The organism is Gallionella capsiferriformans ES-2 (genome assembly GCF_000145255.1).
Lineage (GTDB): Bacteria > Pseudomonadota > Gammaproteobacteria > Burkholderiales > Gallionellaceae > Gallionella > Gallionella capsiferriformans.
In genome coordinates this window covers 115,344-173,014 of the sequence record NC_014394.1, presented here as the reverse complement: position 1 = coordinate 173,014, position 57,671 = coordinate 115,344, and the positions used below count along the sequence as shown (strand labels likewise).

The window sequence follows — 57,671 nt, the reverse complement described above, 5'->3', positions numbered from 1 at the left end:
TTCCATTACCTGAGTGGTTTTGCTGAACCTGAATCGGTGCTGGTGCTGATCGCGGACCAGACGGGTTGCCATCAGTCCATCCTGTTCTGCCGTGAAAAGAATCTGGATCGCGAAATATGGGACGGCTATCGTTATGGCCCGGAGGCCGCACAGGAAAAATTCGGCTTCGACGCGACTTTTCCCATTGCAAAACTCGATGAAAAGCTCGTCGAACTAATGGGAAATTTGCCCGCGATCTACTCCCCTCTGGGTGCCAGTCCCCTATGGGATCAGCGCCTGCTCAAATTGCGCAGTGCCGTTCAGGAAAAAGCGCGCAGCGGTATTCGCGCGCCCGATGAACTGCGTGATGTACGCGCCCTGATCCATGAAATGCGCTTATTCAAGGATACGCATGAACTTTCGATCCTGCGCCGTGCGGCTGATATTTCGACGTCCGCTCACCGGCGCGCGATGCAATTTACCCGTCCCGGACAATTTGAATATCAAGTCGAGGCCGAGTTGCTGCATGAATTTTGCCGCAACGGGGCGCGCGATCCGGCATATACCTCGATCGTCGCCGGCGGCGCGAATGCCTGCGTGCTACATTACATCGCAAACGATGCCCAGCTGCGTGACGGTGATCTGCTGCTCATCGATGCGGGCTGCGAACTTGAGGGCTACGCCTCCGATATCACGCGCACGTATCCCGTAAGCGGCCGCTTTCTGGGCGCACAAAAAGAGCTGTATGAACTGGTACTGGCAGCCCAGTATGCCGCCATCTCAGCCGCCCAACCCGGCAACAACTGGGAAGCCCCGCACAACGCGGCTTTAAAGATACTGGCACAGGGCTTCATCGATCTGAAACTTTGTCACGGCACGGTGGACGGGGTATTGGAGAGCGAGAGTTATAAAAAATATTACATGCACCGCACCGGCCACTGGATGGGGATGGACGTACACGATGTCGGCGATTACAAGGTCGAGGGTCAATGGCGCAATCTGCAAGAAGGCATGGTGCTGACGGTCGAACCCGGCTGCTATATCAGGCCCGCCGACGACGTACCGCTGGCGCTGTGGAACATCGGCATCCGCATCGAAGACGATCTCGTCATCACGAAAACAGGCCATGAAGTGCTGACGGCGGCCGCGCCAAAAACCATCAATGAGATTGAGGAGATCATGCGACATGACTGATTACGACATCGCCATTATCGGCGGCGGCCCCGTCGGCACAGCGCTGGCTCTGGCCTTGCGCGGCAGCGGGCTGCAGGTTTGCGTGCTCGAAGCCCGCCCGTCCGCAGGCAGCACGGATGCGCGCGCGCTGGCCCTATCCTACGGCAGCCGTTTGTTGCTCGACCGTCTGGGCGTATGGGACAAGCTGCAGGACGTATCCTTGATTCAGACTATCCACATCTCGCAAAAGAAAAGCTTCGGCCGCGCCGTACTGCAAGCACGCGACATGCAGGTGCCGGAACTAGGCTATGTGCTGCCTTATCCTATGTTGCAAAATACACTGACCACAGCCCTGCAAGGCAGCACGACGAAAACAATTTATGGTGCGAGCGTCACCGGTCTATTAACTCAGGAAGAGCATGCGGTCATCGATTACCAGCTGGACGGTGCGCCGCACACCCTGACGACCCGTTTAGCGGTCGTGGCCGATGGCGGAAAATTGCTGGCAGAACGCCATCCGCCCGACCTGCGCGACTACGGCCAGAGCGCACTGATTACGCACGTGACGTGCGCGAATCCAAAGGCCGGCACGGCATTTGAGCGTTTTACGCCGCAAGGACCGGTAGCCCTGTTGCCCTACAAAGACGGTTACGAGATTGTCTGGACGGCACCGCATCAAGATATGGAGGCCATGCTTGCTTGGGACGACGAACAGTTTCTGTCTGAATTGCACCGGCATTTCGGTGACCGGGTCGGCGTATTTTTGACGGTCGGCACTAGAACCTGCTTCCCGCTGGGGTTAAAAAAAGCACCCGCACAATCACCGATGCCGCATGTCGTGCTGCTCGGTAACGCCGCGCAGACCATGCATCCGGTGGCAGGACAAGGTTTTAATCTGGGACTGCGCGATGCATGGGATTTGGCGCAGGAAATACGGGATGCCGCACCTGCGTCACTGGGATCAGATGAGATGCTGGCCGGCTACCGCAAGCGACGAAAGCTCGATCGCGAAGCCGGTATTACATTCACCGACAGCCTGGTGCGCCTGTTCTCCAACGACCTGCCTATGATGAGCGCTGCCCGCGCCGCCTCGCTCACCGCGCTGGACTGCCTGCCATTCGCCAAGCGTTTTGTCGCCAAGCGAATGATGTTTGGTGCGAACGGTTAACTCGCCAGCTCCACCACCACCGGCGTGTGATCCGATGGCCGTTCGAGTTTGCGCGGCGCCTTGTCGATGATGCAGCTTTTGCATTGCGCGACCAGCGGTGCGCTGATCAGAATGTGATCGATGCGCATGCCTAGATTGCGGCGAAATCCCATCATGCGGTAATCCCACCAGCTAAAAGTTTTATCGGCCTGCTCGAACAAGCGGTAACTATCCGTCAAACCCAGTGCCAGCAAGGATTTGAAGGCATCGCGTTCAGGCGGGCTTACCAGCACATTACCCACCCAGGCGGCCGGATCATGCACATCACGATCTTCCGGTGCAATATTGTAGTCACCCAGCAGCACAAGCTTCGGGTAGCGTACCAGCTCTTCTTTTAACCAGTCGTGCAGGGCGGCGAGCCAGCCCAATTTGTACTGATATTTGTCGGAATCGGGACTCTGTCCGTTAGGAATATACACATCCACCACGCGAATGTCCCCAAAGGTGGCCGCGATCACGCGCTTTTGCTCGTCCTCGAAACCCGGGATACCGATCTGCACATCAATTGCGGCCTCGCGGCTCAGGATCGCCACGCCGTTGTAAGTCTTCTGCCCCGCGAAGACGGTGTGATATCCGGCCGCCGCCAGCTCAGTATCGGGAAAATCGGCATCCTGCTGCTTAGTTTCCTGCAAACACAGCACGTCGACCGGATTGGCGGCCAGCCAGTCCAGTACCTGCGGCAGACGCACTTTTAACGAGTTTACATTCCACGTCGCAAGTTTCATCAGGCGGCTTCCGTCAGGCCGTTATGGCGCAACAACGCGTCGATGGCAGGCTCGCGACCACGGAAGGCGGCGAATGACTGCATGGCGGGGCGCGATCCGCCCACCGCCAGTACCTCGGCACGAAAACGCGCGCCAACCGCTGGATTGAGCACGCCCTGTTCCTCGAACAGACTGTAGGCATCGGCCGATAGCACTTCTGCCCATTTGTAGCTGTAATAGCCCGCGCCGTAACCGCCCGCGAAAATATGCGAGAAGCTGTGCGGAAAGCGGTTGAACTCAGGCGGAATCAGCAGCGCGACTTCCGCGCGCACTTCGTCCAGCAATTCAAGAATAGATTTTTTCCCGCCCGCTTCAAAGTCGCTGTGCATCAGCATATCGAACAGTGCGAACTCGATCTGGCGCAAGCTTTGCAAACCGCTCTGGAAATTCTTCGCCGCCAGCATCTTGTCGAACAAGGTGCGCGGCAGCGGTGCACCGGTTTCCACATGACGCGTCATGCCGCTCAACACCTCCCATTCCCAGCAGTAGTTTTCCATAAACTGACTGGGCAGCTCGACCGCATCCCATTCCACGCCGTTAATGCCGGACACACCCAGATCCTCCACTTCGGTCAACAGATGATGCAGGCCGTGACCGAATTCGTGAAACAGCGTAATCACATCGTCGTGGGTGAATACAGCAGGTTTGTCGCCGACGGGAGCTGCAAAATTGCAGTTCATATACGCCACCGGCGTCTGTATCCGCCCATCCACACGGCGGCGCGTAATCACGTCATCCATCCATGCGCCACCGCGTTTGCTCGCCCTTGCATACAGGTCAAAATAAAACTGACCGACCAGCTGGCCTTGCGCGTCGCGAATATCGAAGAAATGCACGCTCTCATGCCATACGGGCGCGATGGAGGCGACGATGTGCAGGCCATACAGTGTTTCAACGAGACTGAACAAGCCTTTCAAGACCGCGTCTTCCGGGAAGTATTCTTTGACTTCCTGTTCGGAAAAGGCATAGCGCTGCTCGCGCAGCTTTTCGCTGGCATAGGTCACGTCCCAGGAATGCAGTTCAGCCAAGCCCAGTTCCTTCGCTGCAAATTGACGCAACTCGGTTAAATCCTTTTCTGCGAAGGGGCGTGAGCGCTGCGCTAACTCGCGCATAAATTCCACGACCTGAGCGGGCGTTTGGGCCATCTTGGCCGCCAGCGACAATTCGCCGTAATTGGCAAAACCCAACAGACGCGCCTCTTCACCTCGCAACTGCACGATTTCATCCATGAGTGCTGAGTTATCCCAGCTAGGATTGCCAAATTCCGATGCGCGTGTGGCATAAGCGCGATACAGCTTTGCGCGCAACTCGCGGTTGTCGGCGAACTGCATCACAGGCATATAAGAGGGCGCTTTGAGCGTAAACAACCAGCCGGGCTTGTCCTGCGCGCTTGCGGCATCCGACGCCGCCTGCAACACGTCCTCCGGCAGCCCGCTCAATTCATCCTTGTTTTCAATCAACAAGGTAAAATCGTTGGTCGCATCAAGCAGATTGTCGGAAAAACGCGACGACAGCTCGGATTGTCTCTCCTGAATTTCCAGATAGCGCGCTTTCTTGTCTTCCGGCAATTCGGCGCCGCCCAGACGAAAATCGCGCAATTCGTTTTCGATAATTTTTTGGCGCGCGACACTCAAGCCCGCAAAGGCCGCGCTACTGCGCAGCGCCTTGAACTTATTGAACAGGGCGAGGTTTTGCCCCAGCTCTGCGTAATACTGCGTCATCACCGGCAGCGTGGCGTTATACGCCTCACGCAACTCAGGCGAATTCATCACCGCATTTAAATGACCGACCGGCCCCCAGGCGCGCGAGAGGCGCTCGTGCGCATCTTCCATCGGCGCAACAAAATTATCCCAGTCAGGCTCGCTCGATTCGGCCAGCAACCGAGCGGTCAATTCACGGCATTCGCCAAGCAAGGTCTCGATTGCCGGGGCGACCTGTTCGGGCTGAATTTCGGCAAAGCGCGGCAAACCGGAAAAATCGAGTAATGGATTCATAGGATATTTTTTAGGTGAGTGTGACGATAAAGAGGCTATCCGGAAAATCCTTCCGGACGGCCTGTTAAGTTTTGATTTTAAGCCTGATAGACGATTTTGCCGTCAACTAGCGTGTAGCGCACGAGCCCCTGCACTTCCATGCCGGTAAACGGCGTATTTTTTCCCTGACTCTTCAATGCAGCCGCTTCCACTTTCCAGTAGGCATCCGCATCAAACACGCACACATCGGCCAGCGCGCCGATGCTCAGGTGTCCGGCATCCAGGCCCAGTATCTGCGCCGGTTGCAGCGTGACACGCGATAAGGCATCGGCAAGTCCAACCTTATCCTGCTCAGCCCATTTCAAGACCAGCGGCAACAGCAATTCCAGCCCGGTGGCGCCCGATTCAGCTTCCGCAAATGGCAATTGCTTCGCATCTTCATCGACTGGCGCATGATTGGAGCAAATCGCATCTATCGTACCGTCGAGCAATCCCGCGCGCAGCGCCGCACGGTCACGCAGGCTGCGCAGCGGCGGCGTCAGGCGGCAATTCGGATCAAAAAACCCGATATCCATCTCGGATAAATGCACGTGATTGGCCGTGACATCGCAACTTACGCTAAGCCCCTGCTGACGGGCAGCCCTGATCATTTCCACCCCTGCCGCGCTGGAAATGCGGCAGATATGCAGTTTCACACCCGTTTCCTTAGCCAGCGTCAGCATGGTGGATAACGCAATGGTTTCGGCACACACGGGGATCGCTGGCAGACCGCAGCGCGTCGCCACTTCGCCATCGTGCGCCACGCCGTCTTTAGATAAAAAGCTGTCCTGCGGACGCAGCCAGACGCTAAAACCGAACGTTGCAGCGTATTGCATCGCGCGCATCATCACGCGCGTATCGGTGAGCGGCGCATCCGCCTGACTGAAAGCCACACATCCCGCATCCACCAGCTCCGCCATTTCGGTCAGTTCTTTGCCCATCAAACCGGTGGTCAATGCAGCGACCGGATACAGACGCGCCTGATGCAGATTTTTGGCGCGATGCTTCAACATCTCAACCAGCCCCGGTTCATCCAAGGGCGGGTCGGTATCAGGCGGACAGGCCAGACTGGTGATGCCACCCGCGACGGCCGCATTCATTTCGGATTCGAGCGTCGCCATGTATTCAAAGCCGGGTTCGCGCAGGCGTGCCGCCAGATCGATCAGGCCCGGGCAGACGATCAGACCTGTCGCATCGATCACCTCGTCAGGTTTAAACCCCGCAGGGGCTCTGCCAATTGCCGCGATGCATTTATCCGTAATGAACAGGTCCAGTTGCGCATCGATGTTATTTCTAGGATCGATCAGTCGACCGTTTTTAATCTGTATATTCATTTATTGCTCCCAGCCAGCGTGCTCATCACCGCCATGCGCACTGCGATACCGAAGGTCACTTGTGACAGGATCACCGATTGCATCCCGTCCGCCACGCGCGAATCAATTTCGATGCCGCGATTCATGGGTCCCGGATGCATGACGATGGCGTCCGGTTTGGCATATGCGAGCTTTTCTTCGGTCAGCCCGTAATTTTTAAAGTATTCCTGGCCGGATGGCAGCGCCGCGCCCTGCATACGCTCGTTCTGCAAGCGCAGCATCAGCACCACATCGACGTCACGCAAGCCCTGAGCCATGTCGTGATAAACCCGTACGCCGAGATTTTCGACCATCGTCGGGAGCAACGTTTTTGGCGCAATCACGCGAACTTCCGGCACACCCAAGGTCGTCAGCGCATGAATTTGCGAGCGCGCCACACGCGAATGCAACACATCGCCTACGATCGCTACGCGAAGATTGTGAAATTCCTTCTTGTAATGACGGATGGTGAACATGTCGAGCAAGGCTTGCGTCGGATGCGCATGACGCCCGTCACCGGCATTGATGACGTGAATTTCCGGCGCGACATGCCGCGCGATCAGATGCGCCGCACCGCTTTGCGAATGGCGCACTACGAACATGTCGGCATGCATCGCGCACAGATTGTCGACCGTATCGAGCAGCGTTTCACCCTTGCTGGTGGAGGACGATCCGATGTTCAGATTGACCACGTCAGCAGACAGGCGCTTGGCGGCGATTTCAAAAGTGGTGCGGGTACGGGTACTGTTCTCGAAGAACACATTGAATACCGACTTGCCGTGCAAGAGCGGCACTTTCTTGATTTCGCGCCCCTCGTCGATATCGAGGAAGGTGGCAGCACGGTCGAGAATGTCGCGCATGATGCGTACCGGCAAGCCTTCCGTGGTCAGAAGATGCTGCAGTTCACCGTGTTTATTGAGTTGCGGATTTTTCATGGATACCTCTGTCGGCATTGACGATTACACAGGCGGCGGGCTCATCGAAGTAAGCCTGCAGTATTTGTTGGGCTGCATACTGGTCGATCAATGCTTTCTGATCGCGCCCGCGTACGCCCTGTCTATTGAGTTGTTCGCTGGCAGCCAGCGATGAATAACGCTCATCGACCAGCAAGGTCGTCAGGCCATACCGCCCGTGCAGTCGCTTAGCGAAACGCTGGCACAATGCGGTCAATTCATGCGGGCTGCCATCATCGCTGCAGGGCAGGCCGACCACTAACGCACAAGGCTGCCATTCTGCAACCAACTTGGTGATGGCCGAAAAACGAAGCTCGTTCTTCTCCTCAGCGATCGTAGTCAGCGGCTCTGCACTGGATGAAAAGGTATTGCCGACCGCAACACCTATCCGTTGCGTACCGAAATCAAAGGCGAGCAGCGTGCCGACGACAGGATTAACGATCAATCCTGCCACCTCAGGCATGTCCGGCATCTTCGACCAGCATGGAGTAATTTACGCCCAGCAAGGACATGGCCGCCGCCAGTCGTTCTTCAGCTGGCAAATCAAACAGGATATGTTCGTTGGCCGGTACGGTCAGCCAGATATTCTCGTTAATCTCGTGTTCGAGCTGCCCCTGCTCCCAGCCTGAGTAACCCAGCGTTACCAGCAGATTATCCGGTCCGCGCCCTTCGCCTATCGCCTCCAAAATATCCTTCGAGGTCGTCAGCGCCAGTTTGTCGTTGATGCGCATCGTGGACTGCCAGTCGCGGCTTGTATCGTGCAACACAAAGCCTCGTTCGGTTTGCACCGGCCCGCCCACATGGACAGGCATCTTGGCAAGCCTAGGCTGATGCAGCGGAATATTGATCTGATTGAACATATCGGCCAGCGTCAAGCTGACCGGGCGATTCACCACTAGGCCTAACGCACCGTTTTCATCGTGTTCACAGATATAGGTGAGCGTGCCGGCAAAGAAGCCCTCTTGCATGGCAGGCATGGCAATCAGGAAATGGTGGGTAAGATCGAATTTTGACATGTCGGCATTGTAGCTGGCTCGGACTCGCTTCACAATTCGGCGTTACATTTAGCAGCAAAAATAATCACGCGTCACTTAATCGCCGGGGAGATAAAGGGTAAACGTCGTCCCCTGCCCGCGCACTGAACTCACGCTGATACGCCCTGAGCGCTCCTCAACGCAATTTTTCACCACATCCATGCCGATGCCGCGCCCGGCCAGTTGCGTGATTTCACCGGCGGTTGAAAGACCGGGAATAAAAATTAATTGCGCGAGCGTATTGTCATCCATCAGTCCATCCGCCTCACGCAACACGCCCATGCTAACTGCACGGGTTCGCAATGCGGCCAGATCCAGCCCCCGCCCGTCATCGGCAAGTTCGATCACAATTTCATTACCAACCCGACCAACTTCAATGCGCACCTCACCGACAGGTGGCTTGCCGCAGGCGATGCGATGCAACGGGCTTTCAATACCATGCACGACCGCGTTGCGCAGCAGATGCTCGATCGGGGCCGTCAGCAGCTGCCCCGTATCAATACCGACCAGCTCAAGATGAACCTCACGCCCCGTCTCTTTAGCGGCTTGCCACACCGTGCGATAGAAACGCTCATCCGAATTCGCCGCACCCCCATCGACAAACTCATTTCGCAAAGCGTCCAGCAATCGCGTGATGTTTGCAAAATCCGCCTGCGCAGCAGCCTCATCGTGCAATCGCTCTTCCATTTGATGCGCGATCTGACTGATGCTGAGCACCCCCGCCATCCGTGCGCTGCCCTTTAAGGTATGCAGCAGACGCCGTAGCGGCGCCTGATCCGAGGAGTCCAGACCAAGCGCGATTTTTGCAAGCAATTCGTCCGCCTCTTCAAGAAAGACCGGCAGCAAACCGGCATCCACCTCATCACTTTCACTACGCTGCGCGAGATGTCCATTCAACTGCGCCAGCACATCATCCTGCTGCGCGCTGCTAAATTGTCCGGCTGACATACTCCTTAGCGACGCCAAAAGTGCGGCGTAAACAAAATCAGCACCGTGAAAATTTCCAACCGGCCGATCAGCATGGCGGCGGTACAGACCCAAGTCTGAAAGTCTGTGAGGCCTGCGTAATTGCTGGCAGGGCCTACCGAACCTAAGCCGGGGCCGCAATTATTTATTGAGGCAAGTATGGCCGTAAACGCCGATATGAAGTCCATACCGCTGAGCAGCAGCGCAAAAGTCAGCGTCATGATGCTCATGAAATACAGGAAGATGAAACCCAGCACCGAGAAAACCACGCCATTCGGAATAACTTGGCCGCCTATTTTCATCGGGTTGATCGCCGCCGGATGCAGCAGCTTGACGAACTCGCGACCGGCCTGCTTGAGCAGCACCAGCGTGCGTATCATCTTGATGCCGCCGCCGGTGGAACCAGAACTCGCGACCGTCGCAGTCAGAAACATCATCCACAGCGGGGCGAAGATCGGCCACTGAGCATAATCCACACTGGCATATCCGGAACTGGTGGCAATAGAAATCAGATTAAAGCTGGCATGGCGCAGCGCTATCCAGTACGTCGGGTAGATTTCCCATATCCACAGGCAGAACGCAATCCCTACACAGCTGCCGAGTATCAGGATCAGTGTCGGAATAGCCTCGGGATCTGTGCGATAAACGGACAGGGTTCTTTCACGTAAGGCCAAAAAATGCACTGCAAAGTTCATGACGGCGATCAGCATGAACACCATCAGAACAAACTCGATCAGCGGAGAGTTAAAATAACCGACACTGGCATCGTGCGTGGAAAAACCACCCAGCCCCATCGCAGAAAACGAATGACACACCGCATCCAGCCAGTTCATGCCAGCCAGTTTCAGCGAGGCGATGCAGGCAATGGTGATACCCAGATAGACCAGCCAGAGGTTGCGCGCCGTCTCGGTGATGCGTGGCGTGAGCGCTGAATCCTTCATCGGGCCCGGGGTCTCCGCCTTGAACAGCTGACGGCCACCGATGCCCAACAGCGGCAAAATAGCCACGGCCAGCACGATGATCCCCATGCCGCCCAACCAGTTGAGTTCATGACGCCAGATATTGAGCGCCGGCGGCAGCGTATCCAAGCCCACCAGCACCGTCGCACCGGTGGTCGTCAGTCCAGACATCGTTTCAAAATAAGCATCGGTAAACGACAGCTCTGGCAACAGCAGCAACAAAGGCAATGTTGCAACCGCCGGCATCGCCGTCCACATCGCGACCACCAGCAAATAACCGTGCCGGATCGACAACTCGCCTTTATAACGACGCGTCAGCATCCACATCAACACGCCGGTCGCGAGCGTCCAGATCATGGCCAGCAAAAAATCCTGGAATACTTCCTCGTGACCATAAAGCAGTGCCGTCAAGAGCGGCATCAAATAAGCGAAGCTAAAGACCGCCAGCATCAGCCCCAGAGCATGAATAACCGTTAACGTGCGCTGCATCAGAAGAAACCGATATGAACGTGGAACAGCTTCTCGACTTTTTTCACCATCGCCTTGTTAATGACAAATACGATGACGTGATCCTCGCTCTCGATCACCAGATCACGGTGCCCCATCATCACCTCATCGCCGCGCACCACCGCACCGATGGTCGCACCGCTAGGCAAATCGATTTCATCAATGCAGCGGCCCACCACGGAAGAAGATTTCCGGTCGCCATGCACCACCAGCTCGAGCGCTTCGGCCGCCCCCCGGCGCAGCGAGTGCACCGCCGCCACATCGCCCTGACGCACATAGGCCAACAACGAACCTATCGTGACATGGGCCGGGGAGAGGGCGATATCGATCTTACCACCTTGCACCAGATCCACATAGGCACTGCGATTGATCAGCGCGATGACTTTGCGCGCGCCGCCTTGCTTGGCGAGCAGCGCCGACATGATGTTATTCTCGTCGTCGTTGGTCAGCGCACAAAACACATCGACCTCGCCAACATTTTCCTGCTGCATCAGCTTCTCGTCCGTGCCATCGCCGTTCAACACCAGCGTATTGGTCAATTCTCCGGCCAGATTTTCGCAAGCTTTTTTGTTGTATTCAATCAGCTTGACCTGATAATCGCCTTCAAGCGCTTTGGCCAGACGACGACCAATATTGCCGCCGCCGACGATCATCACACGGCGCGTGGGCTTGTCCATGCGGCGCATTTCCTTGAGCACCGTACGAATGTTTTTGGTCGCGGCGATAAAAAAGATTTCATCACCGTCTTCAACGACCGTATCCCCTTTTGGAATCAACGGACTATCTTTACGGAAAATCGCTGCAACGCGCGTATCGACATGCGGCATATGCTCGTGCAAAAAGCTCAACGGCTGTCCCACCAGCGGCCCGCCTTTAAAAGCACGCACCGCAACGAGCGAGGCCTTACCCTGAGAAAATCGCAACACTTGCAACGCTTCAGGAAACTCAATCAATTTGCTGATGTAATCGGTGAGAATTTGCTCGGGACAAATCGAAAAATCCACGCAGAAATTATCTTTATTGAAGAGCTCGGGCCTTGCCAGAAAATCGGCTGAACGTATGCGGGCAATGCGCGTCGGCGTATTGTAGAGGCTCGCCGCCAGCTTACAGGCTACCATATTGACTTCATCGCTTTGCGTGACCGCAAGCAGCATATCGGTATCGGCAATGCCAGCCTGCTCCAGCACCGAAGGGTGAGAGGCATTCCCCACCAGCGTGCGCAAATCCAGGCGCTCCTGCAACAGCGCCAGCTTGCCGCTGTCTGAATCTACCACGGTGATGTCATTGGCTTCGCTCACCAGACTCTCCGCCACCGTAGAACCGACCTGCCCCGCACCCAATATCAATATTTTCAAAGCGTTATCCTTATTTTTCGGTCGCGTGCTGCGCGCGTATCCAGTCTTTCCACTCGTTGAACAACGCCTCGCTGCGTGCGGCGATCACGGAACGCTGCCAGATATCGCAAGAGGCGAAATCGTCGCTCTCGATACAACAGGCGTATCCGCCTGTTTCCGACAGGATCAACATGCCCGCCGCATAATCCCACAGCTTTTGCCCGCCATGCAGGTACAGATCGTAGCGCCCGGCCGCGGTATAACACCAGTCTAAGGTGCTGGCGCCGAAATTTCGCTGCGATGCATAGGGGGGCGTTGAGGCCAGCGTGCCGGCAAGTTTACTGCTGAGGCGCTTTAAATCGACATTGGCAAGCGATTCGCTCATCGCAGCCGCAGTCACCCTGCCGAACAGTTTTTCCCCGTTCAAATACGCGCCTTTGCCCGCTTCCGCCGCAAACATCTCATCAGCCACCGGGTCGTACACCACCCCCAACACGCTGCGGCCCTCGCGCAACAATGCAACCGATACCGCAAAATACGGCAGACCGTGCACAAAATTGGACGTGCCGTCGATCGGATCGACACACCACAGCCCTTCCTCCGCATTTTCCCAAATCGCCAGCTGCTCTGCCTCAGGCATTTCTTCGCCCAGCACTGGGACATTGCAAATCGCCTGCAACTTGCGGATCAGCGCGGTTTGCGTTGCAATATCCGCATCAGTACACAGGCTGCCATCGCTCTTATGCTTGTGCGCGACCTTCAAATAACGCGGCATAATTTCTTCCGCCGCAACCAGTTTAACGGCGGCAATGGTTGCCTTGAGTAAGGCACTCATACCAAACGCTCCTGTTTTCGACAGAATGTGCTTTTCCATTATTCGGTTTTCCATTTAATCGAACAGCCCATGCTGGCGATCTGTTCCTGAGGCCCGCGCCCGGTCTTTGCAACCTGCACCATCGCATCGTACAAGTCGCGCGGCGCATTCTCCACCGCCTCCTTGCGCGACGCGTCCAGCCGCCCTCGGTATTGCAGTTCGAGATCGGCATTGAACCCGAAAAAGTCCGGTGTGCAGACCGCGCCGTAATCCTTCGCAATCTGCTGCGTCTCATCCCACACATAAGGGAAGGGGTATGCGAATTCCGTTGCCACCCGCTTCATATTTTCGAACGAGTCTTCCTCAAAATCGGCCGGATCATTCGACATGATGGCGATGGTGTTGATACCCTGCCGCTTTAATTGACCCGCATCCCGCACCAAACGGTCGCGAATGGATTTCACATAGGGGCAATGATTACAGATAAACATCACCAGCAACCCGTTCGGACCGCGCGCATTGGCAAGCGTATACCGGACACCGTCCACGCCCAGCAAATCAAAATCTCGCGCCTTCCAACCGAAGTCGCACAGAGGTGGTTGCAAACTGACCATATCCTACTCCTGACAAAATTCCTGACATAAAACGCACGTTGCAATTCCTTGCAGCGGCGAGGCGGTATATTATCACGCCCATTCACCACTCATAGCCAGTTCTCATGCCACGCTTTTACTGCCCGCCGCCGATACCTGCACAAGGCGCATTCAATTTACCCGCCGATGCGGCGCACCATGCCAGCCGTGTATTACGCCTGCGCGAAGGAGATAGCGTGCAATTGTTTGACGGCACGGGGCATGAATATCACGGCGCCATCACCGACATGACAGGCAAACAGGTTGTCGTGGGCGACATCGTCCACATCGAGGCCGACCGCGAATCGCCGTTACAGATCGTGCTAGCTCAAGCCTTATGCAGCAGCGAAAAAATGGACTGGGTCATCCAGAAAGCCACCGAACTGGGCGCCACCGAAATTCAGCCGCTGGCAACCGGACGCAGCGTCGCCAAGCTATCTGCAGATCGCGCAGCGAAGCGCACCGAACACTGGCAACAGGTCGCCATTTCCGCCTGCGAGCAATGCGGACGCAATGTGTTGCCGGTGATCCACCCCCCAGTGGAAATCGGTACCTGGCTGCAACACATGCTTGACTCTGACATGAGCAAATACATCCTGCTGCCGCAAGGCGCGAAGTCCTTACAGGAACAGGAAAAACCGCAAAGCGGCGCGGTCTTGCTGATCGGCGCGGAAGGCGGCTTTACCGAAGCCGAGAGCGACAACGCACTACGGTGCGGGTTTACGCCGGTTCGGCTCGGCGCGCGGGTGATGCGTACCGAAACGGCCGCTGTGGCAGGATTGGCGGTGCTGCAAACGCTGTGGGGCGATTTTTGCTAATTTACTGAAGGAATCACGATGCCTTATGTCAACATCCGTATCGCAGGCACATTAAGCCGTGAACAAAAAGCCGCGATCGCAAGCGAAGTCACCGACACGCTCGAACGCATCGCTCACAAGCCGGCCTCTTATACCTATATCACCTTCGATGAAGTGGCCGAGGAAAACTGGGCTGTTGCAGGAAAATTACTCGACAGCGATGCATAACAAACAGGAATTAACCATGCATATCAATACCACCCCCGCCGATTTCGTTGCCTGGTTCCGCTCGGTGGCACCCTACATCAACAGTTTTCGCGGCAAGACTTTTGTCATCGCATTCGGCGGCGAAATGGTCGAAGATGGCAAATTTACCGCGCTGACGCACGACTTTAACCTGCTCGCCGCCTTAGGCATCCGGCTGGTGCTGGTGCACGGCGCACGTCCGCAGATCGAACAGCATTCGGCGCGCAAAAATCTTGAAGACAATTACCATCAAGGCATCCGCCTGACCGATACGCAAACCATGCAATGCGTCAAAGAATCGGTCGGCCGCGTGCGCGTAGAAATTGAGGCGCTGCTCTCGATGGGGCTGGCGAACTCTCCGATGGCCAATGCCGACATCCGTCTGGCGGGGGGAAATTTCATCACCGCGCAACCGATCGGCGTGATCAACGGCGTAGACTTGCAGCACACCGGCTGTGTGCGAAAAGTGGATGTTGCCGCACTCAAAAACCGCCTCAACTTCGGCGAAGTGGTGCTGCTCTCGCCGCTGGGCTATTCACCCACCGGCGAGGTGTTCAACCTGACGCTGGAAGACGTGGCCACCTCCACCGCGATCGCGCTGGATGCCGACAAACTGGTGTTTTTGATGGACACGGACGGCGTGCAAAGCGATCACGGCGACACTCTCAAAGAGCTTACCGTCGCTCAAGCGCAGGCGGCACTGGCTTCAAAACGCGTACAGAGCGACGACATTAACCTGTTTCTGCCCTGCGCAATCCGCGCCTGCGAAGCCGGTGTTGCCCGCACGCATTTGATTAGCCGCCACACAGACGGCGCCGTGCTGCAGGAATTGTTCAGTGATGATGGCATCGGCACGATGGTCGTCGAATCCACGCTCAACACGCTGCGCGATGCGTCGATCGAAGATGTAGGCGGCATTTTGCAGTTGCTGCGTCCGCTCGAAGAGCAAGGGATACTGGTCAGACGCTCTCGCGAACTGCTGGAGCAGGAAATCGAGCGCTTCGTGGTATTGGAACACGATCATCGCATCGTCGGCTGCGCCGCACTCTATCCATTCCCCGACGAAGCCGCAGCAGAACTCGCCTGCCTAGCCGTAGATGCGCAGTGTCGCGACAAAGGCTATGGCGAGGCCATCCTCGATCACATGGCGGTGCTTGCCAAATCGCAGAAGCTGAAAAAACTGTTCGTACTCACTACGCGCACGGCACACTGGTTCTTAGAGCGCGGCTTTATCGAAAGCCCTGTCACCGCACTGCCTGCGCAGAAAAAATCGCTGTATAACTATCAGCGCAAATCCAAGGTATTCGTGCGAAAAATATAGCCCTAATCGCTAGTCGCTAGTCGCTAGTCGCTAGTCGCTAGTCGCTAGTCGCTGCTCATCATTCCACGGCGCGACTTTCAACAGCAACAGCATGCCGGGAATCGCCATCACGGCGCACAGCAGGAAGAAGCCGCTCCAGCCCATAGATTCCACCAGCCAACCGGTCGCCGCGTTGGCAAAGGTGCGCGGCATCGCCATTAAACTGGTGAACAGCGCAAATTGCGTTGCAGTGTAGGCCGGATGCGTTGTACGGGCGATAAAAGCGACAAAGGCGACCGTGCCCAACCCCACACCCAGCGCTTCGAGGCCAATCACCACTGCCAGTTGCGTGCGCTCAAGGGCACCGATCTCGCTGTGATGCCCGACAGAGGCGAGCCAGACAAATCCGAAAATCGCCAAAACCTGCACCACGCCGAAAATCCATAAGGCGCGGTTGATGCCGATTTTCACCATCCACAATCCGCCCAGCATGCCGCCGATCACCGCAGGCCAAAGCCCGGCGTTCTTGGCGATTAAGCCAATGTCCGTCTTGGAAAACCCCATATCCAGATAAAACGGCGTAGCAAGCGCGGTGCACAGGCTGTCGCCCAATTTGTAGAACAGCAAAAATGCCAAGATAAGCCCCGCGCTCCGCCACCCCTGCCGGTTGATAAATTCCCGGAACGGTTCGACCACCGCCTCACGCAAAGTTTTAGGGGCAGCGGCAATTTTTGGTTCCCGGATGATCAACGTCATCGCAATTCCCGGCAGCATAAACAGCGCCGTGATGATAAACACCAGATCCCAGGGCAGAAAATCCGCGAGGATCAGCGACAAAGACCCCGGCACGAGACCTGCGACGCGATAGGCGTTCACATGCACCGCATTGCCTAGCCCCAGCTCCGAATCCGACAAAAGTTCGCGACGATAGGCGTCCAGCACGATATCCTGCGTCGCGCCCAGCACGGCGAGCAGCGTCGCACACCAGGCGATGGTTGCGAGTTGACTGGCAGGCGAAAATCCGCCCATGCTGGCGATCACGGCCAAAAGGCCTAGCTGAGTCAACACCATCCAGCCGCGCCTGCGACCCAGCACCGGCAGCGCATAACGATCGAGAAACGGCGACCAGATGAATTTCCAGGTATAGGGAAACTGAATCAGCGCGAACAGGCCGATGGTTTTCAGATCAACGTGTTCGCTGCGCAACCAGGCGGGCAACAAATTGAACAGCAGGTACAACGGCAAGCCGGAAGAAAACCCGGTGAACACGCAAATCGCCATACGGCGGGTGAAAAGCTGTTTAAAAACGCTCATACGCCGCGCTGAAAACGATACACCGCCGTGCTGCCCAGCAAATTGGGCAGCAATCCCACCTCGACCCCGCCGGTCATGACACTGCGCGCGGAAATGCTCACGCAATACTTGCGGCAAAAACTCTCAAAATCATTGAGTGTGCACAGGTGAACATTGGGCGTGTCATACCACTGGTAGGGCAACTCGCGCGACACCGGCATATTGCCCAGCATCACGTTCAGGCGACTCTTCCAGTACCCGAAGTTAGGGAAACTCACGATCCCTTCACGGCCGACCCGCAGCATTTCCTGTATCAGCGCTTCGGTGTGGCGCGTAGCCTGCAACGTCTGTGACAGAATCACGAAATCAAACGTATTGTCCTCGAAGTCCGACAGACCGGAATCGAGATCGTTTTGAATCACGTTCACGCCGTTGGCGATGCAGGAAACGATATCCATATCGCTGATTTCCACGCCATAGCCGCGCACGGAGCGGGTCTCCTTCAGGTAGCGCAGCAAACTGCCATCGCCACACCCCAGATCCAGTACCGACGCGCCCTTCGGTATCCATGCGGCAATCGCGGCAAAATCGGGGCGTTCTGCGGCTAGTGATTCGATGCTCATGCGGTCACCTCGTGATAGACATTGGCAAGATACGCGCGCACCACGTCGAAGTAATGCGGGTGCTCCATCAAAAATGAATCATGCCCGTGATTGGAGGTGATCTCTGCATAACTGACTGGACGCTTGTTGTGCAGCAGCGGACGGATGATCTCGCGTGAGCGCTGCGGCGAAAAACGCCAGTCGGTGGTAAATGAAATCACCAGAAAACCCGCCTTCGCGCGGGAAAAAGCCTGATTCAGATTGCCGCCACTCAGATGCGCAGGGTCGAAATAATCGAGCGCCTTGGTCATTAGCAGATAGGTATTCGCGTCGAAATAGGCAGCGAATTTGTCGCCCTGATAGCGCAGATAGGATTCGATCTGAAATTCAACCTCGTAACCGTAGTTGTATTGTTCGGTGCGCAGGTTGCGACCGAACTTATCCGCCATCACATCATCCGACAAGTAGGTGATGTGTCCCAGCATACGTGCCAGTCGCAATCCCCGTGTCGGCACGACGCCGTGCTGATAATAGTTACCGCCGTGAAAATCAGGGTCGGTCAGAATTGCGTTGCGCGCGACGTCATTGAAAGCGATATTTTGCGCGGTCAGGCGCGGCGCACTGGCGATCGCCAGCACATGCGCCACCCGTTCAGGGAAAGCCAACGACCACTGCAACGCTTGCATGCCCCCTAAACTGCCGCCGACCACGGCCGCAAAACGACGAATTCCCAGTAGATCGGCTAGGCGCGCCTGAGATTCAACCCAGTCTTCCACCGTGATCACCGGGAAGCTCGCACCAAAGGGCTCGCCTGTTTCCGGATTGATCGAAGAGGGGCCGGTCGAGCCGTGGCAACCGCCCAGATTATTGAGCCCCAGCACGAAGAATTTATCAGTATTGATCGGCTTGCCGGGGCCAACCATGTTATCCCACCAGCCGATATTATTCGGCTCGTCCTCATAGCAGCCCGCTACATGATGATGGCCTGACAGCGCATGACAGATCAAAATCGCATTGGACTTGTCTTCATTCAAGGTGCCGTAGGTTTCATACACCAGCTCATAGCAAGGTAACACCGCGCCACTGCGAAAGGTCAGCGGGGTGTCGAATACAGCGCGCTGCGCTTTTACGATACCTATAGAATTAGCCAAAGCAACTCCAAATAAAAAACCCGTTTAGCTTAGCCAAAACGGGTTCCCTCGCTTTAGCTGGTATGTTTTAGCGACTATTGCAAATCCATGATTTTCAATAGTCGCCTGTGCCCCGCAAGCTGATGTCAAATCGGCACAGTACGAAGTTTCCGTGTTTTGGCAAAGGATGTCAATTTAAGCCCGCATTGGCACTAACGACATTCTCTGTTAACCACCCCTTTTTCAAGCACGCCAGGACAATGTGCCTACCCTACATAACACACTGATTAAAAAGAAAATATAAAGAGGATTATTTTGCAGCCAGCGCACAGGCGTCAAATACAATCCCGCCCCAGCCTGTCACGCTGAAATTGCGGATATTCTGATGATCCGTGCCATCAGGATGCTGCAATACATCGTCCCGATAGTACGCACCAAAGCAATCCAGAGTTTGCTGCTGCGACAGTCCGTGCAGACTGGCAAACGAAAACAACTTGCATGAACCGGAATTTGTACCCGCCTGATTGACCAGATTGCCATTGCGAAACGTCACGGGGGTAAATTCATACACTGCATCGATGACAGCCATCGTATCGGAAAACTCAATCTGCCCGGGGGTATTACGCAGTTTTTGTAAAAAATCACTCAATTTCATACGCCAGTTCCTTATTAAAAAATAAACGCTGTTATGCAGTTTGTGCATCAACAGCGCTCCAAATGCGTGGACAGGAAAATGATGCAGGTCTATGTAAGTGCTTATCCGACTACCGTGCAGTTGCGTCCTGATGCCTTAGCCGCATACAGACGGGTATCGGCCTGATGCAGCATCGCCTCGGTGCTGTCAAGATTTGCGTTGTCGGTCAGGCCGATGCTCACCGTCAGTTGCAGCGATTTACCCTGAGCCTGTATCGGTTGCGCTGCAACATGCTGACGCAGCCGCTCGGCATAGGTATAACCGGCGCGAAGGTCGCTGTCGGGACAAATCACCATAAACTCCTCGCCGCCCAAACGGCACACAACGTCCTGCTTACGGGCGGCCTGTTGCAAGCTGAGCGCCACCAGCTTGAGCGCCTCATCCCCTAGCTGATGGCCATAGTTGTCATTGACTGCCTTGAAGTGGTCAATATCGACCATCATGCAGCACACCGGACGTCCCGCCCGCATCGCAATTGCCCATTCCTGCTCAAGTCGTTCCATGCCGTAACGGCGATTCGGCAGACCAGTCAGCGCATCGGTCAGCGCCAGCGTTTGCAGACGCTTGTTGGACAGGGCCAATTCATCGGCAAACTGGCGCAATTGCAGACGGTCTTCTTCTTGCGCTTCCTGCATTTGCACGATGCGCTGCGCCGAACGCAACCTTGCGGCCAGCACTTTGGGATTGATCGGTTTGGAAAGATAATCGTTGGCGCCCGCTTCAAAGGCCTCAATCAGCCTGTCGGTACTCTCCTGTGCCGTCACGATAAACACATAAATTTTGTGCCACTCCGGATTTTTTCGCAGTTCTCGACAAAACTCAATGCCATCCATCTCCGGCATCATCCAGTCGCTGATGATCAGCTGCGGCACAGAGGCTTGGAGGCTCTCCAGCGCCTCACGACCATTACATGCGGTCGTCACGGTATGGCCAGATTTCTCCAACAGCGTCTTGTACAGCAGACGGATCGCGCGATCGTCATCGACCAGCAAAATGCGCAACTTAAAACCGACAGGTAAGCTGCCCGGCAATGCATCAAGCCCCAGCAACTCGCTTGCCATCGAGTCCGCGTTGAGCATTTCCTCGAAAGGCGGCAAAGCCGGCACGAAAATTCCCAGCAATGCACTCCATTCGCGCAGCGATGCAATCACCCGATCGCCGATTTCAATCAGCGTGCCGCTCTCAATACCGACCCGGGTTGCCAGCAGCATCAACCTTGGAATCAGCCGGTAGCGCTCACTCGCCTCCGCAGTGCAAACTGCGGCCAGCCGGTCTGAAAAATGCATCAATTGCAGCAAACGCCAGTTGCGCTCTCCCTCATGAAACTCGCTCGCTTCGGGCCGTTCGATATACAGACTGATTTCCTGAAACAACTTCGGCATGCCCCAGTCGGCTAACATACCTGCGGTAATTTGATTATGATCGATGCCAAAGGCGGCATGCTCCGCTTCCGTCAGATTATCTGCAGTCAGCACGCGGGCGTACTCTGCGGGGAAAACAGTGGCCAGCGCAAGACGACCGATTTTAGAAAGCAATCCGAGCAAAAAAGCCTCGTCGGCCACGCCGACTTGCATCTTTGCCACAATCTGCTGCGCGGCGATGCCGGTACAAACCGAATGCGCCCAGAACTTCTGATAATCGAAACCGGCGCAAGCGCCATGGCGGTGAGCGTCCACCAGCGACAGACTCAGCGCCAGCTGGCGCACCGACTTGATACCCTGTATGGTTACCGCGTCCGCGACAGAAGCGATGGGACGGCTGCCGCGATGGGTGAGCAGATTGGCGACTTTAACAATATTGCCGGCCAATGCCGGATCGCTACCGATCAGACGGGCAATTTGCCCGATAGTGGTGTCGTCACGGTCAGCCAGCTGAATGATTTGAAGCGCGACCCCGCGCGGTGAGGGCAAACTGCCGTGCGCCTTGAATGCTTCAAATTGCTGATCAACCACTTTGCTCATAGATCCCCGTTAAATCCGCACTCATTTCGCCCAGAGCCCAGAAGAATGCAAACGCCCCCGAAGCCGGCAGGCGAACTCAAGGATGAGCTACGTTGAACCGATCATATCTGAAGCAGCAGGCAAAAGAAAGCGCCGAGCATCACCCTACAGCCGCCTTAAACAGCGCAAGCGTTGTGATTCGGGCAACAGCATGATCAACGACAGGCAGCGGATACGTTTTGCCGACCAGCACGCCACAACGCTGCTGTTCAGCCGCCGGCATCAGCCACGGCGCATGGATCCACTTATCAGGACAGCCCGCCAGCTCCGGCACATAGCGACGAATAAAGCGCCCTGCGCCATCGAACTTTTCCGACTGCGTAACGGGATTAAAGATGCGAAACCAGGGTTGTGCGTCACAACCGGTGGAGGCCGCCCATTGCCAGCCGCCGTTATTGGCCGCCAGATCAAAATCGATCAGGTGCTGCGCGAAATAACGCTCACCCCAACGCCAATCGATATGTAGATCCTTGACCAAAAAAGAGGCCACCACCATACGCAGTCGATTGTGCATATAGCCGGAACCATTGAGCTGGCGCATCGCCGCATCAATCAGCGGATAACCGGTACGCGCTTCGCACCAGGCAGCGAATTTCCCCTCCTCATTCGGAAAACGGATGTCATTGAACTGCGCCTTGAAGGCGGCGCCTTGCCCGAGTTGCGGATGATGGTGCAACTGCATCTGGTAAAAGTCTCGCCAGATCAGTTCTGACAGCCATACCTGCCCACCCGCGCCACCTGAATAATAGGCAAAGGACGCCACACGGCGGATAGAAATCGTGCCAAAGCGCAGATGTACGGATAAATACGACACGCCTTTGACAGCAGGGAAATTGCGCGCTTCACCATAGGCATCGATGCGGCTGACAAAATTCTCAAATAAGGTTGCCGCACCCGATGCACCGGTTGGTAAAGCCTGCACATTAAGTTTTCCGGGTAAAAATCCTAACAATGCCAGCGCCGGAAAAGCTTGTGGGGCTGACTTAGCCAGCGATGAAAAATACCGTTCTACAGGATAGGCGCGCAGATAAAAATCATCCAACTTTTTAAGCCACGCATTCTTGTAGGGGGTAAATACGCTGTAAGGCGTGCCGCCGCCGGTTAAAATTTCCGATTGCTCGAAAATCACCTGATCCTTGTACTGATGGAAGTCGATGTCAGATAGCGATGCTGCCACCGCCGCATCCCGCCGCACCGCCAAAGGTTCATAGTCACGATTACAAAATACCGCCTGCACTTCCAATTCGCGCGCCAGATGCGGGATCAGCTCAACCGGATTGCCATGCAAGATTTGCAAGGTGCTGCCATGCTGCTGCAAGAGCGCATTCAATTCGTAAAGACTATGCCAGATAAACTCGACGCGACGATCGTGTTTATCGGACAACGCATCCAGTATCACGGTATCGAACACGAACACACAATGCACAGCCCGGCTATTTTTCAGTGCGTGATACAGGGCCGCATGGTCATCCAGACGTAAGTCGCGTCGAAACCAGCAAATCGAACGGTTATAGCTTTGCATAGAAATGTTATCGCTTTGTATTTGAATGGTCAGGTTAGCACCGCGCACCTGCCCCAGAGGAGTATTCCGAACAAAAAATCACGGCTGAAAAAGTCGGCATACCCCACCATCCCAACGCCAATTAAAAATGACCGATTTTGAGCCGCTCAGTGATCTTCTCAACGGATAGTGGCTTGCCATAGCAGTAGCCCTGAATAATTTTCGCACCGATTGAAGTCAAAAAATCTCGCTGCGCCAGCGTTTCAACGCCCTCGACCACGACTTCAACATTCAGGTTCTCGCCCAGCGTCAGGATCGTCTTCACGATAGCCGCATCCTGCACACTGTCAGGCAAGCCGTCCACGAAGCTTTTATCGATCTTGAAGCAGTTGATCGGAAAATTTTTCAAGTGGCCCAGCGACGAATATCCTGTGCCGAAATCATCAATGGACAGGGTGATGCCCAGCTCTCGTAACTGCTTCAGAACCGGCGCAACCTCACCGCCGCGTTCCAGTGCGCCTTCGGTCAGCTCTATCTCAAGGCAGTCAGCAGTCAGACCGTAAAGCGCCAAGGTTCGCTGCACATAATCCGCCAAACCTGAATCGAGCTGCGAAGGTGCGACGTTCACCGCGACCCTGGGATAAGTCACGCCACCGAGTTTCCAGGCCGACATTTGTTGGCAGACCGCCTTGATTACCCATTCGCCAACCTGATTGATCATGCCGAGTTCTTCTGCCAGCGGGATGAAATTCGCCGGGCTTAGGTAACCGCGCTCGGGATGTTCCCAGCGTATCAAGGCTTCCAGCCCGACGATTTCGCCCGTATCAGGTTTCACCTGCGGCTGATAATTCAGAACAAACTCATTTAAGCGCAGTGCACGGTTCAATTCGCTGACAATCTCAAATTTTTTCTTGCTCTCATCTGCCTGCAGCTCGGTGAAGAACGCATAACCGTTGCGCCCGTTTTCCTTGACGCGATACATGGCCGTATCTGCAGCCTTAACCAGATCCGTAGTGTTCTGGGCATCATCGGGGAAGAAGCTGATACCTACGCTCAAGGTCGGCTCCAACTCATGTCCGTCGATTAACAAGGGCTTACGCACAACCTCCATCATGCGGCGTACTGCTTCAGCCACGGAATCGGGGCCATCAACACGATCCATGACGAGCACAAACTCGTCTCCGCCCCATCTCGACAACAGATCCTCGTTTCTGCATTGCGACGAAATACGGGTTGCGATCGCCTTGAGAAACTGATCGCCTATCGTATGCCCCAGCGTATCGTTGATGATTTTAAAGCGATCCATGTCGATAAAGGCAACCGCCACCTTATGCCCACGATTACGGCGCGCCAAATCCAGCGTGTGATTCAAGTAATCGACAAATTTGGAGCGGTTTGCAAGCCCGGTTAACGAATCGTGATTAGCCAAATGGTACAGATGCTCTTCAGCCTGTTTGGCCTTGGACACATCGGAAAAAACAGCGATATAGCTGCGCAGATCACCCAACTCACCGAAGATGGCGGTGATACTGCCCCACTGAGGATAGATTTCACCGTTCTTGCGACGATTCCATATCTCACCCGCCCAGTAGCCACTGGCTTCCAGCGATGCGTACATCGCATCATAGAAATTCTGAGTATGCACACCCGAGCTTAACAATTTCGGCGTCTGCCCGATCATTTCTTCGGCGGCATAACCGGTAATCTTGATAAATGCACGGTTCACCGACGTAATACGCCTGTTTGCATCGGTCACCATGACAGCCTCTGATGCCGCATTAAAAATGACGTCACTGGTCTGTTTCTGATCGAAGGTCATGCTTTGCTCAGTACTTTCCCTAAACACCAGCACAGCGCCGCTCAGTTTGCCATGGTCTGTCATCTGGGTGCATGAATAGTCAACGCGGATCGCACGCCCCTCCTTGTGACTGAAATATCCAGTCGCACTGACGCCAACTTCCTTGTTTAAGTTCTGCGCAATCAGCGGGCAGTCACATGGATAATCGTGCGAGGTATCAGCATCCCGCGCATGAAACAGCTGGCAGCAGCTTTTGCCCGCCAGCTCACTGCCTCCCCACCCCAAAATCTGTCTGACTCGTTCATTCGTATAAACAATTTTTCCATCCGGGCTGATGCTGACTAGCCCGTCACCCGCGGCTTCCAGTATCTTGGCGTTACGCCTGTGCAAGTCCTCAATTGCCAGCTGATAGGTGTGGCGCTGCGTGACATCGCGTCCGTTCGCGACAATTTCAATGGCGCCGCTTCTGGGATTGATAATGCGCTTTAACGTGTATTCAATCCAAACCGTTTTGCTGCGGTCATGCTGCGATCGGAACAGTAGCGTCTGTGCCTGATCCGTACTCCCCATCAACAACAGCGCGTTCTGAAATGTGACGCAGTCTTCAGGCATGATGAAGTCCGTGACAGCACAGCCTGTCATGTGTTGCGCCGAAAATCCGAATAGACTCTGACAGGACGGCGACAGAAAAATATAGACTCCGTCAAGATCGAATCTGGCGATCATGTCGCTGGAATTGTCGGTCAGGAAACGATAATTTTCCTCGCTTTGCTCCAACGCGTGATGCGTCAGCACTTCGATCAGGGCGAGCGCCAGCGAATTGGCAGCATCAATTTCCATTTGCGTCCACTGCGGCGACTTATCGCGAAAAATTTCAACCCAGGTGGCAAACGACTCGCGCGGCGAAATCGTCAGGCGACCCTGCTCATTTTTGACGACTTTGTCGGGATTGCCGGCCCACTTGATCGTCTTGGTAATTTCATTCCTGAACCAGGAGATGTAGCTGTGCATGTTGCGATCAAGCGGCGCGATCATCAGTCCGCACGCGACTTCCTGATAAACGCCTAAATTCGGATAAATTCCCGACAGATTGTCCGTCTGAAATACACCCTTTGGCGACATGGTTTTGAGCCAACTTTCAATATCGAGCATCAGCTCATCGCTCGGCGTACTGCCGATATGATAACGGTTACCGCCCAAATTGATGATCGCACCATCGGCATGCACCAGAGATAACAGCTCCGCATCGAAAATGTCGATCACCGACCCGATGTCGCAGTTCTGCCTGATTTTCTCAGTCAGTTTTTCCAGCAACTGATGAATCTGGTCATGAAACTGAACCTTGCGGCCATTTTCAAGGTTGGAAAGTTTCAGTGAAACCGTCTTGCCGATAAATTCATCAAGCTCGCGTACACGCATGGAAATGTATTTCGGTTCGCGATGATGGCAGGCGATCAACCCCCACAAACGGTCGTTTTGTATTAGCGAGATGCTCAGCGTCGCATTCACGCCCATGTTGCGCAGATACTGAAGATGCACGGGCGAGAGTGCGCGCAGACTGGAATAGGTCAAATCCAGCGGCTCGGAGTCCTGCGATTGGATTTGGACCGGAATCGCATCGACATCCGAGATCATGCGCACCAGATTTTTTGTGTAAAGACTTCTGGCCTGAGGCGGAATATCAGCGGCCGGAAAGTGATTCCCCAAATACGAACCGATGTCGTCCGCACGGCTCTCAGCAATCACCTCGCCATCCCAGTTATCGTCAAACTGGTACATCATCACACGGTCATAGCCGGTCAGCAACCTGACCTGTTCGACAACCTTCTGTGTATAACGAAAAAGATCCACTTCGGCATCGAGCTGCCATAAGGAATCTCTGATCGGAATAAATAATTTGTGAAACAAATCATCACGATCACTTTCATCCGGCTCGATTTCTATAATCCAGCATTTACCCGTCCGTGACACCTGAGCATCAAGACTGAGCGTCCGTCCGCCCCGGGTGATCTTGAATGTCGTGATCGCCGTACGACGCCAGTCTTCCAGGCCGATCAACTGACGTATGCTCAACGCCTGTGTCTCTCCCACCAACGAGGAGAAAGTCTTTCCCAACAACGTTGAGGGAGTCAAGTCAAACCACTCGCTCACATTGTCGCTGACATGGGTGATAATCAACCCGTCATCATTGAGCGCCAGCAAAAGTCCGACAGGCTGGATTTTCCCCACCTGATGAATGGCTTCGCGCTCGCAATTTTTCAGCGCCTCCTCTACTTCAGGAGCATTAGCAATCGGCTCGGTGGTAAGCATTGAGAACCTCCTCAAAACGATTAAATGTCAACAGTGCCGCAGCCTCTGCTGCCTGACACTGCCTCTCGTCGCCTCCTATGGATTCTGCAAACAGGCAGAACTGCTGCCAGTTTTCTTGGGTAACATTCCCATATCCATTAAAAAATCTTGCACCCTGTGTCAAGCCGTGCTTATCAAACAAGTGTCGCGATATCACCTGCCCGCCCAGCGTTGCACCCTCAACCGGATACAAAACACCAATCAACTGCCCGATACCGGTTATTTCCGGAAAATCAAGCTGGGGAACAGGCCGATGCACATGTGGATTTTCATTGAAAAATTGCAGATCATCCACAAGCCACGGAAGCTTCAACCTGACGGAATAATCAAATGGCGTTCGATTTACCCTGATAAACTGTTCAATACGCATTTCAAGCAGCTGATACAGATGATAGTAAGCAACAAGCACGGTGCGATAGGCTGACAACGAATACGCCCGTCCGGCTAGACCCGCCAGCAGGGGATGATGGTTGAGGCGCACATGACTTGCGTGTGAAACCGCTCTCAGGCGCACTTGCACGATGTGGTTCATTGCGTTTATCTTCACTATCCGTGTGTCATTTCTAACACCCAAAAAATTCATGACTGCGGGACGAAACGGGAACTTATCGCGACTCTGTAGGAATTTTCCTAGTAGCGAGTTTTACGCTTAATCCTGACTCGCGTCCAACTATTTCACCGCAGGTGATGCAGCTGTTTTTAAAGCGCCCCGCAAACATGCAGATCAGCAGTACAAATTAACCAGTAGCAGCCGCAGTCGCATGGCGGAAATACGATCTTGCTTTTGCCATGGACGGCTGTAACCAATACGCTTTTCAATCCATTTTTCAAATGAACGGCGCGGCGAAATCATAATGTCGCCCTGCTGATATTCAACAGGTTTATGCGGGTTACCCCCCCATTCAACCTCATGCAAAATTTCCCTGCGAAAAATAAAAATACTTAGCAACTCGCGCCGGCGTGTCATCAACCTGAACGCCAGCACCCCCGCAACAGGAACCAGCGCGTGTATCGCATGCCCGATGCAATCGCACCCGTTGATCAGCTCATCACCTTGACTCTCGAGCCACTCATCGAGCAATTCCAATTCATACAATGCCGGAACTTCACCTGCCACCCCCCAGACATCGCCCTGACATACAGCCAGCCCACAGCCATCAAACTGCGCCATTACAATGGATGAAATTTCGGTAAGAGCCGATAACGCATGACCATGCCGCAACAATGCCCTACGTATGGTATTTAGCCTGTCCGTCAACTCATCGTTAAAGCGCATTTGCAAGCGTACTTGCCAATTGGAGATCTCCAGGCTGTAGTGACTCGCCTCCCTCGCCGCCAAACATAAAGTCACCAGGGGCAGATTGCGCGGTCGAGCGTGATGACAAGCGATCAGCCCCCACAACACGCCGCCCGCCACAATCGGAAAAGACAACGATGCGCTCACGCCCATGTTGGCCAGATAGCGCAAATGCATGGGAGACACGCTGCGCAGATCTGACCAGGTAAGATCGGGCGGTGCGCTACCGTTACTGCATAATGAAACAGCCTCTGCCTGGCAGTCCTGAATCAGCCGCCAGGGATTTTTCATGTAGAGTGCACGGGCAATTGCCGGAATATCACTGCCGGGAAAGCGCAACCCCAGATAACTGCCATAGACCGCTTCACGGCGCGTTTCAGCCAGCACTTCACCATCGCCATCGCCATCATCACGAAACACATAAACCATCACCCGATCAAACCCCGTCAGTTCGTAAAAACGGGCGGAAATTTTTTCATGCAATGCCTGTACTTCGCCGTCATTGGCAGGGGGCCTGACCGTTTGCTGTGCAAACTCGACCGCATCAACGCGTACCGTATGTGGAATCAATTCAACGATAATGCTCGCGTTGCTGCGGATCACGACTATATCGAGCGGCAACGGACCAATACTATCCACCGCAAATAATTCGCAACGACTCCCCGGCACTTGGGGTAGCGTTGCAATAACGGGAAATAGCACAGCGCCCAGTTCATCCGACAAGGTATCGCCAGCACGAAGGGGTGTAGTTACAAATTTCTCGATCTGCTCACTCACATGACTCATGCTCAGATGCACATCAAGACAGAGCAGTCCGCCATGCGGCTGAATCGCACCTGAATAAGCTAACGGCTCAGCTTCGCAGTGCGCCATCCAGTCGGCATCCTTCACTCTTCATCAATCCCGCTTGCATCAGGCACCTTGGCTTGTGTACTTTTGGCCCGCACCGTCATCAACAAGCCCAGCCGGGTCGGCCTGCGATAAGTCAACTCAACCGGAATATCAGCTGCTCTTTCAACCGGCTTGGCCTCAGTCCGCGGCCTCCCTCTGGAGATACCCCAGCAACGATTTTTCCGGTCAGGATCCGTTGAATTATCGGACATGTGATTTCCTGTTACTGATAAATAGTTCGACAAATTGGTTGGGATCGACAGGACGGCCAAGCAGATAACCCTGCCCACTCTGACAGCCCATTTCGCGGAGCATGATCAGTTGATCTTCAGTTTCGATACCTTCAGCGATGGTCTGCAACTTGAGCGCGACACTCACGCCATGAATTGCCGTAGCGATTCCTTTGTCGCTTTCATCCGTCGTGATTCCGTCGATAAACTGATTCGGTATCTTCAAAAACGAAATCGGGAAGGATTTCAGATAGGATAGTGAGGAATAACCAGTACCGAAATCATCGATTGCGATGGGGATCTCTTCAAGTTCGATTTTATGCAATTTGACCGAGATATCCTCGCTGCTGTTGACCAATGTCCGTTCAGTGATTTCAATCCCCAGCGAGCCTGAGGGCAGGCGGTGCTTTTGCAATTGCCTCGTGATAATCGCAAGCAGCGGCTGACGTGCCAATTGACGGGGCGCCACATTCACAAACAAGGTGCCGGGCAATGGCGTATCCGCTTTGCGCCACAGGTTCAATTGCCGGGCAGCCTGCTCGATCACCCATTCACCCAACTCGAGAATCAAATCGGACTCTTCGGCAATCGGGATAAACTCATCCGGCCCGACAATGCCGAACAAACTGCTATGCCAACGCAACAAAGCTTCAGCGCCGATCAGTTCGCCGGTTTGCAGATTGAATTCCGGCTGATAAACCAGCTTCAATTCATTGGCGTCAATCGCCTTGTGCAGTGCATTACCAATCTCGATGCGATGATTGATTTTTTCCTTAAGATCCGAGGTGAAAAACTGGTAGCTGTCCTTGCCCTTGTCTTTGGCCTGATACATCGCCGAATCGGCATTTTTAGTCAGCGTCTCAATATCTTCAGCATCTTTCGGATAAACCGCAATCCCGATACTGGCAGAGACAAATACCTGCTGCTCCTTGATCAGATAAGGTTTGGAGACATGATCCAGAATGCGCTGAGCGGTATTGGCAATCTGCGTTTCGGACACATCATCGAGCAGCACGTTGAATTCATCGCCACCGATTCTGGCGACTGTATCCTCAGTACGGACACATAGCCCGAGTCGCTCGGCAACCTGTTGCAACAGGACGTCGCCGTAATCGTGCCCTAGGTTGTCGTTTACATTCTTGAAATTGTCCAGATCGATGAACATTAACGCAAAGGTACCCCCGTGGCGCTGAGCACGTGCAAACGTTTGCGCCATCCGCCCTCTGAGCTCATTGCGGTTGGGCAGCGAGGTCAGCTCATCGTGAGCGACCATATATTCCAGTCGCCTCTGCGCGGCCTTGATCAGCGTAATATCGGAGAAAATAGCGATGTAATTGGTCAAATGGCCGTGTTCATCGCGTAGCGTGTGTATGGTCAGCCATTCAAGATAATGCGTGCCATCCTTGCGCCGGTTCCACAATTCACCCTGCCACCAGCCGTGCTGATTGATCTCCTGCCACATGGCGCTGTAAAACGTGTCTTCATGCTTCCCTGAGCTTAACAAGCTCGGATTCTTGCCGATCACATCCGCTTCATCGTAGCCTGTCATTCTGACAAAGGCATGATTCACTTTAATGATATTTTGGTGACTATCGGTAATCATCAGACCTTCACTGGCCGCATCAAAAAACTTGGTCGTCAGCTTCTTCTGTTCATCGAGTTCGCGACGTGCGGTGACGATAATCACCTGACTGCACACGGCACCGACCGAGCCTTTTTCGTCATTGATCGGGTAACAGATAAAGGATAACCAGTGCTGTTGATCACCGATCAAGATGCGTTCTTCCGCCTCGACGCGATTTTTTTTGTGCAGCACATCAAAGTGCAGCTTTTCAAACAGCACTGCGATACTTTCAGGGAATATCTGCGTATCGGTATTACCGATCGCGCTGCCCGGCGTCAACGCAAAGATGCTTTCAAAAGCATTGTTGACGAACTGGTAGCGACCTGCCGGATCTTTGATGCTGATCAGCATAGGAGAATTCTGCATCACACCTGTCAGGCGATCTTTGCTCGACAGAATTTCCTGTTGCGCCTCCATCAGTTCGGTCTGATCGATGAAGGTGACAATCACACCACCCAAAGTCTGATCCTGCGAGGTATAAGGAAAACACAGCACGTTGTAATGTTTACCGCCAAAACTCATCTGCTTTTGCCGCTTGATGCCGTCTGACATGGCAAGCTTAGCCGTCTCAAGCACGTCGATAACCGGAACCGCAAGGCCCGGAATGGACTTGCCCAGCGTGTGGACGCTAAAACCGAACAGACTCGCGGCTTCTTTGTTGTAACGCTGCAAGCGCAGCTCCTGATCGAGCAGAATCAGCGAAAATCCCGTACTGTTTTGCAGATTTTCAAGTTCCGTATTTACCAGACTCAGTTCACCCCCTTTGACGATCAACTCCTCATTGACCGTGGTGAGCTCTTCATTCGTGGACTGAAGCTCTTCGTTGGACGCTTCCAGTTCTTCATTAGACGATTGCAGCTCTTCATTGGCCGCTTGCATCTCTTCATTGAGCGCCTGCAACTCCTCGTTTGATGTCTCCAGCTCTTCGATGACCGTTTGCAAATGCTCCCGGGTGGCGATCAATTCATCTTCCAGCTCACTGCTGTTGACCGGCATCCTGTCCTCAGGATGAACTTCACCAGGTTCTGCCGTCAGCGAAATAAAACTGATCAAAAACAGCTTCTGGTCATCGCGAGAGGCCACCGGATGCACTTCGATCTGCACACTCAGACCAGCACTATGCTTGACCGGCCTGATCCGGCCCATCGCATTCGTGCGTTTGAGTTCAGCGTGGTGAACCAGCGTCTGAACTTCAGTACGCCATTCCCGGCGCAGCAACTGCGCCAAATTCATCTCTAGCTTGCCAGCTGGAAAATGCAGATAACTCTGCATGTCGCCGTGTACTTCGACGATATCCATTTCACGGTTGATCAGCACGCTGGGCGGCGCATATATTTCAGACAACGCTTTTTGCAGGCGACTTTCCGGCTTGCGCGATGTGCGCTCAGCGATCGTGATCGGCTGCTTTACCCCCGCTTCCTGACTGGTATAGAGCGGGATCGGAATCATCTGATCCTTGGAAGCTACCCTTACAAAAATGCGCGCCTCCTTGCTGACCGGTGAGAACAGATTATCCTGATGCACGATGCTCTCAGACTTACCAAGGAACAGATACGCGGCAGGACGCAGCGCAAAATGGAAAATCGACAACACTCTTGTTTGCAACAACGGCTGAAAATAGATCAGCAGATTGCGACAACTGACCAGATCCAGCCGTAAAAACGGCGGATCGAGCACCAGATCCTGACGGGCAAATACCACCATATCTCTTATCGGACGGGCAATTTCATAAGTATCCGCGTGTTTGCTGAAATAGCGCGCGGTGGTGTCTGCGCTGACTTCGGTGAGCGAACTTTCGTTATAGATGCCCTTGCGTGCAACCGCCATCGCGTCCATGTCAATATCGGTGGCAAAAATCTGAATGCGATAATCACTCAGTTTGCTGCCTAAAATATCCGATAGCAAAATCCCGATGGAATAGGCTTCCTCGCCCGTCGCACAGGCAGGCACCCAGATACGGATCTCATCGCCAGTCTGTTTCAGGGCGACGATGTCCGCCAGTATTTTGCGCAAGCCTTCAAAACTATTGCGGTCGCGGAAAAACGCGGTGACCGAAATCAGAATATCTTTGCTAAGCTTATTGAGCTCATCCGGATTTTTGCTGCAATAATCAAAATAGGCCGCCAAATTATTCAGCCGGTTAGCCGCCATGCGGCGCTCTACACGACGAGACAGCGTGGCTTCTTTGTAGCCCGAAAAATCGATTTTGGAGTGCTTGTACACCATCTGCAACAAGCCCTTCATGGTCGCCGGGGCGTTCTCCTGCTTGGTTGCACGGTTGATCAGCCCGTGTGCACGTGCAATCGCAGTGATTTCCTCTGCGATGCCCCGGCAGGTCAGCACCCATTCAACGCAACCGGTGCTGATTGCCGCCTGCGGCATTCCGCTGTATTTGGCAGCTTCAGGGTCCTGTGCAAATGTAAAACCACCCGCCGCCTTGATCGCAGCAATACCTGCCGCGCCATCGGAACCCGTCCCTGACAGAATCACGCCGATAGCGTCCTCGCCTTTTTCTTCGGCCATCGAATTAAACAACGCGGTGGCCGAGGGCTTGGGCATCACGGTCTTGCCCGGCACCAAAAGCCGCATCACGCCGTCTTTCAGGATAATGTTCCAGTTGGCCGGCGTAACATACACCACATTGGCCAGCGGAATTTCGCCGTCCTCAGCATCCTTGACCAGCATGGACGTTTCGCGCGCGAGCAGGGGCACCATCATGCTGCGGTGGGTCGGCGATAAATGCTGCACGACAATATAGGGAACCCCGAGATCATCCGGCAGCGATCCGATCAAATCGGACAACGCCTCCAGCCCCCCAGCTGACGCGCCGATACCGACAATGAAATTGCGCTCTTCAACCGGTGCCACAGGAATTTCCGCTTTTACCGCCGGCTTGCGGGGTTTTCTGGGTTTTTTACTGGCCATTTCGGCTATAAAATTGCGCTCTTCTGCCGAAGAATCGATCGGTAATTCAGCTTTTTCCTTGATACGACGAATGACGGGCAGAACAACGCCGGTTTGAGCTTTGGTCATAATGAATTGAAGCGATTGAAAGTGTCGGCATCGTAACTGAGGTTTTTCCTGCTAGATACTGGAGAAACCCTTGTTTTACCATAGGGGATTCCCTTAGGGAACTTTTTAACTGTTACTTAGGGTTCGGATGATCGCTAATGCTCTGCCGTTATCCAGTGCGTTGCGTAACGTATCAAATCGGCGCCGTCTTTCAATTGCAATTTGGCGCGTATGTTTGCTCGATGCGTCTCTATCGTTTTGATGCTGCGGCTAAGTAAACGGGCTATTTCCTGACTGCTGTGGCCAGCCCCTATCAGATGCAACACCTCAAACTCACTGGGCGTCAGGCTGTTGATCAGCAACTCTGCCTGCGAATTGCCCGTCACGAAGCGATCCATCAGCTTGGTATACATAGGCTGACTAAGATAAAAATTACCTTTGAGCACTTCCCGTATCGCTGCAATGAGCACGCCCCCCGGCTCCTGCTTCATCACATAACCCCTCGCACCCGAACGCAGCGCTCGCTCGGCATAAACCGTCTCATCGTGCATGGAGACTACCAGCACAGGCATGGCAGGAATTAAAATATGCATGCTTTTGATCAGCTCGAAACCCGACAGGGTCTTGAGTGACAGATCCACCAAAACGATGTCCGGATGATATTCAGACTCGAGCAGCGCGACCGCCTCACCGCCGTCCTCGGCTTCGGCGAAAACCTCCATATCCGCCTCCGCATTGATCAGCATTGCCATACCATGCCGCAACATGGCGTGATCATCCACCAGCATCACCTGCGTCTTCAGCATTGAGTCACCCTCCCCGTATGTCCACCCGCACTTCCGTTCCCCCTTCGGCACGAACTAAGAACACCAGCGTTCCTCCCAACGCCTGGGCGCGAGAATGCATGATCTTAACCCCCATCCCGCCGGCCGCGCATTCTGCTGTTTTTGCGAATCCGCACCCATCATCAAATATCGACAAACGCAGACCCGCGCTATCGGAGGCTAACAGGAGGGTCACATTTTGCGCACGGCCATGTCGAATGGCATTACTGACGGCTTCTTGCGCAATCCGGTAAAGATTGAGCGTAAGCGCTGCATTGTTAAGCCGCACATCAGAGGTGGCGCATACAAACTCGCAAACGATCTGATAATGACTCACCGCTCTTGCTGCCAATGCCTGTAATGCCGTCATTAGCCCGCGGGCCTCCAGCTCAAACGGCAACAACCCCTGCGCCAGTTGTTTGCATTCCATCACCGCACTTTGCGCCTGCATTGCGATTGACGCGGCAAATTTTGCAGTATCCGCACGGTCTGCTGACAAGATCATTTTTTCCAGCGCACTCGCCTGATACGCAATCGCCGCCAGCTGCTGGCCGAGATTGTCATGCAACTCCTGCCCAAAAGAACGCAGTCGATCCTCCTCCAGCGCAATAGCCTCACCATGCTTGGGATCAGTAATATCCGGAATCAGCACAAAAACCCCCGACATTTGAACACCTTAAAGGTGCGAATAGAGTGCACCAATGCTGCTCTCGTTTCACATTTCACCGTACAGTTCATTCCATAGCAGGCGTTGTCAACTATCAGCAACCTCATTAAACTTTCCGGCACCACCGTCAGGCGTTCAATTTATCCAGCAGTTCGCGTATTTTCATCGGTTCTTCAGTGCGCAATATTTTCTGTATCAGCGCAACGATTTCCGGCAGGGAAGTCGACAATACCCGCTGCTTAATGGCGGGGACTTGAGCCGATGACATCGAAAACTGTCGTAGCCCCATGCCTAAAAACAGCCGGGTATAAGCAGGATCACCAGCCATTTCGCCGCATACCGAAACCGGCACCCCCAGTTTATTGGACGTCGCAATCACATGCGATAACAAATGCAGCACCGCCGGATGCAGCGGATCATAGAGATGCGCCACTTCTTCATCGGTACGATCGATCGCCAGCGTGTACTGAATCAGATCGTTGGTGCCGATAGACAGAAAATCCAGACGTTTGGCAAACACACCCAGCGACAATGCAGCGGCAGGAATTTCAATCATGCCGCCTATCTTGACCGCCTTGTCATATGGAACGCCCTCGTCGTCCAGTAACTGCTTAGTCGCATTGATAAACTGCAACGTCTGGTTTATTTCGGACACGGACGACAGCATCGGAATAAGAATCTTTATATTGCCGTAATGGGTCGCGCGCAGCAGGGCACGCAATTGCGTGCGAAACAACTGCGGTTCGGCCAGGCACAGACGAATGGCACGCAGCCCGAGCGCCGGATTGCTGGACACTTGTGTCGCGCCCTTAATTTGCTTGTCCGCCCCCAGATCAAAGGTACGAATCGTGACGGGCATACCCTTCATGCCGACAGCAGCGGCACGATACGCCTCGAACTGCTCTTCCTCATCGGGCAGCTGATCGCGATTCAAAAACAGAAACTCGCTGCGAAACAGGCCGATTCCGGTCGCGCCATTTTCCTTCGCCTCGACAATATCTTGCGGCTTCTCGATATTTGCATGCAGCTCAATCGCAGCGCCGTCCAGCGTATTAGCGCGCGCTGAGCGCAAGCGCTTAAGTTTTTTTCGTTCGAGTTCCCACTCGCTTTGCAGCAGCTTATATTCGGCCAGGATGACTTTGCCCGGATTGACGATCAAGACCCCCTGCTCGCCATCGAGTATCAGCAAATCGTCTTCATAGATCAATTCGCGCGCATGGTGCAAACCGACCACACAGGGGGTATTCAGGCTGCGCGCCACAATCGCCGTGTGCGACGTTGCACTGCCGGCATCGGTGATAAAAGCGGCATATTGCTGCGGCTTAAACTGGATCATGTCCGCAGGACTCAAATCGTGCGCAACCAGTATCGTGTCAATATCGTGGCGCAGATGCGTCGGCTGATGACCGGGCTGCCCCGAGAGCTGCTTGAGCAGTCGTTCGGCGACCTGCTTCACATCAGCCTGACGCTCTCGCAAATAGGCATCCTCGAACTCGTCGAACTGCGCGGCCAGCGCATCGGTCTGCACTTTGATCGCCCACTCAACGTTGCAATTTTCGCGCTCCACCATCTCGCGCGGCCCCACACTCAGCAGCGGATCATCCAGTATCATCTGATGTAATTCGAGAAACGCATCAAACTCGGCGGCCGCGTAACTGGGCCGGTTGCTGCGCAGACTGGAAAATTCGTTCCTTGTCGCCAACAGCGCTGCATCAAAACGCGCGATTTCATCGGCGATAAACTGTTTAGGCAAAACATAATGCGCCACTTCCAGCGAACTGTGCGACAACAAATGTGCATAACCGATCGCAATGCCGCTGGAGACCGCGATGCCGTGCAAGGTAAAACTCATTCGCCCTCTCCAAAATAGTCATTGATCAAGCCCAGAATCGCCTGCATCGCGGCGGCTTCGTCCTCGCCCAGCGTTTCAATGGTGATGGTGGTGCCTTTGGCGGCCGCCAGCATCATCACGCCCATGATGCTCTTGGCATTGACCCGGCGACTGTTGCGCGACAACATCACTTCGCATTTGAAACTGCCGGCTAACTGGGTAAGTTTGGCCGAAGCGCGTGCGTGCAGCCCGAGTTTATTAATGATCAGTGCGTCTTGCTGCATGCTAATGCTCCATATGAACGATGCATTCGCGACCACCTTCGAATGCGATATTGGCTAGCTCGGTCAGATTTTTGTTTGTCGTACTCACCACGCGCAACAGCATCGGCAGATTCACGCCGGCCACCCCCTCGACCCGGTCCGCATGGCAGAGTCGTCTGCCGATATTACTGGGCGTCGCGCCGAACACATCGATCAGAATCAACACACCGCTACCGCTATCGAGCTCTTTAATCAACTCCTCACCCTCCGTCAGCTTATGCTGCGGATCATCTTTGCTCCATACCGACAACACGCGCAGATTTTTGGGTATCTCGCCGAACACATGCTTTACGCAATCCGCCAGGCAATCGCCCAAGCCGTTATGCGTGACCAGTAAAATTCCAACCAATTCACTCTCCCCTATTCAACCTGAACGTTTATTTTTTTATCGGTGAATTCTAGCCTTTTATGCATGCTCCGGGTCAGATGAATACCGCCTGCCGCATCGACGATCATCACATCCATCAACCCCATGCGCTCACTCGCTGCCCGCCAGTCTTTCACACCGCTGATAAACACGGGCTTGGAGGCCGCATCAGACAAGACTCCGGCGTGCGGGCCTCGCGTCAAAATCGTCACCGCCTGCACGCCCTGCATCGGGAAACCCGTGCGCGGATCGATCAAATGGCAGTAACGCACACCGTTCAGCATAAAATATCGCTGATAATCGCCCGATGTTCCGATCGCCTCACCGTCATGTAACGTCAGCGCGGCCAGCGCGCCAGCCTTACGCGGATGTTGAATACCAACCCGCCAGGGCTGTTTGCCGTGCTGCCCCAGAGCCAGAATATTGCCGCCAATATTGATCAGCGCGTGATGAACGCCCTGTTGTGTGAGCAGCAATGCGGCCCGATCCAGCGCATAGCCCTTGGCGTAACCCCCCAAATCAAGCTGCACCGCCCTGTTTGTGCTGCGCACCGTAAACCCGCTGCCTGATGGCGCATAAGACAGATCGCTCATCTTTGGCTGAGACGCAATCAACTGTGCAATCTGTTTTGCATCCGGCTCAACCGGTTTAAATTCATCGGCATGAAACCCCCACACCCTGACCAGATTCCCGATCGCCGGATTAAACAATCCTGCTGACTGTTTTGAAACGAGTGCCGCATCCTGCAACATGGCAGCCAACTCCTGCGACACGATCTGAGATTCGCCGCGCGCAATCGCCGCATTCAAATCGCTCAATTCAGAAGGTTTCCAGGCATGCAAGCGTTCGTGCAGTCGCTGAAATTCCTGCATCACGGAGGCCACCGCCTGCTTGGCACGGGGTTCGGCTTCGCCGTAAACTGTGACTTCGACCAGCGTGCCGAATACATAGCCCTGCTCCTGATACAAGGGCTCTTTGCCGCAGGCAGTCAGCAGAACCACCAGCAACAACCCGTACCAGAAAGTCATACCCCGTCGCGCCTCAATCCTCGCCCCCCTCCAACTCCAAAGAGGCGGCCAGCAACGCCAGTCGCGCGACCACGCCGTAGGCATAAAAGCGGTTCGGCGTATCGTCCGGCCCGCAGTCGGGGTTAGGCAAAGTACAGCAGGACTCAAACGCCAGCGGCACAAAGTGCATGCCTGGCGCATTGAGATTCTCATCCACCCCACGTCCGGTATGCACACGGTAAAAACCACCGACCACCGAGTGATCGATCATGTACACGACCGGCTCAGCCACCGCCTCGTTGATATTTTCGAAGGTATACACCCCCTCCTGTACCAGCACGTCGTGCACCTGCAAGCCCTCTTTGACCACCGACATCTTATTGCGCTGGCGTCGGTTCAAGCCGGTGATTTCACTGGCATCCTTGACCGTCATGATCCCCATGCCATAGGTTCCGGCATCGGCTTTAACGATCACAAAGGGATCATGCTTTACGCCGTATTCGGCATATTTCAGGCGCATTTTCTGCAACACCTCATCCACACGGGCCGCAAGACATTCCTCACCGATACGCTCCTGAAAATTGATCTGACTGCAGGTCGCAAAATAAGGATTGATCAGCCAGGGATCGATGCTGAGCAGCCCGGCAAAATCGTTCGCAACACGATCATAGGCTGCAAAATGTTCGGATTTACGCCGGGTATACCACCCCGCAGACAAGGGCGGCAAAACGGCCTGCTCCAGATTTTTCAAAATATCCGGCACACCCGCAGACAAATCGTTGTTGAGCAGCACCACGCAGGGATCGAATCCCTCCAGCCCCAGCCGGTTGCCGCGCCGCACCAGCGGCTCGAGTTTGACGACCGCGCCGCCCGGCAGCGCGATTTCGGTAACCGAGGTGATTTCCGGCAATAGACTGCCCACCCGCACCAGCATGCCAGCCTGCCGCAATATCGTGACCAGTTGCGCCACGTTTTGCAGATAAAACAGATTGCGCGTGTGATTCTCCGGAATCAGCAATACGCCGCGCGCTTCGGGACATATTTTCTGCACCGTGCCCTGCATCGCCTGCACGCAAAGCGGCAGAAAGTCTGGATTGAGATTGTTAAAGCCGCCCGGAAACAAGTTGGTGTCGACCGGCGCCAGCTTGAAGCCGCTGTTGCGCAGATCCACCGAGGCATAAAAGGGCGCGGCGTGATCCAGCCATTGGCGGCGAAACCAATGTTCGATATTGGGCATCGCGGATAGAAAGCGTCGCTCCAGATCGAGCAACGGACCGTTCAGTGCGGTAGTCAGATGAGGGACCATAATGTGCCTGCGAAAAATAGTATGTGCATTCTAGCAGCCTGCTATGCGCTGCAGGCGAGGTTATTCGCCATCCACCAGCACGGCGTCCATCGCTTTTTGGTTCATCACGATAATACTGATACGCCGGTTATGCGCATCATAGGGATCCGCCGGATTAAACAGCACCGAGTCGGACAGTCCGACCACCCGCAATATTTTCTCCTGCCCCATGCCCCCTGCAATCAACGTGCGGCGCGACGCATTGGCACGGTCTGCCGACAAGTCCCAGTTGCTGTACCCAGCACTACCCCCTTGATAATTAGCTGCATCGGTATGCCCTGACAGACCGATTTTATTCGGCACGCGATTGAGTGTACTGCCGATCGAACGCAAAATCTCGACCGTGTAGGGCTGCAATATTGCACTGCCGATTTCAAACATGGGGCGATTTTTTGCATCGATAATCATAATGCGCAACCCCTCCGAGGTCAGGTCGATCTGCAGCTGCTCTTTAAATTGATTGAGATTAGGATCGGTGCGTATCAGTTGCTCCAACTGTGCCTTGAGCAACTTTAAGCGCACCACTTCCTGCATGTGTAGCAGACGCCCGGCATCGGACACGGAAATGGCAATATCCTCAACCGCACCCTCGCCCTTGTTCACCTGCCCCGAGCTGAATGTTTTGTCTTCTCCATAGCTGCCGACAATCAGGCTGGAGGTGACATCATTGCTCTGACCGCCTGAAAAAACCACCATCAGCGGCGTCTCGAAATATTCTGAAATGGCCTGCCGGTAATCCGCTGAGGTTGAGGATATCAGCCACAACATCAAAAAAAAGGCCATCAATGCGGTCACGAAATCGGCGTAGGCGATTTTCCACGCGCCACGCGGCGCCTCACGCACTTGTTTGCGGATTCTGCGAATAATGATTTTTCGCTTAAACGGCTTAGCTTTAACTGGCGTACTCATAAAATTCGACGTAACCGTGATCCGAGCGGGCCGCCACACCGACAGACCAAAAATATCAATCCGGGACAGCAGCTTGCATCGTCTTACTGCGTGCAGTTTAGTGCACATGATGTGCTAATGGTAGAATGCGCGACTTATTTTGTGAGGCACTACATGTTATCCACTGCAAACATCACCATGCAATTCGGGGCCAAGCCCCTGTTCGAGAACGTTTCAGTCAAGTTCGGCAACGGCAACCGCTACGGGCTGATCGGCGCAAACGGCTGCGGCAAATCCACTTTCATGAAAATTCTGGGCCGCGATTTGGTTCAGACGTCGGGCGAAGTCATGCTGGACAAGAGCGAACGTCTGGGTAAGCTGCGTCAGGATCAGTTTGCCTATGAAAACAATCGCGTACTCGATGTGGTGATGATGGGCCATGATGAAATGTGGCAGGTGATGTCCGAGCGCGATGCGATTTACGCGAATCCGGACGCGTCCGAAGAAGACTATATGCACGCGGCCGATCTGGAAGCGGTGTTTGCCGAATACGACGGTTATACGGCCGAGGCGCGTGCCGGCGAATTACTGCTGGGTTTGGGGATCGCCATTGAATTACATAACGGCCCGATGAGCGAAGTCGCTCCCGGCTTCAAGCTGCGCGTACTGCTGGCGCAAGCGCTGTTCTCCAACCCGGACATTCTGCTGCTCGATGAGCCGACCAACAATCTGGACATTAACACCATCCGCTGGCTGGAAAACATCCTGAACGCGCGCACCTGCACGATGGTCATCATCTCGCATGACCGGCATTTTTTGAACAGCGTCTGCACCCACATGTCGGATCTGGATTTCGGTAAAATCACCACCTACCCCGGCACGTACGACGATTACATGCTGGCCTCCACTCAGGCGCGTGAACAGCAATCGGCTGACAACACCAAGGCCAAGGAAAAGGTTGCCGAACTCAAAGCCTTCGTGGCACGCTTCTCAGCTAACGCCTCCAAGGCCAAGCAGGCCACCTCGCGCGCGCGCCAGATCGACAAGATCAAAATTGAAGACATCAAACCTTCCAGCCGCCAGTATCCGTTCATCCGCTTTGAATACGACGACCGCGAAAAACTGCATCGCACCGCCGTCGAAGTCGAAAACCTGTCCAAGGGCTTTGACCGCGTCTTGTTCTCCAATGTGAATTTCCGCGTCGACGCGGGCGAAAAAATCGCCATCATCGGCCCTAACGGTATTGGTAAGACGACCCTGCTACGCTGCCTGGCAGGCGAACTGACGCCCGATTACGGCATCATCAAGTGGACTGAAAAGGCCAAGGTCGGTTACTACGCGCAGGACAGCTACAGCGAGTTCGCCGAAGACAAGATCATGACCGACTGGATGACCTACTGGCGCGGCCCGAATGACGACGACCAGACCGTGCGCGCCACACTGGGCCGTCTGCTATTTTCAGGGGACGACGCCCACAAGCCGGTCAGCGTGCTATCCGGCGGTGAAAAGGGTCGCCTGCTGTTCGGCAAGCTCATGCTGCAACGAAACAACGTGCTGTTGATGGATGAACCGACCAATCACATGGATATGGAATCCATTGAATCGCTCAACACGGCGCTGCTCGAATACAAGGGAACCGTCGTCTTCGTCAGCCATGACCGCGAATTCGTCTCCTCACTGGCGACACGCATCATCGAGATTTCTGCAAAGGGCGTCACCGATTATCACGGCACCTATGAAGAATACCTGCGCGATCAGGGCATGTCGGTTTAACACCAGCGGACATGGGTCGTGACGCACACTTCGGGGGCCATCGGCGTATTTGATTCCGGGGTCGGCGGACTGTCGGTGCTGCGGCACATCCGCCAGTTGCTGCCCAATGAGCGCCTGATCTATGTTGCCGATTCGGCGCACGTGCCCTACGGCGACAAATCAGCCCGTTACATCGAACAGCGCTCGATTGAACTAACCCGTTTTTTGATCTCGCAGGGGGCGGATGCCATCGTCATCGCCTGCAACACCGCGACAGCGGCGGCAGCAGCCACCTTGCGCCGTGATTTTAGTTGTCCTATCATCGGCATGGAACCTGCTGTTAAACCTGCCGTAGCGGCCACTAAAAACGGCATCGTCGGCGTATTAGCGACAATCGGCACGCTGGAGAGCGCGCGTTTTTCCGCCTTGCTGGAGCGCTATGCGGGCAATGTCACCATCGTCACGCAGGGCTGTCCTGGGCTGGTCGAACAAGTGGAGCGGGGTGATCTGACCGGCCCGCTGACACGCGAATTAGTCGAACGCTACACGACCCCACTGCTCGAGCAGGGCGCTGACACGCTGATTTTAGGCTGTACCCACTACCCGTTTCTTGCCGGTTTAATCCGTGACATCGCAGGACAAGACATCCAACTGATTGACACAGGCGAGGCCGTCGCGCGGCATTTGCTGCGACGCCTGCAAACTGAACTGTCTGACCGCGCGCCCACACAGGCAAGCGTACAATTTTGGACCAGCGGCGACGAAGCCCGCGCCTCGACGATCATATCAGCATTGTGGCATCACCCCGTCAACGTGCAACAACTCCCTCTTTACAATTAAGCAATCCAATACCTACCCATGATTAAATTATTTTTCAAAGCCCTGCGCCTGATATTGATGCCGTTCATGCTGCTGTGGGCCAAACTGGCTATGCCGCGCGGCATCGTTCGCCCGCCCCGCATACAAGACAAAATAGACGCAGAATGCCGGCAGTTAGCGCTTTATCACTTCAAAACCTGTCCGTTCTGCATCAAGGTTCGCCACGAGATGGCGCGACTGTCACTCCCCATCACCTTGCTTGATGCTCAGCACGACCCGAAACACCGTGCCGACCTGCTAGAGGGCGGCGGTAAAATTCAGACGCCCTGTTTGCAGATCACCGATCAGGCAGGCGGCGTGCAATGGCTGTATGAATCCAAAGTGATCATCAGCTATCTGCAAGCGCTGTCCAGCCCGCCTACACCGGAAATTAACACATGAACCGCCATTACACTCTCACCATTTCCTGCCCCGATCGCGCGGGGATTATCGCGGCCGTCGCCGGCTTCATCGCGCAGCACGGCGGCTTCATCGTCGAGGCGAGTTATCACACCGAGCAGGAATCCGAACGCTTCTTTATGCGTCAGGAGATACGCGCAGATTCGCTACCCTTCGATGCCGCCGAATTCGGTCTGCGCTTCGCAGCACTAGCTCAGGAATTTAACATGCACTGGCAGCTGGCCGATTCCGCGCAAAATAAACGCCTGGTGATACTAGTGAGTCGTCAGGATCATTGTCTGGACGATCTGCTGCACCGCTGGCGCAGTGGAGAACTGCTGGTCGACATCCCCTGCGTAATCTCCAATCACGAGGATTTACGCAGCTTTGTCGAGTGGCACGGCATCCCGTTCATCAAAGTCGATATGCAGGATAAAACCGCCGCCTTCGAGCACATCGCCGCACTGTTCGATGAATATCAGGGCGACACAATGGTGCTGGCGCGCTTCATGCAGATTTTGCCGCCCTTCTTATGCCAGCGCTATCCGGGGCGCATCATCAACATCCACCACAGCTTTTTACCCTCCTTCGTCGGCGCAAAGCCCTATCATCAGGCTTATCTGCGCGGTGTAAAACTCATCGGTGCGACCTGTCACTACGTCACCGATGAGCTCGATGCCGGCCCGATCATCGAGCAGGACACGGTGCGCATCGATCACGGTGACACGGTAGACGATCTGGTGCGTTACGGGCGGGACATCGAAAAAACCGTGCTATCGCGCGGCCTGCGCTATCACGTCGAGGATCGCGTGCTGGTGTGCGGCAACAAAACTATCGTCTTCAAGTAATTCGCCCGGTCAACAACTTCATCCAAAATGCAGCTCTTTTTTGGCATAGGTCGGCATATTGCACTACGCGTCGGATAAATTCTTACCGCCCGACCGTGGTGGAATGCACAAAACCGAGTGCACAGCCGAACTGAATACAGGTCCCGCATCTGACATTCAATCCGTACATAGTGATGCAGTTGCGGCATAATGCCAGCCATAAAATTTGATATTGCGAGGATGCCATGGTGACTGCTCGGCTAAAATCTCTGAGTAGCAAGCTAAGATTAAGCACGCTGCTATTGCTGCTTAGCGTGGGCTTGCTTTCCTCTTGCAGCAAAGAATCACACGAGCCGTTACGCATCGCCAGCAGCCCCTGGCCGGGCTACGAGCCTATTTATCTGGCCAGAGACATAGGCTACCTGCCTAAAAACAAAGCCAGCATTTTCGAGCTACCCTCATCGGATATCACTCTGGAATCATTTCGCAATCACTCGGCTGACATGGCGACACTGACCTTGGATGAAGCGCTAGATTTGTTGGCTGGCGGTGTCAAATTTCGCATCCTCTTTGTTATGGATGGCTCCAACGGTGCGGATGCCGTCATGGCATCGCCACAAGTTAAATCTCTGGCTGACTTAAAGGGAAAGCGCATCGCAATCGAGAATATTCCCCTTGGCGTATATATGCTGAGTCGCACACTGAATGCGGCTAAGCTGAAACGGGAAGATGTGCATGTCATTCCAAGTGCAGAGAGCCGGCAATTGGAAATGTATAAACAAGATAAAGCCGATGCTTTCATCACATTCGATCCGTTTAAAACGCAATTGGCGGCATTAGGCGCTCATGCCATCTTTGATAGCAGCCAAATACCCAACGAGATTTTTGATTTAATGCTGGTTCATGAGGATGTGTTTCAGGCACGCCGTCAAGAGGTCTGCGACGTCGCGCGTGAATGGTTTCATACACTGAACTATATGAAGCAATCACCCGCAGATGCAACGCATCGCATTAGCAAGCGACTGGGCGTCAGCACACAGGAATATCAGACGATGGTGGGTGGCATATCGACACCCACCTTACAGGACAACCTGCGCCTTCTCAGCACCAAGCACCCGGCTATCATCACACCGGCAAACAACTTGGTTCAAGTGATGCTCAAAGAAGGTCAGCTAAAACAACAAGTTGATATTCGCATGGCACTAGATGCAGACATCAATACGTGTATTGAACCATGAATCGACGTCTTTCCCTGCTTATTCCACTCATTTTACTGATCGTTACCCTCGGCAGTTCATCTTTGATCTATTTGCAGCAAGATCGCGCCACCCAAGCCGCGATTCAAAGAGCAGCCATCACCGATGTCACCCAGCAAATGGGCGGCCTGCAGAACATTTTATATAACCGCCTGACCGCAGATGATGAGGCAGAGGCATTGTTAAGTCTGTCTATTGCAGCGACCCATCCGAGCATCCGCACACTGATGCTGGTGGACGAACGTCATCATGTACTGATGGCGAATCAATACCGCTGGAAGGGTGAAGCGGCAAGTTCCTTTTCAAGCTATGACGATAACGAGGCAGATCGAGTACTCAATCGCGGTGTGAGAAAGCTTGAATTCGACGCACATGAACCTACGTTGCTGCAAGGTTATTTTCCGTTGATTACCGAATATAAACAAGGTGGTTTGGAGAAGACAATGGGGGTTCTGTATGTCGGTTACGATACCCGTCATGAACTGCAGAAAGCGAAACAAGAAACCTTAATGCAAACGGCAATTTTTGTTGCCATCAGCCTATTCGCATCTTTTGTAATCGGCATATTGTTACACGTATTAGTCACCCGTCGGGTCAATCTCCTCTCTGCAATATCTAAACAATTCGCAGCGGGCAACTACAACGCACGCAGCGAACTTAAAGGCAATGATGAACTGTCTGAATTAGGGCGGTCGTTCGATACAATGGCGTTGCGGGTGACGGAAAATATTGCTCTGCAGCAGCGCGCTCAGGATTTTTTATCCGAAGCGCAAAAAATTGGACACTTCGGCAGTTGGGAGCTCGATTTGCACTCAGGCAGGCTGAATTGGTCTGAAGAAATCTTCCGCCTGTTTGAAATCGACCCGGCGCAATTTAGCCCATCTCATGAGGCTTTCCTGAGTATTATTCATCCGGAAGATCGGGAAGCCGTCAATCAGGCCTATACCAATTCGCTGACAAATAAACAGTCTTATCACATTACCCATCGCTTGATTATGGCAGACGGGCGCGTCAAATGGGTCGAGGCGCGCGGCTCCAATTATTTTGACCCTGAGGGACGCGCTATCCGGTCTGCAGGTACGGTGCAGGATGTCACCTTTCGTGAAGAAGCCGCCACGCAATTGCGTATCGCAGCAGTCGCCTTTGATACCCAAGAAGCGATTATGGTCACCGATAAAGAGGCCAACATCATCAAAGTGAATCATTCATTCGAGCTCACGACTGGTTTTTCGGAGCAGGAGGTGCTGGGGAAAAATCCGCGCCTACTAGGCTCAGGGCGCCACAACCAAGACTTTTATAAATCCATGTGGGAGGTGCTCAATAGGGTCGGAAGCTGGTCGGGAGAATTGTGGGACAGACGTAAAAATGGTGAAATTTATCCGAAGTGGCTCACCATTACCGCCGTTAAAAATCGTGATGAAATCAGCCATTATGTGGGCGTATTCGTGGACATCACGGAACGTAAAAAGGCTGAGGAGGAGATTCATAATTTGGCATTCTTCGATCCGCTCACACAATTACCCAATCGCCGTTTGTTGCTGGATCGTATGCGACTAGCGCTTGGGTTGAGCGCTCGCAGCAAAAATTTCGGCGCTCTAATGTTCATTGATCTTGATCACTTTAAAGTGCTGAACGATACCAAAGGACACGAATATGGCGACAAAATGCTGATCGAGGTGTCGCACCGCCTAACCCAAAGCCTGCGAGATACGGACAGTGTTGCCCGGTTCGGCGGTGACGAATTCGTGGTGTTGCTGGAAAGTTTGAGTGTCAATCAGGATATTGCCGTGGCACAGGCAGGCTCAATAGCAGAAAAAATGCGCGAATCCCTATCGCAAACCTACATAATCGAAAGCTATGCACACGAAAGCACGCCCAGCATCGGCGTCGTATTATTTAACGGCGATGCGATCGAGATTGATGAGCTCTTAAAACGGGCTGATCTGGCCATGTATCAAGCCAAAGAAAGCGGACGCAACACGGTTCGATTCTTTGAATCCGCTATGCAGGCCACATTGGAATCTCGCACCTTGATGGAGCGGGCGCTTCGGCAAGCACTGTCAAACAGCGAGTTCGAATTATATTATCAAGTGCAGACTAATCAGGCCAATGAGTTGCTTGGTGCAGAGGTATTGCTGCGTTGGCATAGTCAAAGTCTGGGGCCCATTTCACCCGCCCAATTCATCCCTTTAGCAGAGCAAACCAAATTAATTCTGCCCATCGGGGAATGGGTATTAGAGAATGCGTGTGCTCGACTAAAAGCATGGGAAACACATCCCACGTTAAGTAAGCTGCGTCTGGCGGTCAATATCAGCCCGGTGCAATTTCATCAGCCCGATTTCGTCCGCCAAGTCCAAGCTGCGCTGACGGATAGTGGTGTAAACCCTCGGCGACTCGAGCTTGAATTGACCGAGAATCTGGTGTTGGAAGACGTTGATGAAGCCATACAAAAAATGTCCGCACTTAAAGCGCTCGGTGTGCGCTTTTCTATGGATGACTTCGGTACGGGATACTCTTCCCTGCAATACATCAAACGTCTGCCAATCGACCAACTGAAAATCGATCAATCCTTTGTGCGCGACATTCTGACCGATCCGGGCGATGCAATGATGGTCCAGACCATTGCTGGCATGGCGCGTAATTTTGGCTACGAGGTCATTGCAGAAGGCGTTGAAGAACACGCTCAGCTGTTGCCCCTCATCGAGCGTGGCTGCAATACGTTTCAGGGCTATTTTTTCAGTCGTCCTGTGGCGCTGGCTGAATTTGAGCACCTCATTAACCATTGGGTAGCTTTTGATTCATCATCACCCTCGCCTTCACGAAGGCAACTTTAAGGCAACTTTTTTGATTCACTACCGCTATTTTTAGCATCCGCCGCTTCCAGCGGAACAAAATGATAAAATTCAAGCGATTGAACTTTGCCGACTAAACTTGTCGGATAGCACGTCCCCTTCAATAAATTTCATGCATGGCAGCGTCACCTACCCACATCGGCAATTACTCCATCGTTGAGAAAATCGGCGCAGGCGCAACATCCAATGTCTATCACGCACAGCATGTCAAAACGCTGGCCTCAGTTGCCATCAAGCAACTGCGTCGCGGGCGTCAGGCTGACGTCTATCTGGATATGTTTGCCACCGAAGTTGCGTTGGGTCGCAAAATGTCGCATAAAAATATCGTGCGGATACTGGATGCCGATCTGCATGAGTCGGATGGCGCCTATCTGGTGATGGAGTACATCAACGGCAACGCGCTCGACCGCTCTGAACAGGTCAACACCCTGCCGCCGATACTGACCGTGCTGTCGGTCGTCGAACAGGTCGCAAGTGCGCTGCGCTATGCTGCCACGCTCGGTATCGTGCATCGCGATGTCAAACCTGGCAATATCATCCTGATGCCCAACGGACTAGCCAAACTCACCGACTTTGGCTGTGCGGTGCCGAGCAGCGAACTAGGTGCGGTGGTGGCAGGCAGTCTGGCCTATATGTCGCCTGAACAACTGGAGGGTGACGCACTCGATCAGCGCGCCGACATCTATGCGCTGGGCGCGGTGACCTACCGGTTGCTCACAGGCCATCATACCTTCGAGGCCGACAACGCGTTCGATGCGCGCATCGCGATACACAACTATCCGATTACACCGGTCGAAACCTATCGCAAGAAACTGCCCAAAAAACTGATAGACGTCATCGGGCGCGCGATGGAAAAAAACCGCGACCGCCGCTATGCAGACTGGGACGAATTCATTGCGGATTTTGGCAACGCCGCGCATGAAATCCGCATGTCGGATTACGATCTGGACTTGTATCGCGGCTTTAGTATGTCCACGCAGTCGGTGTTATCGAGCTATATGTCGGCCGATCGCGCATTCTCGCGCAGCGGATTTTCCCGCAGCACCCTGCCTGAATCGTACGGGATTTAAACCGCCCACAACCCGTCGCGGTAGATCACCTCGCCATCCAGCGTCATGGTGTCGGTGTAGGCGAACACGTCCACATGATAGCGGGCCGCCGACTTTTTGATCTGCGGCTTGTTGTAACTGCCATGCTTGGCGCCCAGCGACAGATGCACGCCGCACATGCGCTCGTACGTGCCGATATCGCTGACCAGCCTCTCCTGCGTAAAGGTCCGGTTAAGCCCCAGACCCAGTTCACGCACCCAGATCTCACCCTCGTCTTCGCGTATCTTGGCCAGCACAAGGTCGAATTCGGGCGTGGAATCGACCGTGCCGGTCACGCGCCCCTTATCGACGATCAGTGTGATCGGACGCTCAGGCTTGTTGACGGTAAAACTGGTGTCACCGAAAATCGACAGACGCACCCGGCCATTTAAGCCTTCCAGATCCTTCGACTCGGTGAACACTTCGCCGATGGGGAATTGCCCGCCGACGTTGTGCATCTGACTGTAGTCGCCCACGTTCAGTTTGGCAGGCTCAAATCCGCTCGAGAAAATCAGCTGTTCGCCGAAGCTGTTGATGATGCCGACCCGCGCACTGTCAAAGCGCGCTTTGAGCGCATGACCTGTGCCGCGAACGTAGACCGGGTCATATGCGAGCGATTCAATGTACAGCAGCCCCTGATCGCCCGGCATACGCGACAGGTGCGGGTGTTCAATGACTTTGAGCTGCAGTTTGAACAGCTCCACGCGAATCCGGAAGGCATCGAGACGAAAACTGGTGGACTGAATCAAAACGACCAGATCACCCGGCATTAAACGCTCGAATTCAGCGCGCACAGCTTCAGGCGCAACGCTGTCGAAATCGATAAATATTGCGTCAGGCAAGCAGCGCCAGTAAGCGCTGGCCAACGCGATAGAAAGCGCGCACTGCGCATCCCATACCACGACGGCTGCCTGGGTGTGTTCGACGGCTAACGTCAGGATGTCGTGGACATTCTTTTCTGCCAGATCGATGGCATATTCGGGCAGCGCGTTAACTGCCGCTGACACGGAACCATCCGGTAATGCTGCGCCTTGTACTGTGAGAGATGAGGACTTCATGCGGAAATGACTCGCTTAAAAAGATGATCATTGTGCCAAATTTCGGGGCGACGGTGGCAAGCACGTCTATGCCTTCCGGCTCGAACAAGACAAGTTCACCGCCATCGCTGCGCTGCCAGTTCTCATTCAGGTATAACACCGTGGTCAGTACGCGATTTTTCTTGCCGTTCAGCACATCGGAGTGTTTCGCATACCCTGTTCCGGCGCCATAAATGGCGTAGTGGCATTCGTAGTCGAATAAGCCAAGGTACAGCGCTTCATTGAGTTTTGAACGCAGGTTTTCCATCCATGCCAGATAAGCCTGATCGGTATCGTGGCTCTCATCAAGCCAGCGAATCACATCGCCGCGTATCGAATTGATCTGCTTTTTATCGGTACCGCGACCGATATGGGCCGCCTCAAAACCCGCCTGACTCTCCTGACAGCGCTCACGAAGCGCGGTCATCAACGAGGCCGGCAGCGGATTATCCAGCACGATGTACCCTGTGTCCTGCAGTTGTTCGGCAATGATGTTCATAGTAATTACCCGATAAGGGGCCGACAAGTTAACATAGGAAAATTTTTTGTGTTGAGCTAGCTGATGAAAATTCGCCTATGGTTGACCTGCTGACCGCGCTGGCGGTTTTTCCTTGCGCCGGTGCAATCGACACACATAACAGCGTGCGGGGGGGGGTGTATCAATGAAAAACTGCGCGACTCACCGGAACTTGCCGCCTCAGCTCAGGTTTGAGTCGACACCCTCAAACGAAGCAACCGCTGCCAGATGCGCCACAGCCAACCTGGTACTGAAATCCGGTTTAGCGCGGCTTACTGCCGAGCTTTCCTGCCCTGTGCTCAAGCCCTAGCGTTGCTAACGTGCGCTCCCTCACCAAATGCAGCAGCTCCTCGTTTTCATCGAGCGATTCGCCATAAGACGGAATCATTTTCTTTATTTTTTCCTGCCAGTGCTCCGTTGCCACCCGGTCGCTAAAGCAGCGCTCGATCACTTCGATCATCGCCTGCACCGAAGTCGATGCACCGGGCGACGCACCCAATAAGGAGGCGAGCGTGCCGTCCTGACTGGTCACGATTTCCGTGCCGAACTCCAGTCGACCGCCCTTGGTATCACAACCCTTAATGATCTGTACACGCTGTCCGGCGGAGGCTAACTCCCAGTCTTCCTCTTTAGCATCGGCGTAAAACTCCTGCAAACTGGCGACGCGCTCGCTGTGCGATTTAAATGCCTCGGTGATCAGGTAGCGGGTCAGATCCAGATTGTCCCGTGCAACGGCGAGCATCGGTTTGAGATTATTCGACTTGAGGGACGAGAAAAGATCCAGCACCGAGCCTTCTTTCAAAAACTTAGTCGTGATGCTGGCAAACGGGCCGAACAGCAAGGCCGGCTCGCCGTCGATAATCCGCGTATCGAGATGCGGCACCGACATGGGCGGTGCACCTAGCGGTGCTTTGCCATACACTTTGCTGGTATGGCGTCTGACCACCTCGGGATTCTTGCAGATCAGCCATTGTCCGCTGACCGGAAATCCGCCGTAGCCCAGACTCTCCGGAATACCCGACTTTTGTAACAGCGGCAATGCGCCGCCGCCCGCTCCTAGAAACACGAAACCCGCCTCGATCGTCTTGCTGTGCTCGCTGTGATTTTCTTTGAGCCGCACATGCCAGCGTCCGTCCGGAAACTGCTTCATGCCGGTGATGGTATGACCCAGTTTCAAATCGAACGTCGAGTGTTTGGTCATCGCCTTCACTAGTTTGCGCGTCAGCATGCCGAAATCGACATCCGTGCCGTGCTTGACCTGAGTCGCGGCCACCGGCTGTTTCGGATCGCGATGCGCCATCACCAACGGCATCCACTCGCGCAACACTGCGTGATCTTCGCTGTATTCCATCTCTTCGAACAGATGATGCGGGTGCAGCGCCTGATAACGCTTGCGCAAAAATGCGACGTTTTCCTCGCCCCAGACAAAGCTCTGATGAAAAATCGGATTAATAAATTTTTCAGGGGACGGCAGCGAACCCTGTTCAACCAGATAAGACCAAAATTGCAGTGATACTTCATAGGCCGCATTGATCGCCAGCGCACGTTTGATTTCCACACTGCCATCCGCTTGCTGCGGCGTGTAATTGAGCTCGCAATAGCCTGCGTGCCCGGTCCCCGCATTATTCAGCCCGTGCGAGCTCTCGCTTGCCACGCGACTCAGACGCTCGACCATGGTAATTTTCAATGACGGGTCCAGCAACGCCAACAACTTGCCCAACGTGGCACTCATCACGCCGGCACCCACGAGTAATACATCTACTTTTTTAATGCTCATTTTCTCTATCCATGTGCTGCTGACTCATTTTTATATAACGATCTGCCGACTGCGCAACACCTCGATGATTTCCGGTATCACCGCCGTATCGTCGATGGTGGAAGGCACGCTGTATTCGCGTCCATTGACGATATTGCACAGGGTCTTGCGTAGCGTCTTGCCCGAACGCGTCTTGGGGAGACGTGCCAACACCACCGTATCCTTGTAACAGGTAATCGCACCGATTGTCTCGCGGATGCGGGCGACTAACTGCTTATGCAATTCAGCCTCGCTGATCGCGGAGCCCGTTTTGAGCACAACCAGTGCCATCGGCGTCTGCCCCTTGATCTCGTCATCGCGTGCGATGACCGCGCATTCTGCCACATCGGGATGGCTCGCGATCACTTCTTCGATCTCACCGGTCGAGAGCCTGTGTCCTGCAACGTTGATCACGTCATCCACACGCCCCATCACGAACACATACCCCTCCTCATCAATATAACCGCCATCACCGCTGGTGTAATAGCCCGGCAAAAAGGCGAGGTAACTATCGCGGAATTTGTTGTCGTCGCCCCACACGCGGTTAAGGCATGAAGGCGGCAGCGGCAATTTAAGCGCGATATACCCTTGCGTGCCGGCAGGTTGCACCTCGCCGTGCTCATCCAGAATCTGCACGTTAAAACCGGGCACAGGTTTGGTCGACGAACCCAGCTTTACCGGCATCGGCTCGACGCCTTGCAGGTTGGCGGTAATCGCCCAGCCTGTTTCCGTCTGCCACCAGTGATCGATAACCGGTTTGCCGCTGTGCTCACCGAGCCACGTTTCGGTTGGCGCATCCAGACGCTCCCCTGCGGAAAAGATGGTTTGCAGCTGACTCAGATCATAGTTTTGCATGAGCAGCGCGTCAGGATCTTCCTTTTTCACCGCACGAAACGCAGTCGGTGCCGTAAACAAGGCTTTGACGCCGTATTCTGCACACACGCGCCACAAGGCACCGGCGTCCGGCGTCATGATCGGTTTGCCTTCGTAGACGACGGTGGTGCAGCCTTGCAGCAGTGGCGCATAGACGATGTAGGAATGACCTACCACCCAACCGACATCGGAAGAAGCCCAAAACACGTCGCCCGGATTGACGTTGTAAATCGCACTCATGCTGTATTTGAGCGCTACCGCATGGCCGCCATTTTCGCGCACCACGCCTTTGGGTTTACCTGTCGTGCCAGAGGTGTAGAGGATATACAAAGGATCCGAGCCCAGAACAGGCGTGCAGCCGACAGGCGTTGCACCGGCCAGCAACGTGCTCCAGTCGTAATCGCGCTCAGTCATGGTGGCGATGCATTGCGGACGCTGATAGATCACGCAGCTCTCAGGCTTATGGACCGCCAGACTGATCGCGCGATCGAGCAGCGGTTTATATTCGACCGTCCGCTTGATTTCGATACCGCAGGAAGCGGACATAATCACTTTTGGCGTCGCATCATCGATACGCACCGCCAGTTCCGGCGGCGCAAAACCGCCGAACACCACCGAATGGATCGCACCCAGCCGCGCAACCGCGAGCATCGCGATGACCGCCTCCGGGATCATCGGCATATAGATGATGACGCGATCACCTTTGACGACACCCAGACCTGCCAGCATGCCGGCGGTCAAGGCCACCGCATCGGTGAGCTGCGAATAGGTGTAAGTCGCCTTGGTATGGGTGACGGGGGAGTCAAAAATGAGCGCGAGCTGATCGCCGCGTCCGGTGTTGACGTGATGATCCAGCGCCATATAGGCCGTATTCATCTGGCCATCAGCAAACCAGTAACCCTGACCGTCGGCCTCCGTCTTGACTATCTGCTGGGGGAATTTAAACCATTCCAGCGCCTCGGCCTGCTTGCGCCAGAAGCCTTCCGGATCATTCATCGAACGGTCATACTCGGTCTGGTAACTCATTGTTTGACTCCTGTCATTTAGAACCCCATTCCCGCCTCTGCTCTCATACGGTGAGGTCGAGCGGAACTTTTTCAAAACGCTAAAAACTATCGCCGGGGATGCGTACCCAGCCTTCCATCAGCACGCGCGCACTGCGGCTCATGGTGACTTTTTCAACTTTCCAGTCGCCACCGTTTTGGCGGGCGGCTGCACCGACTTTCAAGGTGCCGGAAGGATGCCCGAAGGTCACCGAGCGGCGATCCCCGCCACCTGCCGCCAGATTTACCAGCGTACCGGGGATTGCGGCGGCCGTACCGATGGCGACGGCGGCCGTACCCATCATGGCGTGGTGCAGCTTGCCCATCGACAGGGCGCGCACCAGCAGATCGACTTCAGAAGCGCTAATAGGCTTACCGCTTGATGACACATGGTCGACAGGAGGTGCTATAAAAGCGATCTTCGGGGTATGTTGACGGGTTGCGGCTTCTTCCGGGGTTTTGATCAGCCCCATGCGCAATGCGCCCGCCACGCGGATTTTCTCGAACCGCGCCAGCGCTGCAGGATCAGTATTAATCGCCTCGCGCAATTCGGTGCCGGTGTAACCAATATCAGCTGCATTCACAAATACGGTCGGAATGCCGGCAGTGATCATAGTAGCCTTGAAGGTGCCGACACCCGGCACTTCCAGTTCGTCGACCAGATTGCCGGTCGGGAACAGGCTGCCGCCGTCACTCTCATCGGAGGGGTCCATGAACTCCAGCACGATCTCGGCTGCCGGGAAGGTCACGCCATCCAGCTCGAAATCGCCAGTCTCCTGTACCTGACCATTAGCGATCGGCACATGGGCGATGATGGTCTTGTTGATATTGGCCTGCCAGATGCGGACGGTGCAGACACCCTCCCCTGCAAGCCGTGCAGCATCGATATATCCGGCGTGTATCGCGAATGCGCCCGCGCCTGTGGACAGGTTGCCGCAGTTGCCGCTCCAGTCGACAAAGTCTTTATCGATGGAGATCTGGCCATAGAGGTAATCCACGTCGTGGCCCGGTCGGGTGCTTTTCGACAGGATCACGCACTTGCTGGTACTGGAGGTCGCACCCCCCATGCCATCGATCTGCGCGGCATAAGGGTCGGGGCTGCCGATCACGCGCTGGAACAGTCGGTCACGCGCCCGACCCGGGACCTGTGCGGCTTGCGGCAGATCTTCCAGCCGGAAGAACACCCCCTTGGAGGTGCCGCCACGCAGATAGGTGGCGGGTATCCTGATTTGCGGTTGAACCATCATGCAGCTCCTTTGAGGAAGTCCTGCGCAAAGCATTGCAGTACGCCACCCGCGTTGTACACACGGACTTCGGCAGCGGTATCCAGACGGCAGGTGACGGGAATGCGCACCGATACGCCATTGGCGCGATTCATTACGACCACCAGCTCGGCGCGCGGGGCGATGTCGCCTTCCACATCATAGGTTTCAGTCCCGTCGATGGCGTAGGTCTTGCGCGTGTCGCCCGCCTTAAACTCCAGCGGCAGCACGCCCATGCCGACCAGATTAGTACGGTGAATACGTTCGAAACCTTCCGCGACAATGGCTTCCACACCGGCCAGACGCACGCCCTTGGCCGCCCAGTCACGCGATGAGCCCTGACCGTAGTCGGCACCCGCGATGATGATCAG

48 protein-coding genes (2 of these 48 cut by a window edge) are annotated in these 57,671 nt (G+C 54.5%); 12 read left to right on the top strand and 36 right to left on the bottom strand.

The genetic code is table 11. From position 1 onward, the window contains the following. Both pepP and GALF_RS00710 read left to right on the top strand, forming a co-directional pair. Positions 1-1,173: the 3' portion of a Xaa-Pro aminopeptidase gene (gene pepP / locus GALF_RS00715; protein ID WP_013292130.1), read on the top strand. The gene continues 138 nt to the left of window position 1, outside the view; the window shows 1,173 of its 1,311 coding nt (coding positions 139-1,311); its start codon lies off the left edge, out of view; the stop codon is at positions 1,171-1,173. Continuing rightward, positions 1,166-2,320: an FAD-dependent oxidoreductase gene (locus GALF_RS00710; protein WP_013292129.1), complete on the top strand. Its 1,155-nt coding sequence runs from the start codon at positions 1,166-1,168 to the stop codon at positions 2,318-2,320. Before pepP ends, GALF_RS00710 begins: the two co-directional genes overlap by 8 nt. Here the strand turns inward: GALF_RS00710 and xth are convergent. The 11 genes from xth to GALF_RS00655 form a co-directional block, all read right to left on the bottom strand. Then, on the bottom strand, positions 2,317-3,084 hold the full coding sequence (gene xth / locus GALF_RS00705) for an exodeoxyribonuclease III (RefSeq protein ID WP_013292128.1): 768 nt from the start codon (positions 3,082-3,084) through the stop codon (positions 2,317-2,319). The two genes, GALF_RS00710 and xth, sit on opposite strands and share 4 nt — an antisense overlap. Further along, entirely contained in the window at positions 3,084-5,117 is a 2,034-nt protein-coding gene (locus tag GALF_RS00700) for a M3 family metallopeptidase (RefSeq protein WP_013292127.1), read from the bottom strand. The genes xth and GALF_RS00700 overlap by 1 nt, the downstream gene beginning before the upstream one ends. Before the next feature lie 77 nt (positions 5,118-5,194). Then, positions 5,195-6,469 carry a dihydroorotase gene (locus tag GALF_RS00695; protein ID WP_013292126.1) on the bottom strand — a complete coding sequence of 425 codons (1,275 nt, stop codon included), beginning with the start codon at positions 6,467-6,469 and terminating at the stop codon, positions 5,195-5,197. Beyond that, positions 6,466-7,422 (bottom strand): aspartate carbamoyltransferase catalytic subunit, encoded by a 957-nt coding sequence (locus tag GALF_RS00690; RefSeq protein ID WP_013292125.1) that lies wholly within the window; start codon positions 7,420-7,422, stop codon positions 6,466-6,468. The genes GALF_RS00695 and GALF_RS00690 overlap by 4 nt, the downstream gene beginning before the upstream one ends. Continuing rightward, complete coding sequence (gene ruvX, locus GALF_RS00685; protein WP_013292124.1) at positions 7,400-7,912, bottom strand: Holliday junction resolvase RuvX; 513 nt, start codon at positions 7,910-7,912, stop codon at positions 7,400-7,402. The genes GALF_RS00690 and ruvX overlap by 23 nt, the downstream gene beginning before the upstream one ends. Next, positions 7,896-8,456, bottom strand: coding sequence for a YqgE/AlgH family protein (locus GALF_RS00680; RefSeq protein ID WP_013292123.1), 561 nt, complete (start codon positions 8,454-8,456; stop codon positions 7,896-7,898). Before GALF_RS00680 ends, ruvX begins: the two co-directional genes overlap by 17 nt. A gap of 75 nt (positions 8,457-8,531) precedes the next feature. Next, complete coding sequence (locus GALF_RS00675; protein WP_013292122.1) at positions 8,532-9,422, bottom strand: Hpt domain-containing protein; 891 nt, start codon at positions 9,420-9,422, stop codon at positions 8,532-8,534. 5 nt (positions 9,423-9,427) lie between these two features. Further along, positions 9,428-10,888, bottom strand: coding sequence for a TrkH family potassium uptake protein (locus tag GALF_RS00670; protein WP_013292121.1), 1,461 nt, complete (start codon positions 10,886-10,888; stop codon positions 9,428-9,430). Beyond that, on the bottom strand, positions 10,888-12,261 hold the full coding sequence (gene trkA / locus GALF_RS00665) for a Trk system potassium transporter TrkA (RefSeq protein WP_013292120.1): 1,374 nt from the start codon (positions 12,259-12,261) through the stop codon (positions 10,888-10,890). Before trkA ends, GALF_RS00670 begins: the two co-directional genes overlap by 1 nt. A gap of 10 nt (positions 12,262-12,271) precedes the next feature. After that, entirely contained in the window at positions 12,272-13,075 is an 804-nt protein-coding gene (locus tag GALF_RS00660; RefSeq protein WP_013292119.1) for an inositol monophosphatase family protein, read from the bottom strand. A 38-nt stretch (positions 13,076-13,113) separates the two neighbouring features. Beyond that, on the bottom strand, positions 13,114-13,668 hold the full coding sequence (locus GALF_RS00655; protein WP_013292118.1) for a thioredoxin family protein: 555 nt from the start codon (positions 13,666-13,668) through the stop codon (positions 13,114-13,116). A gap of 104 nt (positions 13,669-13,772) precedes the next feature. On the opposite strand from GALF_RS00655, the gene GALF_RS00650 reads away from it, so the two are divergent. From GALF_RS00650 to argA, 3 genes are read left to right on the top strand one after another with little or no spacing between them, the layout of a single operon-like run. Next, on the top strand, positions 13,773-14,504 hold the full coding sequence (locus GALF_RS00650) for a 16S rRNA (uracil(1498)-N(3))-methyltransferase (protein ID WP_013292117.1): 732 nt from the start codon (positions 13,773-13,775) through the stop codon (positions 14,502-14,504). A gap of 18 nt (positions 14,505-14,522) precedes the next feature. Further along, complete coding sequence (locus GALF_RS00645) at positions 14,523-14,711, top strand: tautomerase family protein (RefSeq protein ID WP_013292116.1); 189 nt, start codon at positions 14,523-14,525, stop codon at positions 14,709-14,711. Between the two features lie 16 nt (positions 14,712-14,727). Then, the gene (gene argA, locus GALF_RS00640) at positions 14,728-16,050 is read left to right on the top strand and encodes an amino-acid N-acetyltransferase (protein WP_013292115.1); all 1,323 of its coding nucleotides are present in this window, start codon (positions 14,728-14,730) and stop codon (positions 16,048-16,050) included. A gap of 30 nt (positions 16,051-16,080) precedes the next feature. Here the strand turns inward: argA and GALF_RS00635 are convergent, their stop codons facing one another. From GALF_RS00635 to motB, 19 genes are all read right to left on the bottom strand, one after another. Then, positions 16,081-17,343: an AmpG family muropeptide MFS transporter gene (locus tag GALF_RS00635; RefSeq protein ID WP_013292114.1), complete on the bottom strand. Its 1,263-nt coding sequence runs from the start codon at positions 17,341-17,343 to the stop codon at positions 16,081-16,083. Further along, a complete protein-coding gene (metW, locus tag GALF_RS00630; protein ID WP_013292113.1) occupies positions 17,340-17,945 on the bottom strand; it encodes a methionine biosynthesis protein MetW in 606 nt (201 codons plus the stop codon). The genes GALF_RS00635 and metW overlap by 4 nt, the downstream gene beginning before the upstream one ends. After that, on the bottom strand, positions 17,942-19,075 hold the full coding sequence (gene metX / locus GALF_RS00625) for a homoserine O-succinyltransferase MetX (RefSeq protein ID WP_013292112.1): 1,134 nt from the start codon (positions 19,073-19,075) through the stop codon (positions 17,942-17,944). Before metX ends, metW begins: the two co-directional genes overlap by 4 nt. 289 nt (positions 19,076-19,364) lie before the next feature. Further along, a complete protein-coding gene (locus GALF_RS00620; RefSeq protein ID WP_013292111.1) occupies positions 19,365-19,709 on the bottom strand; it encodes a HopJ type III effector protein in 345 nt (114 codons plus the stop codon). 101 nt (positions 19,710-19,810) lie between these two features. After that, the gene (locus GALF_RS00615; protein WP_013292110.1) at positions 19,811-21,709 is read right to left on the bottom strand and encodes a diguanylate cyclase; all 1,899 of its coding nucleotides are present in this window, start codon (positions 21,707-21,709) and stop codon (positions 19,811-19,813) included. A gap of 139 nt (positions 21,710-21,848) precedes the next feature. After that, complete coding sequence (locus GALF_RS00610) at positions 21,849-23,270, bottom strand: cryptochrome/photolyase family protein (protein WP_013292109.1); 1,422 nt, start codon at positions 23,268-23,270, stop codon at positions 21,849-21,851. Positions 23,271-23,391: 121 nt separating this feature from the next. Beyond that, the gene (locus GALF_RS00605; protein ID WP_013292108.1) at positions 23,392-27,357 is read right to left on the bottom strand and encodes an EAL domain-containing protein; all 3,966 of its coding nucleotides are present in this window, start codon (positions 27,355-27,357) and stop codon (positions 23,392-23,394) included. Next, on the bottom strand, positions 27,332-27,928 hold the full coding sequence (locus GALF_RS00600) for a biliverdin-producing heme oxygenase (protein ID WP_013292107.1): 597 nt from the start codon (positions 27,926-27,928) through the stop codon (positions 27,332-27,334). Before GALF_RS00600 ends, GALF_RS00605 begins: the two co-directional genes overlap by 26 nt. A 192-nt stretch (positions 27,929-28,120) precedes the next feature. Beyond that, complete coding sequence (locus GALF_RS00595) at positions 28,121-29,584, bottom strand: GAF domain-containing protein (protein ID WP_041937923.1); 1,464 nt, start codon at positions 29,582-29,584, stop codon at positions 28,121-28,123. Next, positions 29,581-29,796 (bottom strand): hypothetical protein, encoded by a 216-nt coding sequence (locus tag GALF_RS00590; protein WP_013292105.1) that lies wholly within the window; start codon positions 29,794-29,796, stop codon positions 29,581-29,583. Before GALF_RS00590 ends, GALF_RS00595 begins: the two co-directional genes overlap by 4 nt. Further along, positions 29,786-34,471: an EAL domain-containing protein gene (locus GALF_RS00585; RefSeq protein ID WP_013292104.1), complete on the bottom strand. Its 4,686-nt coding sequence runs from the start codon at positions 34,469-34,471 to the stop codon at positions 29,786-29,788. The genes GALF_RS00590 and GALF_RS00585 overlap by 11 nt, the downstream gene beginning before the upstream one ends. A gap of 134 nt (positions 34,472-34,605) precedes the next feature. Then, complete coding sequence (locus GALF_RS00580) at positions 34,606-35,256, bottom strand: response regulator (RefSeq protein ID WP_013292103.1); 651 nt, start codon at positions 35,254-35,256, stop codon at positions 34,606-34,608. A 4-nt stretch (positions 35,257-35,260) separates the two neighbouring features. After that, a complete protein-coding gene (locus GALF_RS00575) occupies positions 35,261-35,941 on the bottom strand; it encodes a sensor histidine kinase (protein WP_013292102.1) in 681 nt (226 codons plus the stop codon). 127 nt (positions 35,942-36,068) lie between these two features. Then, a complete protein-coding gene (gene ptsP / locus GALF_RS00570; RefSeq protein WP_013292101.1) occupies positions 36,069-37,793 on the bottom strand; it encodes a phosphoenolpyruvate--protein phosphotransferase in 1,725 nt (574 codons plus the stop codon). Further along, a complete protein-coding gene (locus tag GALF_RS00565) occupies positions 37,790-38,056 on the bottom strand; it encodes an HPr family phosphocarrier protein (RefSeq protein ID WP_013292100.1) in 267 nt (88 codons plus the stop codon). The genes ptsP and GALF_RS00565 overlap by 4 nt, the downstream gene beginning before the upstream one ends. Before the next feature lies 1 nt (position 38,057). Further along, complete coding sequence (locus GALF_RS00560) at positions 38,058-38,444, bottom strand: PTS sugar transporter subunit IIA (RefSeq protein ID WP_013292099.1); 387 nt, start codon at positions 38,442-38,444, stop codon at positions 38,058-38,060. An 11-nt stretch (positions 38,445-38,455) separates the two neighbouring features. Beyond that, complete coding sequence (locus GALF_RS00555; protein WP_013292098.1) at positions 38,456-39,490, bottom strand: FAD:protein FMN transferase; 1,035 nt, start codon at positions 39,488-39,490, stop codon at positions 38,456-38,458. A 13-nt stretch (positions 39,491-39,503) separates the two neighbouring features. Then, positions 39,504-40,775: a glutamate--cysteine ligase gene (gshA, locus tag GALF_RS00550; protein WP_013292097.1), complete on the bottom strand. Its 1,272-nt coding sequence runs from the start codon at positions 40,773-40,775 to the stop codon at positions 39,504-39,506. A 60-nt stretch (positions 40,776-40,835) separates the two neighbouring features. Next, on the bottom strand, positions 40,836-41,723 hold the full coding sequence (motB, locus tag GALF_RS00545) for a flagellar motor protein MotB (protein ID WP_013292096.1): 888 nt from the start codon (positions 41,721-41,723) through the stop codon (positions 40,836-40,838). Positions 41,724-41,876: 153 nt separating this feature from the next. Between motB and GALF_RS00540 the strand changes: the two genes are divergently transcribed. The 7 genes from GALF_RS00540 to GALF_RS00510 all read left to right on the top strand — a co-directional run bounded on the left by GALF_RS00540 (position 41,877) and on the right by GALF_RS00510 (position 50,716). Then, a complete protein-coding gene (locus tag GALF_RS00540; RefSeq protein ID WP_013292095.1) occupies positions 41,877-43,475 on the top strand; it encodes an ABC-F family ATPase in 1,599 nt (532 codons plus the stop codon). A gap of 18 nt (positions 43,476-43,493) precedes the next feature. After that, positions 43,494-44,294 (top strand): glutamate racemase, encoded by an 801-nt coding sequence (gene murI, locus GALF_RS00535; RefSeq protein ID WP_013292094.1) that lies wholly within the window; start codon positions 43,494-43,496, stop codon positions 44,292-44,294. Positions 44,295-44,312: 18 nt separating this feature from the next. Then, on the top strand, positions 44,313-44,714 hold the full coding sequence (locus GALF_RS00530) for a glutaredoxin family protein (RefSeq protein WP_013292093.1): 402 nt from the start codon (positions 44,313-44,315) through the stop codon (positions 44,712-44,714). Continuing rightward, entirely contained in the window at positions 44,711-45,559 is an 849-nt protein-coding gene (gene purU, locus GALF_RS00525; protein ID WP_013292092.1) for a formyltetrahydrofolate deformylase, read from the top strand. Before GALF_RS00530 ends, purU begins: the two co-directional genes overlap by 4 nt. 224 nt (positions 45,560-45,783) lie before the next feature. After that, positions 45,784-46,776, top strand: a complete 993-nt coding sequence (locus GALF_RS00520) for an ABC transporter substrate-binding protein (protein WP_013292091.1) — start codon at positions 45,784-45,786, stop codon at positions 46,774-46,776. Further along, the gene (locus tag GALF_RS00515; RefSeq protein ID WP_013292090.1) at positions 46,773-49,628 is read left to right on the top strand and encodes an EAL domain-containing protein; all 2,856 of its coding nucleotides are present in this window, start codon (positions 46,773-46,775) and stop codon (positions 49,626-49,628) included. Before GALF_RS00520 ends, GALF_RS00515 begins: the two co-directional genes overlap by 4 nt. 134 nt (positions 49,629-49,762) lie before the next feature. Next, positions 49,763-50,716, top strand: a complete 954-nt coding sequence (locus tag GALF_RS00510) for a serine/threonine-protein kinase (protein WP_013292089.1) — start codon at positions 49,763-49,765, stop codon at positions 50,714-50,716. Here GALF_RS00510 and GALF_RS00505 read toward each other — a convergent pair. From GALF_RS00505 to acnD, 6 genes are all read right to left on the bottom strand, one after another. Continuing rightward, positions 50,713-51,792, bottom strand: coding sequence for a M29 family metallopeptidase (locus GALF_RS00505; protein WP_223293713.1), 1,080 nt, complete (start codon positions 51,790-51,792; stop codon positions 50,713-50,715). The genes GALF_RS00510 and GALF_RS00505 overlap by 4 nt on opposite strands. Continuing rightward, complete coding sequence (locus GALF_RS00500) at positions 51,725-52,309, bottom strand: 2OG-Fe(II) oxygenase (RefSeq protein ID WP_013292087.1); 585 nt, start codon at positions 52,307-52,309, stop codon at positions 51,725-51,727. Before GALF_RS00500 ends, GALF_RS00505 begins: the two co-directional genes overlap by 68 nt. Before the next feature lie 280 nt (positions 52,310-52,589). After that, entirely contained in the window at positions 52,590-54,104 is a 1,515-nt protein-coding gene (gene mqo / locus GALF_RS00495; RefSeq protein WP_013292086.1) for a malate dehydrogenase (quinone), read from the bottom strand. A gap of 30 nt (positions 54,105-54,134) precedes the next feature. Continuing rightward, positions 54,135-56,021, bottom strand: coding sequence for an AMP-binding protein (locus tag GALF_RS00490; RefSeq protein ID WP_013292085.1), 1,887 nt, complete (start codon positions 56,019-56,021; stop codon positions 54,135-54,137). Positions 56,022-56,100: 79 nt separating this feature from the next. Beyond that, positions 56,101-57,285 carry a 2-methylaconitate cis-trans isomerase PrpF gene (gene prpF / locus GALF_RS00485; RefSeq protein WP_041937921.1) on the bottom strand — a complete coding sequence of 395 codons (1,185 nt, stop codon included), beginning with the start codon at positions 57,283-57,285 and terminating at the stop codon, positions 56,101-56,103. Then, on the bottom strand, positions 57,282-57,671 hold the end of the coding sequence (gene acnD, locus GALF_RS00480; protein WP_013292083.1) for a Fe/S-dependent 2-methylisocitrate dehydratase AcnD. It continues 2,217 nt past the right edge of the window; 390 of the gene's 2,607 nt are visible here — the last part of the coding sequence; the start codon falls outside the window, past its right edge; the stop codon is at positions 57,282-57,284. Before acnD ends, prpF begins: the two co-directional genes overlap by 4 nt.

Excerpts from the sequence above, each read along its gene's own strand:
- xth (WP_013292128.1), bottom strand. The coding sequence starts at position 3,084 with ATGAAACTTGCGACGTGGAATGTAAACTCGTTAAAAGTGCGTCTGCCG.
- GALF_RS00615 (WP_013292110.1), bottom strand. The coding sequence starts at position 21,709 with ATGAGCAAAGTGGTTGATCAGCAATTTGAAGCATTCAAGGCGCACGGC.
- GALF_RS00695 (WP_013292126.1), bottom strand. The coding sequence starts at position 6,469 with ATGAATATACAGATTAAAAACGGTCGACTGATCGATCCTAGAAATAAC.
- GALF_RS00515 (WP_013292090.1), top strand. The coding sequence starts at position 46,773 with ATGAATCGACGTCTTTCCCTGCTTATTCCACTCATTTTACTGATCGTT.
- GALF_RS00500 (WP_013292087.1), bottom strand. The coding sequence starts at position 52,309 with ATGAACATCATTGCCGAACAACTGCAGGACACAGGGTACATCGTGCTG.
- GALF_RS00600 (WP_013292107.1), bottom strand. The coding sequence starts at position 27,928 with ATGAACCACATCGTGCAAGTGCGCCTGAGAGCGGTTTCACACGCAAGT.
- GALF_RS00555 (WP_013292098.1), bottom strand. The coding sequence starts at position 39,490 with ATGACTTTCTGGTACGGGTTGTTGCTGGTGGTTCTGCTGACTGCCTGC.
- GALF_RS00490 (WP_013292085.1), bottom strand. The coding sequence starts at position 56,021 with ATGAGTTACCAGACCGAGTATGACCGTTCGATGAATGATCCGGAAGGC.
- GALF_RS00660 (WP_013292119.1), bottom strand. The coding sequence starts at position 13,075 with ATGAGTGCCTTACTCAAGGCAACCATTGCCGCCGTTAAACTGGTTGCG.
- GALF_RS00520 (WP_013292091.1), top strand. The coding sequence starts at position 45,784 with ATGGTGACTGCTCGGCTAAAATCTCTGAGTAGCAAGCTAAGATTAAGC.
- GALF_RS00510 (WP_013292089.1), top strand. The coding sequence starts at position 49,763 with ATGGCAGCGTCACCTACCCACATCGGCAATTACTCCATCGTTGAGAAA.
- GALF_RS00690 (WP_013292125.1), bottom strand. The coding sequence starts at position 7,422 with ATGAAAAATCCGCAACTCAATAAACACGGTGAACTGCAGCATCTTCTG.
- GALF_RS00700 (WP_013292127.1), bottom strand. The coding sequence starts at position 5,117 with ATGAATCCATTACTCGATTTTTCCGGTTTGCCGCGCTTTGCCGAAATT.
- GALF_RS00670 (WP_013292121.1), bottom strand. The coding sequence starts at position 10,888 with ATGCAGCGCACGTTAACGGTTATTCATGCTCTGGGGCTGATGCTGGCG.
- mqo (WP_013292086.1), bottom strand. The coding sequence starts at position 54,104 with ATGAGCATTAAAAAAGTAGATGTATTACTCGTGGGTGCCGGCGTGATG.
- GALF_RS00680 (WP_013292123.1), bottom strand. The coding sequence starts at position 8,456 with ATGTCAAAATTCGATCTTACCCACCATTTCCTGATTGCCATGCCTGCC.
- GALF_RS00645 (WP_013292116.1), top strand. The coding sequence starts at position 14,523 with ATGCCTTATGTCAACATCCGTATCGCAGGCACATTAAGCCGTGAACAA.
- motB (WP_013292096.1), bottom strand. The coding sequence starts at position 41,723 with ATGAGTACGCCAGTTAAAGCTAAGCCGTTTAAGCGAAAAATCATTATT.
- metW (WP_013292113.1), bottom strand. The coding sequence starts at position 17,945 with ATGAGCATCGAATCACTAGCCGCAGAACGCCCCGATTTTGCCGCGATT.
- GALF_RS00565 (WP_013292100.1), bottom strand. The coding sequence starts at position 38,056 with ATGCAGCAAGACGCACTGATCATTAATAAACTCGGGCTGCACGCACGC.
- GALF_RS00620 (WP_013292111.1), bottom strand. The coding sequence starts at position 19,709 with ATGAAATTGAGTGATTTTTTACAAAAACTGCGTAATACCCCCGGGCAG.
- GALF_RS00710 (WP_013292129.1), top strand. The coding sequence starts at position 1,166 with ATGACTGATTACGACATCGCCATTATCGGCGGCGGCCCCGTCGGCACA.
- prpF (WP_041937921.1), bottom strand. The coding sequence starts at position 57,285 with ATGATGGTTCAACCGCAAATCAGGATACCCGCCACCTATCTGCGTGGC.
- GALF_RS00610 (WP_013292109.1), bottom strand. The coding sequence starts at position 23,270 with ATGCAAAGCTATAACCGTTCGATTTGCTGGTTTCGACGCGACTTACGT.
- GALF_RS00635 (WP_013292114.1), bottom strand. The coding sequence starts at position 17,343 with ATGAGCGTTTTTAAACAGCTTTTCACCCGCCGTATGGCGATTTGCGTG.
- ruvX (WP_013292124.1), bottom strand. The coding sequence starts at position 7,912 with ATGCCGGACATGCCTGAGGTGGCAGGATTGATCGTTAATCCTGTCGTC.
- GALF_RS00675 (WP_013292122.1), bottom strand. The coding sequence starts at position 9,422 with ATGTCAGCCGGACAATTTAGCAGCGCGCAGCAGGATGATGTGCTGGCG.
- GALF_RS00505 (WP_223293713.1), bottom strand. The coding sequence starts at position 51,792 with ATGAAGTCCTCATCTCTCACAGTACAAGGCGCAGCATTACCGGATGGT.
- GALF_RS00605 (WP_013292108.1), bottom strand. The coding sequence starts at position 27,357 with ATGCTTACCACCGAGCCGATTGCTAATGCTCCTGAAGTAGAGGAGGCG.
- GALF_RS00650 (WP_013292117.1), top strand. The coding sequence starts at position 13,773 with ATGCCACGCTTTTACTGCCCGCCGCCGATACCTGCACAAGGCGCATTC.
- GALF_RS00575 (WP_013292102.1), bottom strand. The coding sequence starts at position 35,941 with ATGTCGGGGGTTTTTGTGCTGATTCCGGATATTACTGATCCCAAGCAT.
- argA (WP_013292115.1), top strand. The coding sequence starts at position 14,728 with ATGCATATCAATACCACCCCCGCCGATTTCGTTGCCTGGTTCCGCTCG.
- ptsP (WP_013292101.1), bottom strand. The coding sequence starts at position 37,793 with ATGAGTTTTACCTTGCACGGCATCGCGGTCTCCAGCGGCATTGCGATC.
- GALF_RS00530 (WP_013292093.1), top strand. The coding sequence starts at position 44,313 with ATGATTAAATTATTTTTCAAAGCCCTGCGCCTGATATTGATGCCGTTC.
- gshA (WP_013292097.1), bottom strand. The coding sequence starts at position 40,775 with ATGGTCCCTCATCTGACTACCGCACTGAACGGTCCGTTGCTCGATCTG.
- purU (WP_013292092.1), top strand. The coding sequence starts at position 44,711 with ATGAACCGCCATTACACTCTCACCATTTCCTGCCCCGATCGCGCGGGG.
- GALF_RS00590 (WP_013292105.1), bottom strand. The coding sequence starts at position 29,796 with ATGTCCGATAATTCAACGGATCCTGACCGGAAAAATCGTTGCTGGGGT.
- GALF_RS00655 (WP_013292118.1), bottom strand. The coding sequence starts at position 13,668 with ATGGTCAGTTTGCAACCACCTCTGTGCGACTTCGGTTGGAAGGCGCGA.
- GALF_RS00585 (WP_013292104.1), bottom strand. The coding sequence starts at position 34,471 with ATGACCAAAGCTCAAACCGGCGTTGTTCTGCCCGTCATTCGTCGTATC.
- GALF_RS00580 (WP_013292103.1), bottom strand. The coding sequence starts at position 35,256 with ATGCTGAAGACGCAGGTGATGCTGGTGGATGATCACGCCATGTTGCGG.
- GALF_RS00540 (WP_013292095.1), top strand. The coding sequence starts at position 41,877 with ATGTTATCCACTGCAAACATCACCATGCAATTCGGGGCCAAGCCCCTG.